39 protein-coding genes, 4 tRNA genes and 2 rRNA genes (1 of these 45 cut by a window edge) are annotated in these 45,811 nt (G+C 54.5%); 23 read left to right on the plus strand and 22 right to left on the minus strand.

The genetic code is table 11. The features are described from left to right. A protein-coding gene (gene nnr / locus QSK07_RS09540; RefSeq protein WP_285721458.1) for a bifunctional ADP-dependent NAD(P)H-hydrate dehydratase/NAD(P)H-hydrate epimerase crosses the window boundary here: on the minus strand, positions 1-1,318 show its 5' portion. It extends 203 nt beyond the left edge of the window; only the first 1,318 of its 1,521 coding nucleotides appear in the window; it begins with the start codon at positions 1,316-1,318; its stop codon lies off the left edge, out of view. Between nnr and queG the strand changes: the two genes are divergently transcribed. Continuing rightward, positions 1,317-2,456 (plus strand): tRNA epoxyqueuosine(34) reductase QueG, encoded by a 1,140-nt coding sequence (gene queG / locus QSK07_RS09545; protein WP_275221610.1) that lies wholly within the window; start codon positions 1,317-1,319, stop codon positions 2,454-2,456. The two genes, nnr and queG, sit on opposite strands and share 2 nt — an antisense overlap. Positions 2,457-2,808: 352 nt before the next feature. Here queG and QSK07_RS09550 read toward each other — a convergent pair. The 4 genes from QSK07_RS09550 to orn form a co-directional block, all read right to left on the minus strand. Further along, positions 2,809-2,884 (minus strand) — tRNA-Gly (locus tag QSK07_RS09550). A gap of 25 nt (positions 2,885-2,909) precedes the next feature. Further along, positions 2,910-2,985, minus strand: a tRNA-Gly gene (locus QSK07_RS09555). A gap of 27 nt (positions 2,986-3,012) precedes the next feature. Next, positions 3,013-3,088, minus strand: a tRNA-Gly gene (locus QSK07_RS09560). Between the two features lie 154 nt (positions 3,089-3,242). Continuing rightward, a complete protein-coding gene (orn, locus tag QSK07_RS09565; protein ID WP_010256094.1) occupies positions 3,243-3,791 on the minus strand; it encodes an oligoribonuclease in 549 nt (182 codons plus the stop codon). A gap of 101 nt (positions 3,792-3,892) precedes the next feature. Between orn and rsgA the strand changes: the two genes are divergently transcribed. From rsgA to mscM, 3 genes are all read left to right on the plus strand, one after another. Continuing rightward, on the plus strand, positions 3,893-4,942 hold the full coding sequence (gene rsgA / locus QSK07_RS09570; protein ID WP_098052268.1) for a small ribosomal subunit biogenesis GTPase RsgA: 1,050 nt from the start codon (positions 3,893-3,895) through the stop codon (positions 4,940-4,942). A 169-nt stretch (positions 4,943-5,111) separates the two neighbouring features. Next, entirely contained in the window at positions 5,112-6,011 is a 900-nt protein-coding gene (gene asd / locus QSK07_RS09575) for an archaetidylserine decarboxylase (protein WP_285721459.1), read from the plus strand. Positions 6,012-6,025: 14 nt separating this feature from the next. Next, positions 6,026-9,355 carry a miniconductance mechanosensitive channel MscM gene (gene mscM / locus QSK07_RS09580; protein ID WP_285721460.1) on the plus strand — a complete coding sequence of 1,110 codons (3,330 nt, stop codon included), beginning with the start codon at positions 6,026-6,028 and terminating at the stop codon, positions 9,353-9,355. 49 nt (positions 9,356-9,404) lie between these two features. Here mscM and mdh read toward each other — a convergent pair whose 3' ends face one another. Beyond that, positions 9,405-10,343 carry a malate dehydrogenase gene (mdh, locus tag QSK07_RS09585; RefSeq protein WP_098052265.1) on the minus strand — a complete coding sequence of 313 codons (939 nt, stop codon included), beginning with the start codon at positions 10,341-10,343 and terminating at the stop codon, positions 9,405-9,407. Positions 10,344-10,783: 440 nt separating this feature from the next. Here mdh and argR point away from each other — a divergent pair, with 440 nt between their 5' ends. The 4 genes from argR (at position 10,784) to yhcN (QSK07_RS09605) (ending at position 12,698) form a co-directional block, all read left to right on the plus strand. Further along, positions 10,784-11,254 carry a transcriptional regulator ArgR gene (argR, locus tag QSK07_RS09590; protein WP_013359192.1) on the plus strand — a complete coding sequence of 157 codons (471 nt, stop codon included), beginning with the start codon at positions 10,784-10,786 and terminating at the stop codon, positions 11,252-11,254. Positions 11,255-11,728: 474 nt separating this feature from the next. Next, positions 11,729-11,992, plus strand: coding sequence for a peroxide/acid stress response protein YhcN (gene yhcN, locus QSK07_RS09595; protein ID WP_098052264.1), 264 nt, complete (start codon positions 11,729-11,731; stop codon positions 11,990-11,992). Positions 11,993-12,074: 82 nt separating this feature from the next. Further along, positions 12,075-12,341: a YdgH/BhsA/McbA-like domain containing protein gene (locus QSK07_RS09600; protein WP_285721461.1), complete on the plus strand. Its 267-nt coding sequence runs from the start codon at positions 12,075-12,077 to the stop codon at positions 12,339-12,341. Positions 12,342-12,434: 93 nt separating this feature from the next. Next, positions 12,435-12,698, plus strand: coding sequence for a peroxide/acid stress response protein YhcN (yhcN, locus tag QSK07_RS09605; protein WP_098052263.1), 264 nt, complete (start codon positions 12,435-12,437; stop codon positions 12,696-12,698). Between the two features lie 65 nt (positions 12,699-12,763). On the opposite strand, the gene QSK07_RS09610 is transcribed toward yhcN (QSK07_RS09605), so the two are convergent. From QSK07_RS09610 to aaeX, 5 genes are all read right to left on the minus strand, one after another. Then, complete coding sequence (locus QSK07_RS09610) at positions 12,764-13,033, minus strand: barstar family protein (RefSeq protein WP_098053126.1); 270 nt, start codon at positions 13,031-13,033, stop codon at positions 12,764-12,766. 55 nt (positions 13,034-13,088) lie between these two features. Continuing rightward, positions 13,089-14,540, minus strand: coding sequence for an NAD-dependent succinate-semialdehyde dehydrogenase (locus tag QSK07_RS09615; RefSeq protein WP_285721462.1), 1,452 nt, complete (start codon positions 14,538-14,540; stop codon positions 13,089-13,091). A gap of 113 nt (positions 14,541-14,653) precedes the next feature. Further along, entirely contained in the window at positions 14,654-16,606 is a 1,953-nt protein-coding gene (gene aaeB, locus QSK07_RS09620) for a p-hydroxybenzoic acid efflux pump subunit AaeB (RefSeq protein ID WP_285721463.1), read from the minus strand. A 9-nt stretch (positions 16,607-16,615) separates the two neighbouring features. Further along, the gene (gene aaeA / locus QSK07_RS09625) at positions 16,616-17,548 is read right to left on the minus strand and encodes a p-hydroxybenzoic acid efflux pump subunit AaeA (protein ID WP_098052260.1); all 933 of its coding nucleotides are present in this window, start codon (positions 17,546-17,548) and stop codon (positions 16,616-16,618) included. 7 nt (positions 17,549-17,555) lie between these two features. Continuing rightward, on the minus strand, positions 17,556-17,759 hold the full coding sequence (gene aaeX / locus QSK07_RS09630) for a p-hydroxybenzoic acid efflux pump operon protein AaeX (RefSeq protein ID WP_285721464.1): 204 nt from the start codon (positions 17,757-17,759) through the stop codon (positions 17,556-17,558). A 232-nt stretch (positions 17,760-17,991) separates the two neighbouring features. Between aaeX and aaeR the strand changes: the two genes are divergently transcribed. Then, complete coding sequence (aaeR, locus tag QSK07_RS09635; RefSeq protein ID WP_098052259.1) at positions 17,992-18,909, plus strand: HTH-type transcriptional activator AaeR; 918 nt, start codon at positions 17,992-17,994, stop codon at positions 18,907-18,909. Between the two features lie 408 nt (positions 18,910-19,317). On the opposite strand, the gene tldD is transcribed toward aaeR, so the two are convergent. The 8 genes from tldD to csrD form a co-directional block, all read right to left on the minus strand. Beyond that, positions 19,318-20,763 (minus strand): metalloprotease TldD, encoded by a 1,446-nt coding sequence (tldD, locus tag QSK07_RS09640; RefSeq protein WP_285721465.1) that lies wholly within the window; start codon positions 20,761-20,763, stop codon positions 19,318-19,320. Positions 20,764-20,827: 64 nt separating this feature from the next. Then, positions 20,828-24,658 (minus strand): AsmA2 domain-containing protein YhdP, encoded by a 3,831-nt coding sequence (gene yhdP, locus QSK07_RS09645; RefSeq protein ID WP_285721466.1) that lies wholly within the window; start codon positions 24,656-24,658, stop codon positions 20,828-20,830. Positions 24,659-24,790: 132 nt separating this feature from the next. Then, positions 24,791-26,260 carry a ribonuclease G gene (gene rng, locus QSK07_RS09650; protein ID WP_098052256.1) on the minus strand — a complete coding sequence of 490 codons (1,470 nt, stop codon included), beginning with the start codon at positions 26,258-26,260 and terminating at the stop codon, positions 24,791-24,793. Continuing rightward, positions 26,250-26,843, minus strand: coding sequence for a Maf family protein (locus QSK07_RS09655; protein WP_098052255.1), 594 nt, complete (start codon positions 26,841-26,843; stop codon positions 26,250-26,252). The genes rng and QSK07_RS09655 overlap by 11 nt, the downstream gene beginning before the upstream one ends. An 8-nt stretch (positions 26,844-26,851) precedes the next feature. Further along, complete coding sequence (gene mreD / locus QSK07_RS09660) at positions 26,852-27,340, minus strand: rod shape-determining protein MreD (RefSeq protein ID WP_013359205.1); 489 nt, start codon at positions 27,338-27,340, stop codon at positions 26,852-26,854. After that, positions 27,337-28,365, minus strand: coding sequence for a rod shape-determining protein MreC (mreC, locus tag QSK07_RS09665; protein WP_098052254.1), 1,029 nt, complete (start codon positions 28,363-28,365; stop codon positions 27,337-27,339). Before mreC ends, mreD begins: the two co-directional genes overlap by 4 nt. Before the next feature lie 148 nt (positions 28,366-28,513). Further along, complete coding sequence (gene mreB, locus QSK07_RS09670; protein ID WP_003855260.1) at positions 28,514-29,557, minus strand: rod shape-determining protein MreB; 1,044 nt, start codon at positions 29,555-29,557, stop codon at positions 28,514-28,516. Between the two features lie 310 nt (positions 29,558-29,867). Then, positions 29,868-31,817 carry an RNase E specificity factor CsrD gene (gene csrD, locus QSK07_RS09675; RefSeq protein ID WP_098052253.1) on the minus strand — a complete coding sequence of 650 codons (1,950 nt, stop codon included), beginning with the start codon at positions 31,815-31,817 and terminating at the stop codon, positions 29,868-29,870. A gap of 284 nt (positions 31,818-32,101) precedes the next feature. Between csrD and msrP the strand changes: the two genes are divergently transcribed. From msrP to QSK07_RS09745, 14 genes are all read left to right on the plus strand, one after another. After that, a complete protein-coding gene (gene msrP / locus QSK07_RS09680; protein WP_285721467.1) occupies positions 32,102-33,106 on the plus strand; it encodes a protein-methionine-sulfoxide reductase catalytic subunit MsrP in 1,005 nt (334 codons plus the stop codon). Then, complete coding sequence (gene msrQ / locus QSK07_RS09685) at positions 33,107-33,712, plus strand: protein-methionine-sulfoxide reductase heme-binding subunit MsrQ (protein ID WP_098052251.1); 606 nt, start codon at positions 33,107-33,109, stop codon at positions 33,710-33,712. Positions 33,713-33,944: 232 nt separating this feature from the next. Continuing rightward, entirely contained in the window at positions 33,945-34,397 is a 453-nt protein-coding gene (gene aroQ, locus QSK07_RS09690) for a type II 3-dehydroquinate dehydratase (protein WP_098053125.1), read from the plus strand. A 25-nt stretch (positions 34,398-34,422) separates the two neighbouring features. Then, on the plus strand, positions 34,423-34,884 hold the full coding sequence (accB, locus tag QSK07_RS09695; protein WP_013359212.1) for an acetyl-CoA carboxylase biotin carboxyl carrier protein: 462 nt from the start codon (positions 34,423-34,425) through the stop codon (positions 34,882-34,884). Positions 34,885-34,895: 11 nt separating this feature from the next. After that, positions 34,896-36,245: an acetyl-CoA carboxylase biotin carboxylase subunit gene (gene accC / locus QSK07_RS09700; RefSeq protein ID WP_033734071.1), complete on the plus strand. Its 1,350-nt coding sequence runs from the start codon at positions 34,896-34,898 to the stop codon at positions 36,243-36,245. A 72-nt stretch (positions 36,246-36,317) separates the two neighbouring features. Next, entirely contained in the window at positions 36,318-36,560 is a 243-nt protein-coding gene (locus tag QSK07_RS09705; RefSeq protein WP_098052250.1) for a YhdT family protein, read from the plus strand. Continuing rightward, positions 36,550-37,995 (plus strand): sodium/pantothenate symporter, encoded by a 1,446-nt coding sequence (panF, locus tag QSK07_RS09710; protein WP_285721468.1) that lies wholly within the window; start codon positions 36,550-36,552, stop codon positions 37,993-37,995. The genes QSK07_RS09705 and panF overlap by 11 nt, the downstream gene beginning before the upstream one ends. A 16-nt stretch (positions 37,996-38,011) precedes the next feature. After that, entirely contained in the window at positions 38,012-38,893 is an 882-nt protein-coding gene (prmA, locus tag QSK07_RS09715) for a 50S ribosomal protein L11 methyltransferase (protein WP_275221629.1), read from the plus strand. 367 nt (positions 38,894-39,260) lie between these two features. After that, complete coding sequence (gene dusB, locus QSK07_RS09720; RefSeq protein WP_098053124.1) at positions 39,261-40,226, plus strand: tRNA dihydrouridine synthase DusB; 966 nt, start codon at positions 39,261-39,263, stop codon at positions 40,224-40,226. 23 nt (positions 40,227-40,249) lie between these two features. Continuing rightward, on the plus strand, positions 40,250-40,546 hold the full coding sequence (gene fis / locus QSK07_RS09725) for a DNA-binding transcriptional regulator Fis (protein ID WP_003855228.1): 297 nt from the start codon (positions 40,250-40,252) through the stop codon (positions 40,544-40,546). 544 nt (positions 40,547-41,090) lie between these two features. Continuing rightward, positions 41,091-42,116, plus strand: a complete 1,026-nt coding sequence (locus QSK07_RS09730) for an amino acid ABC transporter substrate-binding protein (RefSeq protein ID WP_013359218.1) — start codon at positions 41,091-41,093, stop codon at positions 42,114-42,116. A 68-nt stretch (positions 42,117-42,184) separates the two neighbouring features. Then, entirely contained in the window at positions 42,185-43,363 is a 1,179-nt protein-coding gene (locus QSK07_RS09735) for an amino acid ABC transporter permease (RefSeq protein ID WP_098052247.1), read from the plus strand. 15 nt (positions 43,364-43,378) lie between these two features. Beyond that, entirely contained in the window at positions 43,379-44,479 is a 1,101-nt protein-coding gene (locus tag QSK07_RS09740) for an amino acid ABC transporter permease (protein ID WP_013359220.1), read from the plus strand. An 8-nt stretch (positions 44,480-44,487) separates the two neighbouring features. Then, positions 44,488-45,249 carry an amino acid ABC transporter ATP-binding protein gene (locus QSK07_RS09745; protein ID WP_010699823.1) on the plus strand — a complete coding sequence of 254 codons (762 nt, stop codon included), beginning with the start codon at positions 44,488-44,490 and terminating at the stop codon, positions 45,247-45,249. Positions 45,250-45,451: 202 nt separating this feature from the next. Here the strand turns inward: QSK07_RS09745 and rrf (QSK07_RS09750) are convergent. The 3 genes from rrf (QSK07_RS09750) to rrf (QSK07_RS09760) all read right to left on the minus strand — a co-directional run bounded on the left by rrf (QSK07_RS09750) (position 45,452) and on the right by rrf (QSK07_RS09760) (position 45,807). Further along, positions 45,452-45,567: ribosomal RNA gene (gene rrf / locus QSK07_RS09750) — 5S ribosomal RNA — on the minus strand. Between the two features lie 34 nt (positions 45,568-45,601). Beyond that, positions 45,602-45,677, minus strand: a tRNA-Thr gene (locus tag QSK07_RS09755). A 14-nt stretch (positions 45,678-45,691) separates the two neighbouring features. Beyond that, positions 45,692-45,807 (minus strand): 5S ribosomal RNA (rrf, locus tag QSK07_RS09760). Positions 45,808-45,811 lie beyond the last annotated feature (4 nt).

The raw sequence follows: 45,811 nt of genomic DNA on the forward strand, positions 1-45,811 counted from the left end.
TCCCGCCGGAGGCCATACCGGCATTGCCCACATCCGCAAAGGCCATTTCGCCCTGCTCGCTGGCAATCAGCGTGCCGGCACCTTTCAGTACCACTACGCCACCATAACGTTGCGCCAATGTCTGCGCTGCATGTAAGCGGTCACTCTCAATTTCACTGGTCTCGATATTCAGCAAACGCGCCGCTTCGCCAGGATGCGGCGTAATAATGCGATTCTGACGTTTCTGAGCACTGATTGCCAGCAGGTTAAGTGCATCCGCGTCCCAAAGCATCGGCTTTTCACTGCCTGCTACCCGCTTCAGTGCCTGCTTTCCCCATTCTCGCTGACCCAGACCGGGTCCAATCGCGATGACATCAGCCCACTCCAGCGCCTCCGTCAGGCGTTCATCCGTCAGTTCATCGACCATAATTTCAGGCCGTGCGGTCAGGATCGGAATAATATTATCTTTGTGAGTAAGTACTCGCACCAAACCACTGCCGCTGCGTAATGCGGCCTCTGCCGTCATGCGTACTGCGCCAGCGGTACCTGCATCGCCTCCCACGACCAGCAGCCGGCCATGACTGCCCTTGTGCGAGGTCGGTCTGCGTGGCTTAAGCCAGCGGGTTAATGCGCTGGCATCATAACGGGCGATAGGTGCCTCTTCTCCGGCCAGAAAAGCAGCCAGACCAAGATCGGCATACCAGAGCTTTCCGATGTAGTCTCGCGCCTTGCCGGTGATCTGGCCCGGTTTCAGTGCGACCATACTCAGCGTGTGACTGGCATGAATCACCTCGCCGGGCGTGGTGCCGTTGCGCGCGCATAAACCAGAAGGCATATCAATAGCGACTGTCGGTGCTGCATGGGCGTTTGCCCGCTGAATCAGGGTTGCATAGGGTTCTTCGGGCGCGCGATGGCTGCCGGTTCCCAGCAGGGCATCGACAATCACATCAATCTGCTCTGGCCAGGCCGCATCGGCCGCATGGATTTCGCCGCCCGCGTCCAGCCATGCGTCCCGCGCGCGCTGCGCCTCTTCCGGCAACGATTTTTCGCTTTCGCATGCCAGCACTGTAATGGTTTTTCCCGCCGCCTGGCCCAGTCGCGCCAGCACATAGCCATCACCGCCGTTATTGCCGTGACCGCACAGGATTAGCCAGTGGCTGGCTTCGGGCCAGTGGGCTGTCAGATGCTCGTAAGCAGCCTGCCCGGCACGCTGCATCAGCTCATACAGCGTAATCCCGAGCACATCGGCGCCCTGTTGCTCAAGCTGCGCCACAGCCTGCGCAGGCCAGACAGAATATGGTAAACTGCGGCTGTTTTTCTTCGAATCCTGGTCACTCATGTCATACCCTCTCGATCTTCATGAACTCGCACAACAAATTAAACAGTGGGGATTGGATCTCGGCTTTCAGCAGGTCGGCATCACCGATACCGATCTCAGTGCAGAAGAGCCGCGCCTGCAGGAATGGCTGGATAAGCAGTATCATGGTGAGATGGCATGGATGGCGCGACACGGCATGATGCGGGCGCGTCCTCATGAGTTGCTTCCCGGCACGCTACGCGTCATCAGCGTTCGTATGAACTACCTTCCGGCCAAAGCTGCCTTTGCCAGCACGCTGAAAAATCCCCGACTGGGCTATGTCAGCCGTTATGCACTCGGTCGTGATTACCACAAAGTATTGCGCAATCGACTGAAAAAGCTCGGAGAAATGATCCAGCAGCGCTGTGGCGAGCTGAATTTCCGGCCGTTTGTGGATTCGGCACCGCTGCTTGAACGCCCGCTGGCGGCTAAAGCCGGACTCGGCTGGACCGGCAAACATTCGCTGATACTGAATCGGGAAGCAGGCTCGTGGTTTTTCCTCGGCGAGCTGCTGATCGACATTCCGCTGCCGGTCGACACCCCGCAGCAGGAGCAGTGTGGCCGCTGCGTTGCCTGCATGACCATCTGCCCCACCAGCGCTATCGTTGAGCCTTACGTCGTGGATGCCCGGCGCTGTATCTCCTATCTCACCATTGAGCTGGAAGGACCTATCCCGGAACAATTTCGTCCGCTGATGGGCAACCGGATTTATGGCTGCGATGACTGCCAGCTGATCTGTCCGTGGAATCGCTATGGACAACTCAGTGACGAAAGCGACTTTTCACCGCGCGCGGCGTTACATGCACCGGAACTGCTCGATCTGTTTCAATGGGATGAAGCGAAATTTTTACGCATCACGGAAGGCTCAGCGATTCGCCGTATTGGCCATTTACGCTGGCTGCGCAATATTGCCGTGGCGCTGGGTAATGCACCCTGGTCGCCCCACATTGTTCAGGTGCTGGGACAACGACTCGGTGAGAGTGAACTGCTGGATGAACATATTCAGTGGGCAGTGATGCAACAGCAGCAGAAACGCGAGCAGCTGGTCGTTGAAGTGCAGCCTGCCCAGCAGAAACGGCTGGTTCGTGCAGTTGAGAAGGGGTTACCGCGTGATGCCTGATTGAACAGCGAGCCGCTGGATATCGTTTTCCACATGCTGTGAATAAAAATAAAAAGCTGTTGTCATTCAACTGCAACAACGCTGATTTCACTGTGAAATAACAAATTGAAATATTTTCATAAACATAAATATCAATGACTTATGAAAAACTTGTGTTTATTTAATAATGAGACTACCGCTGCGGTTAAATCACAAAGCTGTGGATAACTCTGTTCAGAACACATTTACAGATCGCCCTGACAGGCACGAAAGATAGGAGGTAGTGCTGTGGATAACCTTCAGAAGACAACTAAAATCACGCGACCAAAAGCAGTCGTATAACGAACTGAAACAGGGGGTGTGATGTAAAAGCTGGAGCGGGAAACGAGACTCGAACTCGCGACCCCGACCTTGGCAAGGTCGTGCTCTACCAACTGAGCTATTCCCGCATAGAAGGGTACTGCTTTATAAAACTGGAGCGGGAAACGAGACTCGAACTCGCGACCCCGACCTTGGCAAGGTCGTGCTCTACCAACTGAGCTATTCCCGCAAAGAGGTTACTGCTTACATTTAAATCTGGAGCGGGAAACGAGACTCGAACTCGCGACCCCGACCTTGGCAAGGTCGTGCTCTACCAACTGAGCTATTCCCGCGCCTTGTACCGATACTAAATTCTTCACCGGTACGGGGTGCGCATTATACGAGAAATCGTTGCTGCTGCAAGCGTCTGAAAGCAAAATTTTTCGCTTTCCGCGCGTTTGTTGATTAAATCAGCAACCTGGTGGTTTCATGCGCACCCGTCGTCGATTAAAGCTGCAAAAAGTGTTCGCGGTAGTAAGCCAGCTCCGCCACCGACTCACGAATATCATCCAGCGCCTGGTGTGTGCCGCCTTTTTTGAAGCCAGGCAGGATATCCGGTTTCCAGCGACGAGCCAGCTCTTTCAGGGTACTGACATCCAGATAGCGATAGTGGAAGTACGCTTCCAGCTCAGGCATGTACTTAAACAGGAAACGGCGATCCTGCCCGATACTGTTGCCACAGATTGGCGACGTGTTAGCCGGAACCCACTGCTTCAGGAATTCAATAGTCGCCAGTTCGGCTGCGCGATCGTCAATCTGGCTTTCCTTCACCCGCGCAACCAGACCGCTGTTGGTGTGGGTGCGGACATTCCACTCGTCCATCAGCGCCAGTTGCGCATCGGACTGATGGACGGCCATGACCGGCCCTTCCGCCAGAATGTTCAGGTTGGCGTCAGTCACCAGGGTTGCAATCTCGATAATACGATCGTGCGTCGGATCAAGTCCGGTCATCTCAAGATCAATCCAGATCAGATTCTGTTCATTTCCAGTAGCCATGCTGTTTCCTGCGGTTGCTGTAGTCGTCATTCACGATGAATAAGGTGTATCATAGACGTTTTGCCCAGCCGGGCGAAATCTGGCTAACGCTGTGAGGGTGAGTGAGTAAAAATAAACTGTCAAAGGGCCAACAACGTCGCGTAAGCGCTAACCACGATCGCCGTCTCAACCAGCGCAGAGAGCGTCCGGAAGCGGATGACAACCTGTTTGGTGAAGCTGCAGATGGGGTCGTTGTGAGTCGTTTTGGCATGCATGCTGATGTTGAGGATAGCGCAGGCGTCGCCCACCGCTGCAATATCCGCCGTACTATCCGTTCGCTGGTTACTGGCGACCGTGTGCTGTGGCGTCCGGCCACCAGCGGCGGCAAAGGCATTGTTGAAGCGGTGCATGAACGCACCAGCGTATTAACCCGCCCTGATTTTTACGACGGCGTAAAGCCGATGGCGGCGAATATCGATCAGATCATCATCGTCTCTGCGATCCTGCCGGAACTGTCGCTGAACATCATTGATCGCTATCTGGTTGCCAGCGAAACGCTGGACATCGAACCGTTACTGGTCCTGAACAAAACCGATCTGCTGGATGACGAGGCGCGCGCCTTTGTTGATCAGCAGATGCATATCTATCGCGATATTGGTTATCGTGTGGTGATGGTTTCCAGCCGGGCGAAAAACGGCCTTGACGATCTGGAAGCGGCCTTAACCGACCGCGTGAGTATCTTTGCCGGTCAGTCTGGTGTCGGTAAATCAAGCCTGCTGAATGCCCTGCTCGGTTTCGACAAAGATGAGCAGGTCGCGATTCTGACCAACGAAGTATCAGATGGATCAGGCCTGGGCCAGCACACCACTACCGCATCACGCCTGTATCACTTCCCGCATGGCGGCGATGTGATCGATTCTCCCGGCGTGCGTGAGTTTGGTTTGTGGCATCTGGAGCCGGAACAGGTAACGCGTGGCTTTGTCGAATTCCGCCCCTACCTGGGCTATTGCAAATTCCGTGACTGCACACATGGCAGCGATCCCGGCTGTGCGATTCGTGAAGCGGTCGAACAGGGAAAAATCCACGCTTCCCGTTTCGATAACTACCACCGTATCCTGGAGAGCATGGCGCAGGTAAAAACGCGTAAAAATTTCCCTGATGGTGAAAGTTAATCGGTATAACCGCGTCTGAGCGGATAAGCCGCTGCATTTTGCGAGGTGGATTCCGATCAGGCGTCCGGACCGTGCAGCGTGCCGGAAATCAGGTATAGTCGCCATCTGAACGGGGCACTGCTACAATCCGCCCCTTTTTACCATGTCCTGAAATAGCCAGGAGGCTAAGGTGTTTGATCGTTTAAAACTCGGCTTGAATCATATTCTCCCGAAGAAATGGCTGACTGAACTTGCCGGTTGGGGCGCCAGTCGCCGCGGTGGTTGGTTGACTAAACTGGTCATTGACATCTTTGTCTGGTTTTACAAAGTCGATATGGCGGAGGCACGCAAGTCCGATACCGCCAGCTATCGCACGTTTAATGACTTTTTCGTTCGTCCGCTGAAAGACGATGCGCGTCCGGTGGATGCAGACGCCAGCCTGATCGCCCTGCCCGCAGATGGTGCTATCAGCCAGCTCGGCCATATTCATGGCGATCAGATTTTCCAGGCTAAAGGTCATCACTACACCATCGATGCTCTGCTGGCGGGTGATGAGCGTATGGCAGCTCAATTTGTGGATGGTGAGTTCGTCACCACCTATCTGGCTCCGCGCGATTATCACCGCGTCCACATGCCATGTAACGGTATCCTGCGTGAGATGATTTATGTGCCAGGCGATCTCTATTCAGTCAACCCGCTGACCGCGCGTAATATTCCCAACCTGTTTGCCCGTAACGAGCGCGTTATCTGCTATTTCGAAACGGATATCGGACCGATGGTGCAGATTCTGGTAGGTGCAACGATTGTCGGCAGCATTGAAACCGTCTGGGCGGGCACCATCACCCCACCGCGTGAAGGTGTGATCAAACGCTGGCACTATCCGGCAGCGGATGATGAAGGTGCCGTGGTGCTGCTTAAAGGTCAGGAAATGGGCCGCTTTAAACTCGGCTCGACTGTCATCAACCTGTTCGCACCTGGCCGCGTCAAACTGGCTGAAAGTCTGGAAGCAGAAAGCAAAACCCGTCTGGGCCAACCGCTGGCGATCGCGCTGCCGGTGGCGACAGACATTTCCGACGTCATCGTCGGCTAAATTGAGTGTCCTCTGTGCGTTCGATTCTCCTCCTGCTGCTGAGCCTGTGGCTCAGCAGCCCGGCCTTCGCGGCCAGCCTTCCTGACGCCAGCCAGCTCAAACAGCAGCTGGAAGAGATAAAATCTGCCAAAAGTTCTCCATCCCAGGCGGAACAGATCCAGACGATTGAAGCTGCCCTGAACTTCCTCTCTGAACGCGATGACTCGCTGGAGCGCGCGGCGCAATATCAGCAGGTGATTGATGACTTTCCGCGTCTGGCGCGCGAACTGCGTCAGCAGATCGCCGCGCTGAGCGACAGCGGGAAAACCGTACGCAGCAACATGAGCAGCGCCGAGCTGGATCAGGAGATTGTGCAGGTCAGCAGCCAGTTGCTGGAAGAGGGTCGTCAGGCACGCCAGGAGCAGGATCGGGCGCGGGAAATCAGCGATTCGTTGTCGCAACTGCCGCAGCAGCAGACCGAAGCACGCCGGGCGATGACGGAGAGTGAACGCCGACTGCAGGGCGTCAGTACCAGTTCACCGCAGGGCCAGCTGCAACTGGCGGCTCGTCAGGCGGAAAGCGCCGCTAATAAAGCGCTCGTTGATGAACTTGAGCTGGCCCAGCTCTCCGCCAATAACCGTCAGGAACTGGCGAGGATGCGGGCTGAAGTTCACCAGCGTAAAGCGACACAGCTCGACAACTACCTGCAGGCACTGCGCAACCAGCTCAATGATCAGCGGCAACGTGAAGCGGAAGTCGCTCTTGCCCGCACCGAGCAACTGGCGGAAAACAGCGGCGATCTGCCGCCGGCGATCAGCGATCAGTTTCGGGTTAACCGCGAACTCTCGGTTGCGCTGAATCAGCAGGCGCAGCGTATGGATCTGGTGGCGTCACAGCAGCGGCTGGCCACCAACCAGATTATTCAGGTCCGTCAGGCGCTCTCTACTCTGCGAGAACAGTCGCAGTGGCTGGGCGTCTCTAATCTGCTGGGCGAAGCGCTTCGGGCGCAGGTCGCACGTCTGCCAGAGATGCCTAAGTCTCAGCAGATTGATAATGAGATGGCACAGCTTCGCGTACAGCGTCTCTACTATGAAGATCTGCTGGAGCGTCAGGAAACGCTGCGCAAAGGACGGCAGGCCGATGGTCAGCCCTTCACCGCAGAACAGAAGCGTATTCTTGATGCGCAGCTACGCACCCAGCGTGAACTGCTCAACTCCCTGATCTCCGGCTGTGACACCCTGATTCTGGAGATCACAAAACTCAAGGTCGGAAACACTCAGCTGCAGGATGCGCTGACGGAGGTCAAAGACGCGACGCACCGCTATCTGTTCTGGACCGCTGACGTCAGTCCGATCGGTCTGAGTTATCCGCTGGATCTGGCTAAAGACCTTTCCCGACTGCTGTCGCTGGATACGCTGGGTCAGCTTGGCAAAGCGATGGCGATGATGTTTACCAGCCGTAATTCAGTGCTGCCGATTATTGGCGCCCTGCTGCTGGTCGGTTTTAGCATCAGCTCGCGCCGCCACTTCAATGCATTTCTTGAACGTTCTGCCAGCAAAGTCGGCAAGGTCACCCAGGATCGTTTCCGTCTGACCATCCGTACCGTGTTCTGGTCGATTCTGGTGGCGCTGCCGCTGCCCGTACTGTGGGGTGCACTGGGTTATGGCCTGCAGAACGCCTGGCCCTATCCTATCGCTGTGGCGATTGGTGATGGCATTACCGCCACGCTGCCGCTGCTGTGGGCATTTATGATCAGCGCCGCCTTTGCCCGTCCGAATGGCCTGTTCATTGTGCATTTCCGCTGGCCGCAGAACCGGGTAGCGCGCGCCATGCGCTACTACTCGCTGAGCATCGGCCTGATTGTGCCGCTGATTATGCTGCTGATAGCCTTTGGCAATCTGGAAGATCGTCAGTTCTCCTCGTCGCTGGGTCGCCTCTGTTTCATCCTGATCTGCGGAGCAATCAGCATTGTTACCGTCAGCCTGAAACGATCCGGTATTCCGCTCTATCTCGATAAAGAGGGGAATGGCGAGAATATGGTGAACCGGATGCTGTGGAACCTGATGATCGCCATGCCGCTGATGGCTGCCCTCGCCTCCGCCGTGGGATACCTGGCGACCGCGCAGGCGCTGCTGGCGCGACTGGAAACCTCAGTCGCCATCTGGTTCCTGCTACTGGTTATCTACCACATTATCCGGCGCTGGATGCTGATTCAGCGTCGCCGTCTTGGTTTTGACCGCGCCCGTCAGCGCCGTGCCGATATGCTGGCTAACCGGGCGCGCAGTGAAGAAGAGAAAGAGCAAAGCGCATTGATGACTGATTCGATTGAAATTGAAGAACCTGTTATCGATCTTGACGCTATCAGCACCCAGTCGCTGCGGCTCGTGCGCTCGATTCTGACATTAATTGCGTTGGTTTCGGTCATTGTGCTCTGGTCTGAAATTCACTCCGCCTTTGGCTTTCTGGAGAATATTCAGCTGTGGGATGTCAGCACCTCTATTCAGGGAGTCGAGTCGATCGAGCCGATTACCCTGGGTGCAGTGCTGATCGCCATTCTGGTATTTATTATTACCACTCAGCTGGTGCGCAATATGCCTGCACTGCTCGAGCTGGCACTGTTGCAGCATCTTAATCTGACGCCGGGTACCGGTTACGCCATTACTACACTGACCAAATATCTGCTGCTGCTGATTGGCGGGCTGATTGGTTTCTCGATGATTGGGATTGAATGGTCGAAACTGCAGTGGCTGGTTGCCGCACTGGGTCTGGGACTGGGTTTCGGTATGCAGGAGATTTTTGCCAACTTTATCTCTGGCCTGATTATCCTGTTCGAAAAGCCGATTCGTATCGGCGACACCGTGACAATCCGCGAGCTTACTGGCAGCATTACCCGCATCAATACACGTGCAACCACGATCACCGACTGGGACCGAAAGGAAATTATCGTTCCCAATAAGACCTTTATCACTGAGCAGTTTATTAACTGGTCGCTGTCTGATTCCGTAACGCGTGTGGTGCTCACCATCCCGGCTCCGGCCAAAATCAGCAGTGAGCAGGTAACCACCATTCTGGTGCAGGCGGCCGAACGCTGCAGTTATGTGCTTGATACGCCACCGCCGGAAGCGTTCCTCGTCGATCTGCAGCAGGGGATTCAGTTGTTTGAGATCAGGGTACATGCTGCAGAGATGGGGCACCGTATGCCGCTGCGTCATGAGCTGCACCAGCTGATTCTGCTCGGGTTTGAGCAACACGGTATTGAGATGCCGTTCCCACCGTTCCAGATGCGCATGGAAACCCTGGGCAAGAAGCTGCCTGCCAGCAACGGTGCGCCCGCAGCCCGCGCCTATAAATCTGGCGGCCTGTAATGCTAAACGCCCGGCTGAGCCGGGCGTTATTTCAGGTCTGAGCCGTCAGTTACTGTTTAACGAACTCTTCACCCTGCGCGATATCTTTCTTCAGTGTATCCAGCATGCCTGACAGCGCCTGCTGTTCGTAAGCGCTGAGTGTGCCAATTGGCCTGCGTTCAGCAATGCCATTTTTACCGAGCAGCAGCGGCTGAGAGAAGAAGCGGGCATGTTCGCCCTCGCCTTCCACGTAAGCACACTCTACAACATTCGCCTCACCCTTCAGTGCGCGTACCAGCGATAAACCGAAACGCGCGGCCGCCTGGCCCATCGACAACGTAGCCGATCCGCCACCCGCTTTAGCTTCCACCACTTCTGTGCCAGCGTTCTGAATACGTTTGGTTAAATCAGCCACTTCCTGATCGCTGAAGCTGACGCCTTTGACCTGTGACAGCAGCGGCAGAATGGTTACGCCAGAGTGGCCGCCAATCACCGGGACTTCCACCTGATCCGGCTGCTTCCCTTTCAGTGTGGCCACAAAAGTGTTAGCACGAATAATGTCCAGCGTGGTCACGCCAAACAGACGATTTTTGTCGTAGACGCCGTGCTTTTTCAGCACTTCTGCCGCGATGGCAACAGTGGTATTGACCGGATTGGTAATAACACCAATCAACGCTTTAGGGGCCGTTGTGGCAACCTGTTCAATCAGGTTACGAACAATGCCTGCGTTCACATTGAACAGGTCAGCGCGATCCATACCGGGTTTACGTGCGACGCCAGCAGAAATCAGTACCACATCGGCACCCTGTAAGGCAGGCGTGGCGTCTTCTCCACTAAAACCTTCAATGGCGACAGCAGTAGGAATATGGCTGAGATCAACGGCAACGCCAGGCGTAACCGGCGCAATGTCATACAGTGAGAGTTCTGAACCCGCGGGAAGCTGGGTTTTGAGCAGAAGTGCGAGCGCCTGGCCTATGCCGCCAGCGGCACCGAGAACGGCAACTTTCATTCTTAACTCCTTATTAAGGTGGGGCAGAGATGGGCCGAAATTCTATCTGTGTCAGACCTTAATCAACTGCTCAGGCGACGATAAATATCCGCTGTTAATTCTACGTGTTTTCACACTTGCTCGCCGGATTCAAAAGTTACTTATCATTGCGCCTGAATGACCGACAACTTTGCCGTCGTCAGACAGAGAACGGCTATGTGCGTTTTCTGTTCCTGCTTCTGATACTACACCACCAATCATATAACAACTTTGCAACCTTCGCCTTTCGGGGCTGTGACGGGGGTTTTGGTCTGAGCGGATTTATTTGCTATTATCGCCGCCCGCTAGCAGCCCGAACTCTGCTCATCAATCGACCGATTGCATAAAAATGCATTTAAATGCATAATCACCACTCTGCCGCGGGCGGATGCGCGGTTATTCTCTCTATTTATTGGTAACCTATGCGAAACCCATCAAAACAAGACGATCTGATCAAGGCTTTCAAGGCCTTATTAAAAGAAGAAAAATTCAGTTCCCAGGGCGAAATTGTTCAGGCGCTTCAGGATGAGGGCTTTGAAAATATCAACCAGTCCAAAGTCTCGCGGATGCTGACCAAGTTTGGCGCAGTGCGCACCCGTAATGCCAGGATGGAAATGGTCTATTGCCTGCCCGCTGAACTGGGCGTGCCGACCACCACCAGCCCGTTAAAAAACCTGGTACTGGATATCGACTACAACGATGCGCTGGTGGTGATTCATACCAGTCCAGGCGCAGCACAGCTGATTGCACGTATGCTGGATTCGCTGGGCAAAGCGCATGGGATCCTTGGCACGATCGCTGGCGATGACACAATCTTTATTACCCGTGCACGCGACTTTACGGTTAAGCAGCTGCACAGCGCGATCCTCAACCTGTTTGAACAGGAGCTCTGATCGCTGACTGACGGCCAGCTATCCCGCCCCAGGTCGTCAGTTCGTTCTCTCTGCCCATCTTTTTGCGTCACACTGCCCCGCTGTTTAAGACTAATAAGCCAGCGTTAATACATCTGTATCCTGGTCAGATCGCTTACTCTGCTTTACGTTGTGCGCTATTTTACACTGCTTTACATCACTGAACCGGCACCATTGCCCGGATCCAGATCAAACTCCAGTCCAATACGCCTCATAGTTTCGCACTAAACGTTAAAGTGATCTATCTCACTGTTTTTGTGACTGAAATCACCGAAAAGGATATTTTTTATGCTGTTTTTATAACGTTAAGTTATTAAAAGTAGGTATAAGGATAAAGAATCACAAAAAAACATTATTAGCCGGATATTAATTTCTCTCGTTATTAGTTCTATACTTCTTTTCGTGATGCAAATCACACTAACCAGAAAGATAAAAATAGACGACGAGGAAATATCTATGAACGTAAAAACTACCATCGCTACCCTGAGCATTCTCTCTGCACTCTCATTTGGTGCAGTAGCAGCAGAATCTATCGATGCCGCGCAGGCACAGGATCTGCAGGCTGTCGGCACCATCAGTGTCAGCGGCGTCGCGGGTTCACCAATGGATATCAAACAGAAGCTTAGTGACAAAGCGGATCAGCAGGGTGCAAAAGCCTATCGCGTGATCGAGGCTTACAACAATGGCAATTATCACGCTACCGCCGCGCTGTATAACTAAACCCATAATGCCAGCGGCTCTCTTTCTGACACGCCTTTTTGCGCTCCGGAGAGCTGAAGCAAAATCTTCAGGAGAGTTGACCATGAAAATGAAATTAGCAATTGCTGCTCTTAGTCTGGCGTCCCTGTTTTCAGTGGGTGCCAGCGCCGCCAGCCTGGTATCGAATGAACAGGCGCAGGGTCTGCAGCCCATGAATCAGACCATCAGTATTGGCGGACGTAACGGCGACCAGACGCATATCCGTCAGGTGCTGTCAGATAAAGCGGATGCACAGGGCGCAAGCCATTATCGCATCATCGAAAACAACCAGGACAACACCTGGCATGTCACCGCTGAGCTTTATAAATAATTAACCGTGATGACGCCTGAAGGCGCATGACAAATATCGACGACCGGCCCTTACGAGTAACCGCAGGTTGTTGAATATATTGATGAAATAATCATGAATATCAAAACAACCATCGCTACAGTCAGTCTGCTTTCTGTTATGGCGTTCGGCGCTTCTGCCGCACAGCTGGTAACCGGTGACCAGACGCAGAATCTGCAGCCTGCGGGTACCGTGACCATCAGTGGAACCGCGGGATCGCCTATGGATTACCGCGCAGAGCTTTCCCAGAAAGCAGATGAGCAGGGTGCCAGCGCCTACAAAGTGATCGAGGCGCGTACCGGTGATAACTATCACATCACCGCACAGCTTTATAGGTAATTCCTCGTCAGATTAATGACGAACCCTTTGGCCCCGCTCGCCGGGGCCTTTTTTCATCTGATATATTATCTGACATTAAAGTGCAGCCGGCCTTCCAGCTCCTCTTCCGCTTCATCAAATAACAGAATCAGCGCGCCATAGCGCCGTCGCTGCCCCCTGCCCAGATTGACAAACTCAATCTCCAGCGGCATCGGTAACAGATCGCCCGTCACCACATCCCATAATCCATCCAGATCGCAGATGCGGCGCTCCTCCAGTGCAAATCGCTCGCTGAACTGGCGGAAGAAATGGAACTGGTCGACAATTTCATTAAAATCAAAACGCTCGATTTTCATGCTGACGGCTCCCATGCTCCGTCTGCGGGCGACCTCTGCCGCCCGTTCATGACCGTTAGCTCAAACCGCCCAGGTGCAGCGCTTTGACCTCCAGATATTCTTCCATACCGAGTACCGAACCTTCGCGGCCCAGACCCGACTCTTTCACACCACCAAACGGCGCCAGCTCGGTGGAAACGGCACACTCGTTGATGCCGATCATCCCGCTTTCCAGCGACGCTGAGACGCGGAACACCCGTTGCAGATTCTGGGTATAAAAGTAAGCGGCAAGGCCGAATGGCGTATCATTGGCGCGGCGGATGACGTCATCTTCATCATCAAAGCGGAAACAGGCAGCCACCGGGCCAAAGGTCTCTTCCTGCGCAAGCTGCATGCCTTCATGCGCCTCGGTAATGACCGTAGGCTGCCAGAAGTTGCCACCCAGCGCATGGCGCTCACCACCCGCCAGTAATTTGCCGCCTTTGGCTACCGCGTCTTTCACGTGCTGCTCAACTTTTTCCACCGCCGACGCTTCAATCAATGGTCCGACAATCACGCCTTCATCCATACCGTTGCCAACCTTCAGCTTGTTCACTTCGGCAGCCAGTTGCTGAGTAAAACGGTCATAGATGGCATTGTGGATATAAAAGCGGTTTACGCTGACGCACACCTGGCCTGCATTACGGAATTTGTTGGCAATCGCACCCTGTACAGCGGCATCAATGTCGGCATCGTCGAACACGATGTATGGGGCATTCCCCCCTAATTCCATCGACACTTTCTTCATGGTTTCGGCGGCATTGCGCATCAGCAGCTTGCCCACCTGGGTGGAGCCGGTGAACGAGATTTTACGTACCGCTTTGCTGGCCATGATCGCATCGCTGATGGCATGGGTATCACCCGCCACCGCGTTCAGCACGCCATCCGGCACGCCCGCCTGTTTTGCCAGTGCCAGCAGGGCAAAGGCGGAGAGTGGCGTATTATTAGCAGGTTTGATAATGCCGGTGCAGCCTGCCGCCAGAGCCGGACCCAGTTTGCGGGTCAGCATCGCCATCGGGAAATTCCACGGCGTAATGGCAGCCACTACGCCAATCGGTTCGCGGGTCGCCAGAATGCGGGAGCCGGGTTTTGCCGGCGGAATGATCTCGCCGTTCGCCCGTTTAGCCTGCTCGGCGAACCACTGAATAAAGCTGGCGGCGTATTCAACCTCTCCCTCCGCTTCCTTCAGGGGTTTGCCCTGTTCAGTGGTCATCAGCTGTCCCAGCCAGCGCTTGTTCTCAATCATTAGCTGGTACCAGCGAGTGAGAATTTCAGCACGCGCTTTGGCGGTCTGCGCCCGCCAGGCGGGAAAGGCGCGTTCCGCTGCGGCGATAGCCTGCTCCGTTTCCGCCTTACCGGCTTTTGCCACCTGCGCAATCACCTCGCCGGTTGCCGGATTGGTCACATCAAACGTGGACGCCGCCTGATGCCACTGACCGTCCGCTAAATAGCCGGTGCGGAACAGTTCGCTCTCTTGCAATGATTTCATTGATTCGCTCCTGTCAGTTTTGCTCTTCCGTCTGGAGAGTATAGTTGGCAAAAGCGACAGATTTTGTGATGGGTGGGGATTGCACAGGCCGCTGCAGGTCGCAGCGGCCAGATTCAGATTTGGATGAGCGTGTTCTGGTACTTATCCAGCATCGTCGCCAGTCGTTTGACCGGTTCCGTTACGCTGACGGGTGCCTCGTAGTGGACCAGTTTTTCCTGATAGACATCCAGCTCTTTGAGCAGACGTTCAAAGTAGTAACGGCGCTTGTCGTCGCTGCTGGCGGAGATCACCCGGTCGGCGGTGTAACGCAGCTGTCGGTGATACGCGGAGAGATCGGCGTTAACCGGCACTTCCGCGTCACGTAACCGCTGATGACCGATGATCAGCGTCAGGGCGATGCGATATTTATTGATGTCGCCCGGAAACAGGTTCAGCAGCAGAAACAGTTGCTGATAGAGCGCCGGCAGATGATTTTCGCGCCGACGCGCCTGATTGGTGGTCATGGCCGAAACAGCTGCATACATAAAGCGGTTCAGCAGTTTGCGGCCGGTGCGCGCCTTCGATTTATCCCGAATCAGCAGAATGACCATCATCGCGACAAAGCAGCCGATAACCTGACCGAGCACATTATCGAGGAAGACGTTAATGTGAAATTCCATCGGATTATCGAGAACCAGCACGTTGAGCGTACCAATCAACGCACCCAGCGTGCCGAGCTGACGCCGCTGAATGAAGATGCCGCCGATAAATCCCAGAATGCCGATGGCGATGCAGAGCAGTAATGCGCTCTGCTGCGTCGCGGGCAGAACATACATAAAATAGAGCGCCCCGAGTGGAACCGCGACCGTCATGCCGTAGAGAAAATCCTTGGCCATCATCAGCGGATTAGGCATACGCATCGCCAGCGCGGTAATAACGGCGAGCATGACCATACAGCCACTGCCAGACGTCCAGCCCGTATAGAGCCAGAACAGCGAACCCAGCGCGGTTGCAACGAAGGTACGGATGCCGTTAATCATCGCATGATGTGTTTCAGCCGAACGCGCCTGAATCACCACTTCGCGCTGCAGAATCTCCTCTTCCAGCGAGGTTATCCGGCTGTTGCTTCTGATGCCTTTAAGCAGCAGCAGATATTCGGTGGCGCTGCCTACCCAACTGGCCAGCGTGACCGGCGTTGATTTGCCGCTCACACCAATCACCCGCCGCATAACTTTCATCCGCTTATGCACCTCTTCAACCGTCGGGGCCGGTTTTTCAACCATCAACGGATACTGGGGCGGAATGTAGTCCGGACGGGAATTCTGAATGAGGAAGGTTTCGGCAGCCTGCGTTATCAGCGTCAGTGACAGGGTATTAAGCATCTGCAAACGGCGGTTGCTGTTCTTCCAGCGTGACGACTCCATCATCAGCTGGCTGCGCATGCTGTTCAGCGCCGTGGTGCGCCGCACCAGCGCGCTCCAGGCTTTATCGACCTCTTCCTTATCACCATGGGCGACGCAGAGTTGCAGCAGCTGATAGTGGGCCACCAGCAGCGAATCAACTTCCGCGTCGATCACTTTTTTAATCGAACGTGGCGAGAAGATCATGTCGGCCAGAATGGCGCACAGAATACCGAGTAAGATTTCACTGCAGCGCTCAACCGCATATTGCGGCACCAGCGTCAGACCGCCGCTGGCGTTAGCCGTCACCACAATAATCAGCGCGGTGTAGCCCGCCAGTCCCAGCGCATAGGAGTTTTCTACCTTAATCAGCGAAGAGAGCCAGACGCAAAGCCCTGCCCAGATGCAGCATAGCAGCAGCATCACAACCGGCGCACGCACGGTGGCGATCATGATGGTGAGTGCAGCGATACAGCCGATGAATGTCCCGATAATACGTAAAACGCCGCGATAGCGCAGTGCGCCGGAATAGGGATCGCCACCCGCTGCAAATGCGGTGCCGCCCGCCACGATCCCGGCGGTCATGACTGCCCAGCGTGGTGTTTCAAGGTTAAAGTGAAACCCTACCATCAGCGCTAACACCAGCGCGAAGGTCAGCTTTACCGGGAAACGCAGGAACTCAATCATATCGCCCTCTTAACCAAACTCACGCAGGCGATTGAGTAGTCGGATCATGGGTGAAACCTGTTCAGGCTGACGATCGGCCTGACCGGTAATCACCACGGTCGCGGTGGTTCCCGCCGGGAAGCGATTGCCGGGCTGCTGATCAAGCCGGATGCGCACCGGCACACGCTGTGCCAGACGGACCCACTCCAGATTGGAGTCTACTGTTGCCATGCCTTTACTGTCGACCGAGCTGCTGCTGTTGGTGACGCCCGCCGCAACGCTATCGACGGTACCACGCAGCACAATGTTGCTGCCAAGTGGAGTCACTTCCGCGCGGAAGCCCTGCTCAACGCCGTGCAGTTTGGTCTCTTCAAGGTAAGCCAGCACATAGAAAGAGTGCTGCTGAACCAGCGCCACCGCCACAGAACCCCGGGTAATAAATTCGCCCTGATAGACGTTGAGGTTGGTGACCCAGCCATCGGATGGTGCTTTCACGGTGGTGCGCTCAAGATCAATCTTCGCCAGATCGCGCGTCGCCACCGATTTTGCCAGCTGATGCTCACTGGTTTGCAGATCGTTGTTAGATTGCTCGATCGCCTCGCGCGACATCGCAGAGGTGCCAAGCTGATTACGGCGTCCGGCTTCGCGACGTTTCTCACTCACCAGGGCCTGGTAATATTCAACATCCGCCTGTGCCTGATCGAGCGCTTTCTGATAGCGAGGGCGGTCAACCACAAACAGCGTATCGCCCTTCTTCACCAGCTGGTTGTCGTGTACCGGAACCTCAGTAATCAGGCCAGTGACGTCAGGCGAGATCGCCACCACGTCAGCGGCAAAACGTGCATCACGCGTCCAGGGCGATTCGGTATAGAACACCCAGGCGCGGAAGATGATAACCACTGCGATGATGACCAGCAGAATAGTGATCGCGTAACGCGCGATTTTTCTTATGAGTGCTTTCACTTCAACCTCAGACTAATAAACGGGAGACAAGGTAAAACACACAGCAATAAAGCGCTGTATTAAAAAGTGCCGGATGCCAGACAAGATCGTAGATACCGCTCGGCGTCAGCACGCGTTTCACTAACCAGAACAGCATCAGTGAAATAACCAATTCGATGAAAACGGGCGGAAAAGAGAGCCCAAACATGACAAATACCGGAAGCACACTCATCAAAAATCCTTAGTTCGACCTTGCCGGGATACGTCGTTGCCTTTTCAGATGTCGCAGGAAAACCCGAAGGCAACGCTATCCGAACCGCAGCTGGCTTAATAATAGCGTATCATCGAAGGGTATCAGGCAATGAAGAATCACCGGGAAATACCCCGGCGCGCTTATAATAACGCGCCTGACTATACGTTTTCTACAGAATGTGATCTAAATCACTTTTAAGCCAGAGTAAATAATGGAACGACTGAAAGGCATGTCTGTCTTCGCCAGAGTGGTCGAACTCGGTTCGTTTACCGCGGCGGCGCGTCAGCTTCATCTGAGCGTCTCATCCATCAGCCAGATCGTCGCGAAACTGGAGGATGCATTGCAGGTTAAGCTGCTGAATCGTAGTACCCGCAGTATCGGGCTGACCGAAGCGGGTAAAATCTATTATCAGGGCTGCCGACGTATGCTGGCGGAAGCGACGCAGGTGCATGAACAGCTCTACGCGTTTAACAATACGCCGATTGGCGTGTTGCGGATTGGCAGCTCCTCGACCATGGCGCAGAATGTATTAGCCGGTATGACCAGCGATATGCTGCGGGAGTATCCGGGGTTGAGTGTGAATCTGGTTACTGGCGTTCCGGCCCCGGATTTGATTGCGGATGGTCTGGATCTGGTGATTCGGGTGGGCACATTAAAAGATTCCAGCCTCTTTTCGCGTCGTCTTGGCGCGATGCCGATGGTGGTGTGCGCCGCAAAAAGCTATCTGGCCCAGCATGGCACGCCGGAGAAGCCGGGCGATATCGATAATTTTTCCTGGCTGGAATATAGCGTACGGCCCGACAACAATTTTGAGCTGATTGCCCCAGAAGGCTTAGTGACCCGCCTCGCGCCACAGGGGCGTTTCGTGACCAACGATTCGCTGACGCTGATTCGCTGGCTGAAGTCAGGCAATGGCATCGCTTATGTGCCGATGATGTGGGTGATTGATGAGATCACCGCAGGCGAGATCGATATTCTGTTTCCGCATTATCAGTCCGATCCGCGTCCGGTGTACGCGCTCTATACCGAAAAGGATAAACTGCCGCTGAAGGTACAGGTCTGCATCGATTATCTGACCGACTATTTTGAACAGGTGGCTGAACAGTATCAGCAGCACCGTAAAAGCTGACAGGGAATTGTTGACAACATCTACCCCAGCAAGCTTTAAGATCCAGCCAGCGAAGGGAGCACGGACAGATCGGAAAGAAGCAAAAGATGTCATCCCTGACACGCCCGGTCTGCGTGATTACGCACCTCATCCCTGAGGTGCGCCCGTAAACGGGCCAACGCGTTGCGTTGTTCAAAAACGCTCCCAGCGTTTTTAGTACGCACCTCATCCCTGAGGTGCGCCCGTAAACGGGCCAACGCGTTGCGTTGTTCAAAAACGCTCCCAGCGTTTTTGTCCATGCCGCGGGACGCTTTCCTCTTCTGTCCGCATTCCCTTCGCTTTCAGCTATTGCATTACTGCCAGGTTCATCCGGCTTTGGATTTGTCTGTATTCTGACAACCCGCCGGGCGGCGGGTTGTTGAGGTCACATCAGGCGGTGCCGCCGATGGTCAGTTTATCCAGCTTCAGGGTAGGCTGACCGACACCGACCGGCAGGCTCTGGCCTTCTTTACCGCAGACGCCGACACCTTTGTCCAGCGCAAGGTCATTACCCACCATTGAGATCTGCTGCATCGCTTCAATGCCGGAGCCAATCAGCGTCGCGCCTTTAACCGGTTTAGTGATTTTGCCCTTCTCAATCAGATAAGCCTCTGAGGTGGAGAAGACAAATTTGCCGGAGGTGATATCCACCTGACCGCCACCAAAGTTCGGCGCATAGATGCCGTACTCAACGCTCTCAATAATATCCTGTGGCGATGACTTGCCTGCCAGCATATAGGTGTTAGTCATGCGCGGCATCGGCAGGTGCGCGTAGGATTCACGGCGTCCGTTACCGGTCGGGCTGACACCCATCAGTCGCGCATTCAGCTTGTCCTGCATATAGCCTTTCAGCACGCCGTTCTCAATCAGCATATTGTACTGACCGGGAACGCCTTCATCATCGACCGCCAGTGAGCCGCGCAAACCTTCGAGGGTGCCGTCATCCACCACGGTACAGAGTTCAGAGGCAACCTGCTGACCGATTTTACCGCTGAACACAGACGTGCCACGACGGTTGAAGTCGCCTTCCAGACCATGACCGACTGCCTCATGCAGCAGCACACCCGGCCAGCCTGCACCCAGCACCACCGGCAATGCGCCAGCAGGTGCCGCCACGGCGGAGAGATTAACCAGTGCCATGCGCACCGCTTCACGCGCCCATACATCAGCACGCACGTCGCCATTTTCATCTTCAAGAAAGAACGCATAGCCGGTACGTGCACCGCCGCCGCTTGCGCCGCGCTCACGCTTGCCCTGATCTTCAACCTGGACGCTGATAGAGAGGCGAACCAGCGGACGAACGTCTGCCGCCAGCGTGCCATCAGTCGCCGCTACCAGCACCTGCTCGTAAACACCGGTCAGGCTGGCATTGACTTCCTGCACGCGCGGATCAGCCGCACGGGCGACCTTATCGACACGATGCAGCAGGGCTATTTTGTCTTCACGCGTCAGGCTGCTCAGCGGATCGACCGTCGAATAGAGCGGACGGTTCATCACGGCAGAAAGCGTATGGGCCTTGCCGTTTCCCTGTTCGCGTACAATGCTGCGAGCCGCTTCAGAAGAGAGACGCAGCGCATTCAGCGTAATCTGGTCGGCATAGGCGAAGCCGGTTTTCTCACCGCTGACCGCGCGTACGCCGACGCCCTGATCGATATGGTATGAGCCATCTTTAATGATTTTGTCTTCCAGCACCCAGGATTCGTGAAAGCTGGACTGAAAATAGAGATCGGCATAATCCAGACGACGTTCTGAAAGCTGCCCTAACAGGGAAAATAGGTCCTGCTGATTAATGCCGTTAGCAGTCAGTAACTGCTCACTTACCAGGTTCAGAGTCATCGTTTCTCACTCATTATGTGCTCAGATAATCATAGCCTGCGGTAATTCCGGTACGGCGTCAAATTCACTTGTTATCTGTTTCACGCGGTTTACGCAGCACTTCATCAATTTCCGGTTTATCCAGCGGGCCACTGATGTGATAACGCAGCAGCGATATCTTGTTCCACAGGGGTCCCAGAACTTTACTGGCGGCAAATACCGCCGCGCCAACCACCGGATTAATCGCAAAGGCGGTCGCTACCCCAACAGAGGCAGAGATCTCAGGCGCAACCACCGCTTCCATATCGATCTGACGTTTCACCAGGTCGAGATTGCCCTGCATGGCGATGTCTGCTTCCAGTCCATCCACCAGCAGGTTATCGGTGCGCATGACGCCGTTTTCGATCCAGGCCGTGCCGTTAATCGAATCGAAATAGAACGCGTTGGTGAAGGTGTCGCTGAAGTCGAAACGCAGCTTGCGCAGCAGCGCATCGAAGCTCACCAGCCGCAGAATTTTCCCCGCCGTGCCGGTGTTCACATCCGCGATCTGGCCTTTGCCAAAGTGGGTCTTAAGGGTGCCGCTAAGCGTCTCTGCCGAGGGCTGCCAGGGTGCAGAGCGCCAGTGCAGGTCGTAAGCAATATCAAAAGGCGCATCGCGCAACGGGGTATTCACGCCAAACCAGTTGGTCGCATTATTAATATTCGGTCCCTTTAGCGTCCCCTTCAGCGAGGTGCGCTGGTCATCCGGGCGATTCACCCACTCACCGTTAATTTTAAGCTGCGAGCTGCCGGTATCCACTTTTCCGTTAGTAAGCGCTAACGTATCTCCTTTAGGCTGCAGCATCGCGGAGACCTGGCCATATTTCTGGCCCAGTACCCAGCATTCTTTGCAGCGCAGCTGTAAGGCGGGCCACTGGCTGAAGTTAATGTTTTTGGTTTGCTGAGAAGGCGCTTTGCCGCCCTTGCCTGCCTCGTTTTCCCATTGCGGATTGTAGTAGAGGTAATCCAGGTTCACCTGCCATGGCGCTTTTTGGGGCATCGCCAGTTCACCGCGCAGCTCTTTCGCATTGACGATGACCTGACCCCGGCCACCTGAACTTTGCGCCAGCGTCGCTTCAACCGCATGCCATTGCTGTCCGGCCAGCGTAACCGCAGGACTGCGCAGCGTGATGTTACCCGGCAGTGTGACACCACCGGTCTGGAAGTCGCTCCCGCCGCCTGACACACCCGCTCCCGCAGAGCCGCCTGCTGCCATCATCGCTACCCAGGCCTCACCATCCAGCGCGGGCAGATTCAGTACCATGCCCGCATGGTCGGGTAGCGCAGGCGTTTTCTGTGCATCATTCAGCCAGATGCCACGATCTACGCGCAGCGTCGGCTCCAGCAACCAGCGGCTGTTAAAATGGTGGTTTGCATTGACGCTGCCGCTGAGATCGAAATGATTCAGGTTACCGCTGGCCTGAATGGCAACTGGCATCGCCTCGCCGGCTTTCTTATCGAGTGGTGCAGGTAAGTGACTACTTACTTCTTTGGCATTACCGTTCAGCGTCACGTCATAACGTGCCCCGCCATGATGCGGCAGCGTAATATTGACGTCGCCCTGCCACGGCAGGTGCCCGCCGAGCTGCTTGCTGACGGCTGCCGGAAGCTGGCTGATTTTCGCGGGTTGCCAGTCGCCCTGAAGTTTGACGTTAACGCCAAAGTCATCCGGGTTCTCCCGGGTGCTGAAACGGACGCTCATCGGCTGCCCAAACCAGTTCGCCCGCAGGTCCTCACTGGCCAGATTGCCGTTGTCATAACGGAAGCGGCCAGAAAGATTGTTGATGGTAGTTTTTAACGGTTTGATAAACAGCGCGTTGTTGTTCAGATCGACGTTACCGCGGGCGTGGACCTGCTCTCCATCCAGTGGAATGTCCAGATTCAGATGGCCACCGACACGGCCTTTAATCTCCAGCTGTTCCAGCGCGGCACCCAGTGACGGCTTAAGCGGCGTCTGATCGAAATAGTCAGCAATCTGCTGGCCTTCACCACTGATATCCCCGTCGATGATCAGTTTTTCTTTCAGGTAGTCAGGGATCACCGCCGTGACGTTGCGAGCGTTTACTTCGCCCAGCCGGGCCACTGGCGCTTTCATCCATAGACCGTCGTTCAGGAAATTGAGGTCGACATCGAGACTGCTCAGCGCCGGCCATTTGGGCTGAAACGCATAAGTCGCCTGGCGAAGCGGCACCCAGACCTGGAACATGCCATCATTGTGCTTGAACGGGAACAGCGCCGGGTTACCGGCAAACAGCAGCGTGGCGTTGTCCACCCTGCCACCCTTCACCGCCCCACTCAGATAGTGCGTCAGGCTTTTACCCATCAGCGGCACCGGGAAGTAGCGCCAGGCATCGCCCGCATCGGTAAGCCGGATACCCGCCAGAATATCCAGACGGGGCTCGCCGCCGCTATTCTGCTGGTAGCTGAAGTCGCCGCGCGCCCGGAGCGAGCGCGCTTCGAGGTCAAGGTTTTCACCCGCCAGCGTCAGGCCATGTTCATCTTTAAGCCAGCGCAGCGCACCGGTCACACGCTTAATCTCTAACGGAGCCTGGAACATATCGCCATAGGGAACGGTTGCCGCGCCCATATCCACACTGACCTGACCATGGCTCAGGCTGCCGCGTGCTTCTCCGCTCAGGTGACTGATGCCCGGCAACAGTTTCCAGTGCTGCCAGCTGAAATCACGCCACTTAACCTGTAAGCGGGTTTTTTCAGGCTGCTGTAATGGAATATCCAGCGCCAGGCCATCGATGGTGCCCTGTGGCTGCAGCGTCTGCCAGTTTTCAAACAGCGTCGGAGAGAGCGGCGCAAATAACGGAACGATCGGCGCAATATGACTCAGCACCAGCTGTGTGGCGCGGACCCGCACCTCCTGCTGACCATCCGGCCCCAGCAACTGCTTATCTTCAGGACGCCATAACAGCGAGAAGTGACCGGCGGGCCAGGCCTGACCGTCAGTACTGAGCCGCGTCTGCGGCACATTGACCACCCAGCCATTCTGGAAGCGTGACAGATGCGCGGTCAGCCCATCGACTTCTATGCGGTGTCGTCCGGTTTCGCCCTGCCAGCTGGCCCCGCCCTTGCGCAGCAGCAGATCGCCAGCATAGATGTCGCCATCGCGCAGGTTAACCCATGCCGCCAGGCTAAAGCGGGCGCTGTCCAGCCGGGTATTGTCGCGCACCCAGCGGCCCAGCCATGGACGCATGTCGACGTCATCAGCCTGCATCCAGATGCGGCCATCATTAAGTAAACCTTTGCTGTCGTTAAGATCGAGCCGCACCTGAACCACGCCGTGCTGACCGGTAAAGCTCGACAGACTGACTTCGCCTTCGGCGCGATGGCGATTATTTTGATTGACCCAGGTGAGTCGGGGGATCGCCAGCTCAGCATGCTGGCCGGAAGGCGTAAGGAAACGAATGGTGCTGTCGCGCAGATCAAAGTGGTCAAACTGACGCAGGAAGAGCTCGTTAATCTGCGCCGGACGAAAGCTGTTTTTATCTTTGTCGTTGTTGAGTAAGGGGCGATTCGTATCGAGGTGCAGCTGCCAGAAGGTCAGATCGCGGAACTGCCAGCGCCAGTGCAGCAGAGACTGCCAGACGTCGAGCGCCAGATTGATACGTTTAATCGTGAGTTTGCCGTTTTCATGCAGATCGACGCTGAGGTCACGAACCTGAAGGGTTGGGCCGAAATTCTCCCATTTACCCTGTAACTGGCTGGCGTTGACCGGCACATCCGTTTTGTCGGAGATGAATTGCAGAAGGTTGTTGCGATAGCTGTCGAGATGCGGCATCACCAGACGCAATCCGCTGACCAGCAGCGCGACAATCACGATGATTGCCGCGACCAGCAGTAACAAAATCCTCGGCAACTGCCTCACTCACGCCTCTCCTTGTGTTCCGTAAACGACGGATAATTGGTTCTCATACCCGACCGTCTTCGGATAAAAGCGTTGAAGATGCGCATTTTATCCCAAACAAGGGCGTTTATTCAGCCCGATTACGGGCTGACGTTACATCATTACCACGTCGAACTGCTCCTGAGTGTAGAGTGCTTCAACATGAACTTTCACCTGCTTACCAACAAAGATTTCAACTTCAGCCAGCGCATGAGACTCGTCGGTTTTTAGCGCCTCACCAACCGTTGGTGAAACATAGACCAGGAAACGGTCAGAATCATAAGCGTGATGAACCCGCACAATCTCACGCATGATTTCATAACAGACCGTTTCAACCGTTTTAAGCGTGCCGCGCCCTTTGCAAACCGGGCAATCCTGGCACAGGACATGCTCAATGCTTTCACGGGTACGCTTACGCGTCATTTCCACCAGACCCAGCGCCGAGAAACCATTAATCCCGGTTTTGACCCGATCTTTACTGAGCGCGCTTTCCAGTGAATGCAGTACACGGCGTCGATGGTCTTCATTGCTCATGTCGATGAAGTCGATAATGATGATACCGCCCAGATTACGCAGTCGCAGCTGACGCGCAATCGCCTGAGTGGCTTCAACATTGGTGTTAAATATCGTCTCATCGAGATTGCGATGGCCAACAAAGGCTCCGGTATTAATATCGATGGTCGTCATCGCTTCGGTCTGATCGATGATCAGATATCCGCCTGACTTTAGTTCAACTTTGCGATCCAGCGAGCGCTGAATCTCATTTTCAACGTCAAACAGGTCAAAAATAGGCTGTTTACCGTTGTAGAGCTCGAGTTTATCGGCCATCTCCGGGATATATTCGCCGGTAAATTCCACCAGCATGTCGCAGGTCAGACGCGAGTCGACCCGAATGCGATCCAGCGCTGCGCCCGCAAAATCACGCAGGATGCGCTGCGCCAGGGCCAGCTCGCCATAGAGCAGACAGCGGGTCTGGTTGCGTTTTTTACGCTCGCTGACTTTGGTCCAGAGACGTTTGAGAAAAGCCGCGTCCTGCGCCAGCTCCTCTTCGCCGATCCCTTCTGCGGCGGTGCGGATGATAAAGCCACCGAGGTCATCGCAGTAATCAGCCACCACCGCTTTAAGCCGATCGCGCTCTTTCTCACTCTCGATGCGCTGAGAGACACCGACATGCGATGCACCAGGCATAAAGACCAGGTAACGCGAAGGCAGGGTAATGTCGGTGGTCAGCCGGGCGCCTTTGGTGCCAAGCGGATCTTTAACTACCTGAACCACCAGATCCTGTCCCTGACGCACCAGCTCGGCGATATCGCGCACGATGAAATTTTTCTTTTCGTCGCCCGCGACACATTCCGTATGCGGCATGATGTCAGAAGCGTGCAGAAAGGCGGCTTTTTCCAGGCCAATATCGACAAAGGCGGCCTGCATGCCGGGCAGAACACGGCTTACCCGTCCTTTGTAAATATTGCCAACAATGCCGCGCCGCGCTTCGCGCTCAATATGGATTTCCTGAAGGATGCCGCCATCAATGTAGGCAACGCGTGTTTCAGAAGGCGTGACGTTAACCAGTAATTCAGCCGTCATGTTGACCCCTTACGGCACGCAGTGACTGGAAATGGCTGAGCAGTTCCGCTGTCTCAACCAACGGTAATCCGACCACTGCATGGTAACTTCCATTAATTTTGCGGACAAAATTTCCTCCCCTGCCCTGAATGCCGTATGCGCCCGCTTTATCCATTGGCTCACCGGTAGCAATATAGTCGTCGATGTCGCTCTCAGTTAAGGTGCGGAATGTCACATCAGTCGTCACGATGCAATCCAGCACCTGCTGGCTGTCGGCCAGCGCCACTGCCGTCATAACCTGATGCGTTTGACCGGAGAGTTTACGCAGCATCGCGTGGGCATCGGCGGCATCGCGCGGTTTTTCCAGCACGTCACCATTCAGCACGACTATCGTATCTGCGCCCAGTACCGGCAGGTCCTGCGCGGCCAGTTCTACGCCCGCCTGCGCTTTGTCATTAGCCAGACGGCGGACATAGCTCTCAGCCGCTTCATTCGGCTGACGCTGTTCTTCAACGTCTGTCACGATGCGCTCAAATGTCAGGCCAAGTTGAGTTAACAGCTCACGACGACGCGGTGAACCGGAAGCAAGATAGAGGATTACCATAAATTTCCTTATTGAACAGCGAACTGACGACGAATTTTTCTCATAAGTAAGAATAGCCAGGGCCAGAGAATACCGTCGACGACACTGCTCCAGAAAATTTCAGGTCGGAATGAAACATTGATTACCAGGAATTCTGCCCAGAAGACAATCACATCCATCGCCAGTGACAGCACCATAACCATTAACGCTTGCTGCCACAACGCTAAGTTGCGGAATAACTGGAACTTAAAGGCTATCAGGTAGGCGATGATACTGAGCGCCAGCGCACGTACGCCCAGCGTGGATCCGGCAATCAGATCCATGATGGCACCCAGCATAAATCCGCTGCCGACGTTAACCCGATGCGGCAGTGCAAGAACCCAGTAAATGAGGATGAGCAGCAGCCATGAAGGCCGGAACATATAAATTTCATCCGGCCATGGCATGATCTGCAGGACTAACGCGACCAGGAAAGAGAGCCAGATAACCCAACGTCCCTGGCTGCGATATCGACTCAAGGCTGCCCCCCGCGTGAACGCGAGGAGTTGCTCTGTCCGCTACTGCCACTGCTGCCTGTTGATGGAGCAGGCGGCCCCATCTGTGCGGCAGGCGCAGGCGGGCCCATTTCACCCGCAGGCGGTAAGACCTGCGGCATCATCTGCATCAGACGCTCATTCGCAACGCGATGAACCTCATCCTGCGGCAGCGGCATATCGCCATTGCGATCCGCCCCCCACAGCAGCAGCAGATAACGCAGACGCTGCAGACCCGCGGTCGGATGCGCCTGAATCACCGTGTAAGCGCGTTGAGTATCCACTTTGACTGAGGAGACCACACCCACCGGATAACCCTCAGGGAAACGACCACCGATACCTGACGTCACCAGCACATCCCCGACCCGAATGTCCGTATTACCCGGCAGATGCTCAAGCTGGAGATCTTCAGTACAGCCGTTACCCGCGGCAATAACACGAATGTCATTACGCAGCACCTGAATAGGCAGCGCATGTGACGCATCGCAGATCAGCAGAACACGGCTGGTGAGTTGTCCGACGGCGATAACCTGACCGACTACGCCTTTATCACTGATGACCGGCTGACCTTCATAGACACCGTTAACACTGCCTTTGTCGATCACTACCTGGTCGGTGTAAGGATCGGTGCCAGTGGAGATCACCTGCGTTACCATCTTTTGCTCATCCTGACGCAGCGGTGAACCCAGCAGTTCACGCAGGCGTGCGTTTTCCTGCTTATATTGCCCCAGCATTAGCAGGTTACTGTTTTTCAGGAAGAGCTCACGACGTAACGCTTTGTTTTCCTGCTCCAGCTGCTGACGCGACGCCAGCGACTCCGACACGCCATCCAGCAGCTGACGTGGCCCATTAGCCAGGAAGTAAAACGGACTGACCGACGTATCCAGATAGTTGCGTATTTGGGTGAAAGAGCTCACACGGCTGTCGGCAATGATAATGGCAATTGCCACAATGACCGCCAGGAAAAGACGCAACTGCAGGGAAGGTCCCCTGCTAAAAATCGGCTTCATATAATCTGCGTGATCCTCGACAACAGGAGAGGAAGCGACGGCCAAACACCGTGCTTCCCTGGGCTGAACGCACTGTACCGGCACAGATTTCGCCGGTTCACATGCCACTCCCTTGCATGATCGTTGCGTTCTCAGCCGGTTGAGGCAATTATTCTTCGCTGAACAAATCGCCGCCATGCATGTCGATCATTTCCAGCGCCTTGCCGCCACCGCGCGCCACACAGGTCAGCGGATCTTCAGCAACAACAACCGGAATACCCGTCTCTTCCATCAGCAGGCGATCCAGGTTGCGCAGTAATGCACCACCACCGGTCAGCACCATACCGCGCTCTGAGATATCGGAGGCCAGCTCAGGCGGACACTGCTCAAGAGCAACCATCACCGCGCTGACGATGCCGGTTAATGGCTCCTGCAGCGCTTCCAGAATTTCGTTGGAGTTCAGCGTGAAGCCGCGCGGTACACCTTCTGCCAGGTTACGGCCACGCACTTCAATTTCACGGACTTCATCACCCGGATAGGCTGAACCGATCTCATGCTTAATACGTTCTGCGGTCGCTTCACCGATCAGTGAACCGTAGTTACGACGCACATAATTAATAATAGCTTCATCGAAACGATCGCCACCAATACGTACGGATGAGGAGTAGACCACACCGTTCAGGGAGATCACCGCCACTTCGGTCGTACCACCACCGATATCAACGACCATTGAACCGGTCGCTTCAGAAACGGGCAGACCTGCACCAATTGCTGCAGCCATCGGCTCTTCAATCAGAAAGACTTCACGCGCGCCAGCGCCCTGAGCGGATTCACGAATCGCACGACGTTCTACCTGCGTAGCCCCGACGGGTACGCAGACCAGCACACGTGGGCTGGGACGCATAAAGCTGTTGCTGTGAACCTGCTTGATGAAGTGCTGCAGCATCTTTTCGGTCACGAAAAAGTCAGCGATAACGCCATCTTTCATCGGACGGATAGCGGCAATATTACCTGGCGTACGGCCGAGCATCTGTTTGGCGTCATGACCCACGGCCGCGACGCTTTTTGGTGAACCGGCACGGTCCTGACGAATAGCAACCACGGAAGGCTCGTTCAGCACGATGCCCTGTCCTTTTACGTAAATCAGGGTATTCGCGGTACCCAGGTCAATGGACAAGTCGTTGGAAAACATGCCACGAAATTTTTTAAACATACTAAGGGATAATCCTGCAAGCTGGGGGCGGAAAATAAAATCCGCTTACTTTACCAACCACACGAAGCTGCCACAAGGCGCAAAAACGTTCTGCTTCGGTGAAAAAATACGCCTGATTGCGTTTAAGTCATCTGAACCCGTGATCCGTAGCAGCAGAATGGCGAACAGACGCCATCAGTGCTGCATTTCCCATGATTTCCGCTTGCTATGCCCGACATAAAATTTAACATTTCCGGCACGGTGGTTATGGGTTCAGATGCGGCTTAACATTAAAAAAACCGTCAATTTCTGTCATTACGACAGCAAATCATTAAATACGATAACGCTGGGAATACTTCTTCACGTTACTGTTAACCGGAAGCGAAGGGGCAAAAAAGTCGCCCTGCCCGCCTGCCACACCCAGCGCCACTAATGTCTGCCACTCCGCTTTGGTGCGAACACCGGTGGCAAACACCTGTATACCCGTGGACTTACAGACCTCCAGCAGACTCTGTACAAACAACTGATTGGCGGTCCGCCGTTCAATGTTGCGCACCAGACCCGCATCAAGCTTGATCAGTTCCAGCGGCAGCTGTCGTATATAGGCGCTGCTGACGACGGTTAAACCCGCCTGATTTACCGCTACCCGACAGCCAAAAGCCTTAAGTGCACGGAATACTGGCGTTAAATGGTTGATGTGTTGACAGACATCTGCCTCGGCAAGTTCAAATAAAAATCGTTTTCTTTGTGATTTGGGGCACTGCAGCAGCATATTCTGCAGCCAGAGGACAAATGAACGTTGCAGTAGCGAGGCTATCGTCACCGGCATCACCAGCGTCTCTTCCGGCCAGAGTTCAGAGAGTGCCGCGATGCGCGTGACCAGCTGACGATCCCAGCCATCAGCCATACCGAGCTGCTGCACCAGCGGCATATATTCTGCGGCCAGCACCTCTTTATCGCCGTCGAAGATACGGGTAAGCATGACCCGATGCTGTACCTTGCCTTCGGTATTCACGGTGGGTTTATGGTACAGCCGCGGACCGCCGCGGCTTAACGTGTTCTCCAGCAGGGTTCGCCAGCGCACGCTACCCCGCCCGGCGTCCTGAGGATTTCCTTCGCCATTAGTCCAGTTATTACCCCCCAGCAGTGCCGCACGTCGCGTGGCCATTTCAGCATTTTCTATCACCTGCAGGACGGTCTGCCCGCTGTGCCAGCCGGTGATACCGATGTGGATCAGATCATCGCGATTGACCAGGCGCATCGGCGGGAGAGAATCAACAGCATTGACCAGCTGATCGGCAATACTGTTTGCCTCTTTGAGACTGCGATGCGGCAGTAATACAGCAAAATCACTGCGAAAATAGCGTGCCAGCAAGGCGCCGGGATAGCGCAGCACAAAGGTAGAGAGCATGTTGACGAAATTGAACAGGTACTCCTCAACTAACGCTGGCTCCAGTAAATCTTTCAGCGCGTCAAGATCGGGCAGGCGCACCATCATCACCACACCGTGGGTGCCGACAGCTTCCTGATCTTCCAGCAGGGTCGCGAGCTGATTATCAAAGAACAGCCGGTTGTTAAGGCCAGTGCGTCCATCCTGCGCGGCAAAGGTGCGAATCAGCGTGTCGATACGCAGACGCTGTTCGCCCGCTTCCTGCAGATCCGCCAGCAGTACATCCATCGCGCGACTCGCTCTGGGTGGCCACTCATACACACCCCGTTTCGGCAAGCCCCCGCGTTCGCCGTTGATAATCGCCTCTGCCCGTACTTCAAGATGCTCCATGCCACGCCACTGACGACTAAGCCAGCGATGCATCATCAGCAACATCAGACTCATCACCAGCATAATCGTAAACAGAATGCCCAGCGTAGAGGTGCCGGTGATGGAGCGCAGCCAGGTTTTGGCAGGATCGAGGGTCACAACCCGCAGCTGTAAGCCGGTGTGGTGCATCAAAGGCACATTGATCTGGATAAAACGATTGGGTTCGTCTTCCAGCATCTGGTTTTCGTGTCGGGAGAGGGTGAGGAAAGTCTGCCTGCCGTTATGAAGGGAAATCTGCTCGGCATTCATTATGGGCATCATGCGCGTAAGCCAGTTATGAAGCTGTTCTGGCGTTTCGGAGAACATCGCCTGATCGACCTCGGTCGCCAGCACCTGTGCCCGATGTTCAACCCGCTGATGACTGAACCAGAAAACACTGAATGCGCAGCCTGCCAGCATTAATGACATTGCCAGCAGGCTTAGAAAGGTAATAAACGCAGATAATTTTGTGGTTAATCGCATCCCTGTGCCTGTATTGCTGCGGTGATAACCGGATCACCCCACCTTGTACCGTCAGCCTGACGAAAACGCGAGCAAAATAGCATAATTTGCCGCTGTCGACAGCGCCGAGTCGCATGAAGCCGAAGTATATCGTTGGGATAGGATTGCTGATGTTGATCCCGACACTTTTCAGCGCATTCTCATCGCGCAGGCCAGCCAGGAAATTTCACATTTTCAGGGCGAAACTGGCTGATATCAGCGATAGTCATCATGCTGGTTGATGACATCCTGTCTGGAGAAGCCCCATGAAACGCATACCCTGTCTTACCGAAGCCGACGTAACGCCGGAAAGCATATTTAATATGAAGCGCCGCCAGGTGCTGAAAACGCTGGGACTGAGCGCTGCGGCGATGGGGATGCCGGGCGTGGCAAATGCCGATATCCTCAGCTGGTTCAACGGCAACGATCGCCCACCTGCCCCAGCAGGCCGGCCACTCGACTTCACCAAACCGGCGCAATATCAGGCCGATCTGACGCTGACGCCTGCGGATAAAGTTTCTGGCTACAACAATTTCTACGAGTTCGGGCTGGATAAGGCCGATCCGGCTGCCAATGCGGGTACGCTGAAAACAGAGCCCTGGAAACTGACCATTGATGGCGAAGTGGCGAAGCCCGTAACCCTGGATATGGATGACATCTTCAAACGCTTTGCTATGGAGCAGCGAATCTATCGCATGCGCTGCGTGGAGGCCTGGTCGATAGTGGTGCCCTGGGTAGGCTTTGAGCTGAATAAACTTCTCTCGCTGGCGGAACCCACCAGCAAAGCGCGCTTTGTTGCCTTTCAGACGCTATACGACCCTGAGCAGATGCCGGGCCAGAAAGATCGCTTTATTGGCGGTGGCCTCAATTATCCCTATGTCGAAGGTTTACGTCTGGATGAAGCAATGCATCCGCTGACGATACTGACCACCGGTGTCTATGGCAAAGCGCTGCCGCCGCAGAATGGCGCGCCGATTCGTCTGACGGTACCGTGGAAATATGGCTTTAAAGGCATTAAGTCGATCGTCAAAATTACGCTGACCGACAAACAGCCGCCGACCACATGGAACCAGATTGCCGCCGACGAGTATGGTTTTTATGCCAATGTGAATCCCCACGTTAATCATCCACGCTGGTCACAGGCGACAGAGCGGTTTATTGGCCCAGGCGGCAGTCTGAAGGTCGAACGTCAGCCAACGCTACTGTTTAACGGCTATGCCGAAGAGGTGGCGTCGCTCTACCGCGGCATGGATTTACGGGAGAATTACTAAGTGGTCCGCCTGTCGATAAAACAGATCATGTGGCTCAAGGTGATCCTGCACCTGGCAGCCCTGTTGCCGCTGGTCTATCTGGTGCTTGCCGCGATGCAGGGTGGTCTGAGTGCGGACCCGGCAAAAGATATTCAGCATTTTACCGGTCGCATGGCGCTGAAGCTGCTGCTGGGTACGCTGCTGGTTTCACCACTGGCACGCTATGGCAGGCAGCCGCTGTTAATCCGTACCCGGCGCCTGCTCGGCGTCTGGACGTTTGTCTGGGCCTCTCTCCACCTGCTGAGCTACTACCTGCTGGAATTGGGCGTGGATAATCTGCGTCTGCTGGGCAGCGAACTCATCTCCCGGCCCTATCTGACACTGGGCATTATCAGCTGGCTGATATTACTGGCCCTGGCGGTAACGTCGTTTCAGCGCGCTCAGCGCAGGCTCGGTAAACGCTGGCAAACCCTGCACAACGCGGTCTATCTTGTGGCGATTCTGGTGCCGACTCACTATATCTGGTCGGTAAAAACCGTGTCCCCGCAGCCACTTATCTATGCCCTCCTTGCTGCATTGCTGTTAGCCTGGCGTTACAAAAAATTTCTCAAATGGTGGCCCCGCTAGCACTTCCCCCGTTGTTTTCCTCTGCTGTTTTCTGATAAAAGATGTGGCCCGCAGGCCGCATCCGATCATCTTCGCAGATAAGACCAGTATTTTGCTGCGAAATGACACGAAACGGATATAATGCCCGGCTTTATTGCTCGTCGGGTCTTCTTTTTTAGCCTGAAAGGTGACAAATGAAGATTCGCAAGGTATTTTACGCGATGCCTCAATGATTGCGGGAGATGGCAGCACGATGGCGCATAAATTACATATTCTGCTTTTAAACGGGCCCAACCTGAATCTGTTGGGAACACGTGAACCTGAGAAGTATGGTCATACTACGCTAAGTCAAATCGTTGACGATTTGACGCGTCAGGCAGGCCAGTTGAATGTGGAGTTGAGCCACCTGCAAACCAATGCTGAATTTCAGCTGATTGATCGCATTCATGAGGCCAAAGGCAATGTGGATTACATTATCATTAATCCTGCCGCGTTTACCCATACCAGTGTCGCACTGCGTGATGCCCTGCTGGCGGTAGAAATACCGTTTATCGAGGTTCATCTCTCCAATGTGCATGCCCGCGAGCCCTTCCGTCATCACTCCTATCTTTCTGATGTTTCTGCTGGCGTGATCTGTGGGCTTGGCGCTGACGGCTACACATGGGCTTTACAAACGGCAGTAAAACGCCTGTCTCAAACTAATTAATCAAACTGAGTACGGAACCCCACTCATGGATATTCGTAAAATTAAAAAACTGATCGAACTGGTTGAAGAGTCTGGCATTTCTGAGCTGGAAATCTCTGAAGGTGAAGAGTCCGTTCGCATCAGTCGTGCACCTGCAAACGTGGGTTACCCGATGATGCAGCAGGCTTACGCTGCGCCGGTTCAACAGCCTGCTCTGGCGACAGCCGTTGCCCCTGTTGCAGCCGTTGCCGAAGCGGCACCAGCTGAAATCAGCGGTCACATCGTGCGTTCACCAATGGTAGGTACTTTCTACCGTACGCCGAGCCCGGATGCGAAAGCCTTTGTGGAAGTTGGCCAGAAAGTGAATGCTGGCGATACCCTGTGCATCGTCGAAGCTATGAAAATGATGAACCAGATCGAAGCTGACAAATCAGGCGTGGTGAAAGCTATCCTGGTTGAAAGCGGTCAGCCGGTCGAATTTGACGAGCCACTGGTTATCATCGAGTAACGGGGCAGATCATGCTGGATAAAATTGTTATTGCTAACCGTGGTGAGATCGCGCTGCGCATTCTGCGTGCCTGTAAAGAACTGGGCATTAAGACTGTTGCGGTACACTCAAGTGCGGATCGTGACCTGAAGCACGTGCTGCTGGCAGACGAAACCGTCTGCATCGGCCCGGCGCAGTCAGTCAAAAGTTACCTCAACATCCCGGCGCTGATCTCTGCAGCAGAGATCACCGGCGCGGTGGCGATTCACCCTGGCTACGGCTTCCTCTCTGAGAATGCCGATTTTGCTGAGCAGGTTGAGCGCTCCGGCTTTATCTTTATCGGCCCGAAAGCAGACACCATTCGCCTGATGGGTGACAAAGTTTCTGCGATCAATGCGATGAAGAAAGCAGGCGTCCCGACCGTACCCGGTTCTGACGGTTCGCTGACGGATGATATGGAAAAAAACCGTGCCTTTGCCAGGCGCATCGGTTATCCGGTCATCATCAAAGCGTCTGGCGGCGGCGGCGGTCGCGGTATGCGCGTAGTGCGCGGCGACAAAGATCTGGAAGAATCCATCAACATGACGAAAGCGGAAGCCAAAGCGGCTTTCAACAACGACATGGTTTACATGGAGAAGTATCTGGAGAATCCGCGCCATATCGAGATTCAGGTACTGGCTGACGGTCAGGGCAACGCGATCTATCTGGGCGAACGTGACTGCTCCATGCAGCGTCGTCACCAGAAAGTTGTCGAAGAAGCGCCAGGCCCAGGCATCACAGAAGAACAGCGTCGCTTTATCGGCAACCGCTGTTCCCAGGCCTGTATTGAGATTGGCTATCGCGGCGCAGGTACCTTTGAATTTCTGTACGAAAACGGCGAGTTCTACTTCATTGAGATGAACACCCGTATTCAGGTAGAACATCCGGTAACCGAGATGATCACCGGTGTGGACCTGATCAAAGAGCAGCTGCGTATTGCTGCCGGTCAGCCACTGTCAATTAAACAGGAAGATGTGATCATTCGGGGACATGCGGTCGAGTGCCGTATCAACGCCGAAGATCCGGTGACCTTCCTGCCAAGCCCGGGTAAAATCACCCGCTTCCACGCGCCAGGCGGTTTTGGCGTGCGTTGGGAGTCGCATATTTACTCAGGCTACACCGTACCGCCTTATTATGACTCCATGATCGGCAAGCTGATCACCTATGGCGAAACGCGTGACGTGGCTATCGCTCGCATGAAAAATGCGCTGGCGGAACTGATCATCGACGGTATCAAAACCAACGTTGAACTGCAGATGAAAATCATGTCCGACGAAAACTTCCAGCACGGTGGAACCAATATCCACTATCTGGAGAAAAAACTCGGCTTGCACGAGAAATAATCGCAACGCTGAGTCAGTCTGAGGCCGGTTAATCCGGCCTTTTTCTTTTGCCGCTGGCGTTAAGGTTGAATCATGGATGCTCGTTTTATACAGGCACATAAAGAGGCGCGCTGGTCGCTTTACCTCACCCTGCTCTGGCTCGCTGCCTGGGGATTATCTGCCTGGCTGGGTGGCAGTGAAATCGGTGTTACCGGCCTGCCGCGCTGGTTTGAACTCTCCTGCCTGTTTGCTCCCCTGTTGTTCATTTTTCTGTGCTGGATGATGGTGCAGGTGATTTTCCGCGACATGCCGCTGGAGGATCAAAGTGAACAGTGAAATTATCCTGCCGTTACTGATTTATCTGGTACTGATTGCCGCGCTGTCGGTATTTGCCGTCCGTAAAAAGCGTGAAGGCAGCTTCCTGACTGAATATTTCCTTGGCAGCCGCTCCATGGGCGGATTCGTACTGGCGATGACGCTCACTACCACCTATATCAGCGCCAGCTCATTTATTGGGGGTCCCGGTGCTGCCTACAAATATGGGCTTGGCTGGGTATTGCTGGCGATGGTGCAGGTGCCCGCCGTCTGGCTGTCGCTGGGCGTGCTGGGAAAAAAGTTTGCCATTCTGGCACGCAAGCATAATGCGGTGACGCTGAATGATATGCTCTATGCCCGCTATCAGAGCCCGCTGCTGATCTGGCTGGCGAGTCTGAGTCTGCTGATTGCCTTTATCGGTGCGATGACGGTGCAGTTTATCGGTGGTGCACGGCTGCTCGAAACCGCCGCTGGCATCCCGTATGACACCGGCCTGCTGATTTTTGGTGGCACCATCGCGCTCTATACAGCATTCGGTGGATTCCGTGCCAGCGTGCTCAATGACGCCATGCAGGGCATTGTGATGCTGATTGGCACTTTTCTGCTGCTGTTCGCAGTGATTCATCAGGCAGGTGGCCTGAGCACGGCGGTGCAGAAACTGCATGACATCGATCCGGCTCTGCTGTCGCCACAGGGGCCGGGCGAGATTATTACGCCAACCTTCCTCAGTTCGTTCGTTGTGCTGGTCTGCTTTGGGGTGATTGGCCTGCCGCATACGGCAGTGCGCTGTATCTCTTATAAAGACAGTAAGGCCGTCCATCGGGCCATTATTCTGGGCACTATTGTCGTGGTGGTGTTGATGCTGGGCATGCATCTGGCCGGTGCGCTGGGCCGTGCGGTACTGCCGAATCTGACCGTGCCGGATAGCGTCATTCCGACCCTGATGATCACTGTTCTGCCACCGTTAGCGGCCGGACTGTTTCTCGCAGCCCCAATGGCCGCAATTATGTCGACCATTAATGCCCAGCTGTTACAGGCTTCAGCCACGCTGATTAAAGATCTCTACCTGCGTGTCGCCCCGCAACAGCTGGAAAATGAGACGCGACTGCGGCTGTTATCTGGCACCATTACCTTCGCACTGGGTATCCTGCTGCTGATTGCTGCATGGAATCCGCCCGATATGATTATCTGGCTCAACCTGCTGGCATTTGGCGGTCTGGAGGCTGTTTTCCTCTGGCCGCTGGTTCTGGGCCTCTACTGGGAACGTGCCAATGCCGCAGGCGCCATAACCGGCATGGTAGCAGGTGGAGGCTGCTACGCTTTTATGGCGAGCCTTAACCTGCAGATTCTGGGTTTTCACCCTATCGTACCCTCCCTGCTTTTAAGCCTGCTGGCATTTCTGGTGGGCAACCTGTTTGGACGCGCGCCGCACGTGGCCGACGCGCCGCAACATTGATGGAAAGAGAGACGTTATGCCGTGGATTCAAATCAAAATTAACAGCTCAGGTGAACATGCGGAAACGCTGAGCGATGCGCTGATGGAGATCGGTGCGGTTTCAGTCACCTTTCAGGACACCCACGACACGCCGGTGTATGAGCCGCTGCCAGGCGAAACGCGCCTGTGGGGCGACACCGACGTTATCGGCCTGTTCGATGCAGAAACAGATATGGCCCTGATTACTGCCGAACTGGCGCAGCATCCGCTGCTGGGTGACGGTTTTCGTCACCGGATCGAACAGATCGAAGATAAAGACTGGGAGCGCGAATGGATGGAAAACTTCCACCCGATGCGCTTCGGCGAGCGTCTCTGGATCTGTCCGAGCTGGCGTGATGTGCCGGATCCTGATGCCGTCAACGTCATGCTCGATCCCGGTCTGGCATTTGGCACCGGTACGCATCCCACCACCTCGCTCTGCCTGACGTGGCTTGATGGGCTGGATCTGGAAGGCAAAACGGTGATCGATTTCGGCTGTGGATCCGGGATCCTGGCGATCGCTGCGCTGAAGCTGGGCGCGGCTCAGGCGATCGGCATTGATATTGATCCGCAGGCTATTCAGGCCAGCCGGGATAATGCTGAGCGCAACGGTGTCTCCGATCGCCTGTCGCTCTATCTGCCCCACCAGCAACCTGACAATCTGCAGGCTGATGTGGTGGTGGCCAACATACTGGCCGGCCCGCTGCGTGAGCTGGCACCGCTGATCGGTGTACTGCCGAAGTCTGGTGGTCACCTGGGTCTTTCGGGCGTATTAGAGAGCCAGGCGGAGAGTGTCTGTGAGGCCTATGCCAGCGAGTTCACACTCGACCCGGTTGCGGTTAAAGAGGAGTGGTGCCGGATTACCGGGATTAAATCCTGATTTTAGCGTTAGTCCGTTTGCGCTGATATCTCCGTCGTCGTAACAAAGCGGCTTAACAGAATATTCAGCCAGCCCGTAGCGTAAGTTGCGGGCTTTCCCGATTTTAAATGGATGCTTGTATCGTTAATCACGGCATGTGACGTTTTTTATCTGGCGAATTGACGTACTTTTCTGGAAAAATTTTTGCTCACAATTTCAGCACAAATATCTAACTCATTGTTATTTAATGTCATTAATGAATAACGCCGATCATCATCCGGATTTCATTGATTTTTCTTGCTGATTGTTCAAAGTTTGGCCTTTCATCTTCCTGCAAAAATGCGTAATATACGCCGCCTTGCAGACACAGTATGGCCATTCTGACTTCATGCGTATTGGAAACCTCCAGCTGAGAAATCGACTGATTGCAGCACCGATGGCCGGTATTACTGACAGGCCGTTCAGGACGCTGTGTCACGAAATGGGTGCAGGCATGGCAGTTTCTGAGATGCTGTCTTCTAACCCGGGAGTCTGGGCTAGCGACAAATCTCGATTACGTATGGTTCACAGTGATGAGCCAGGCATTCGCGCCGTGCAAATTGCCGGTTGCGATCCCAGTGAAATGGCGCAAGCTGCACGCATTAATGTTGAGGCTGGTGCACAGGTCATCGACATTAATATGGGATGCCCTGCCAAGAAGGTTAACCGCAAAATGGCGGGTTCAGCCTTGCTGCAATATCCCGCAGTGGTGGAGTCTATTCTCTCCGCAGTGGTGAATGCAGTGAATGTGCCGGTTACGCTGAAAATTCGTACTGGCTGGGATCCTGAAAACAGGAACTGTGTCGCGATTGCCCAATTGGCTGAACGCTGCGGTATACAGGCTCTGACGATACATGGTCGCACTCGTGCCTGCCTGTTCAACGGAGAAGCTGAATATGACAGCATTCGGACAGTTAAGCAGAGTGTCTCCATTCCGATTATCGCGAATGGAGACATAACTGACCCGCATAAAGCCAGAGCGGTGCTCGACTATACAGGGGCCGATGCTCTGATGATAGGACGCGCTGCTCAGGGAAGACCGTGGATCTTCCGGGAAATCCAGCATTATCTGGACACTGGGGAGTTGCTTGCCCCCCTGCCGATGGCAGAGGTCAAGCGCTTGCTTGTTTCGCATATACGTGAGCTGCACGACTTTTACGGTTCAGGCAAGGGATACCGTATAGCGCGAAAGCACGTCTCCTGGTACCTGCAGGAGCACGCCCCGAATGACCAGTTTCGGCGCACATTCAACGCCATAGAGGATGCCAGCGAACAGCTGGAGGCGTTGGAGGCATACTTCGAAAATCTTGCGTAACGAAATAAAGAGCTGAAAGAACTATGTTCGAACAACGCGTAAATTCTGACGTACTGACCGTTTCTACCGTTAACTCACAGGATCAGGTAACTCAAAAACCTTTGCGTGATTCGGTAAAACAGGCACTGAAGAACTATTTTGCTCAACTGAATGGTCAGGATGTGAGCGACCTGTATGAGCTGGTTTTGGCTGAAGTCGAGCAGCCTCTGTTGGACATGGTGATGCAGTATACCCGTGGCAACCAGACCCGTGCTGCCCTGATGATGGGTATCAACCGCGGTACGCTGCGTAAGAAATTGAAAAAATACGGCATGAACTGATTTTTAGTTCTGTCTGTTAATTACGCCAGCCTTCGGGCTGGCGTTTTTATTTGTGCGTTATCGCACAAAGCGGCGGCAGGGAGAGTGAAACAGTTGCCTGTCATATGGTAACTATAGTTGCAATCGCCGGCGTGATATTTCACCCCCTCGCCTTTGTCCGTCTGGATTTGATTTAAGTAATGTTCTGTTTCCGGCCTTGTTGCCTATGCCCGTCATTGCTGGGTATGTGACTTCCTGCGCATAAAAAAGCAACGTCTTCCCTTCATACATTTCTGCCTGAGCGAGCGCTCACACTGCTCTCATATAGTGAAACTATTTGCACTAAATGTGATCGGATCGACTCGCATTGCTTCCTTTTGGTGCGCCATATTAGCGAAACTTTCCAGGTGCTTCCGATTATTAACCGTTCTTTCATACGAATTCAGGATCCTGCAAACCTGGCATCAGCTTTGCAGAGTCGTGAATGGCTGACCGCCACAGACAGGAAAAACGCACACCAAAGTGCGCAAACATAACAACATGATCCCGCCACACAGGATGCTTTATGAAAAAGATGATGCTCTCTACGCTGATCGCTGCCGCCTCGCTGGTTGCCATTGCTCAGCAGGCTCACGCAGGCACCACACTGGATGCGATAAAGAAAAAAGGTTTTGTTCAATGTGGAATCAGTGACGGCCTGCCGGGCTTCTCCTATGCAGATGCTGGCGGCAAGTTTACCGGTATCGATGTGGATGTGTGTCGTGCTGCGGCGGCCGCGGTATTCGGCGATGCGACCAAGGTAAAATATACGCCGCTGACCGCGAAAGAGCGTTTTACCGCGCTGCAGTCAGGCGAAGTGGATGTACTTTCACGTAACACCACCTGGACCTCATCGCGTGATGGCGGTATGGGCTTCCTGTTTGCAGGCGTGAACTATTACGACGGCATTGGCTTCCTGACTCACCAGAAAGCCGGTCTGAAAAGTGCGAAAGAGCTGGATGGTGCCACCGTCTGTATCCAGGCGGGAACAGACACCGAGCTGAACGTGGCAGACTTCTTCAAAGCCAACAAAATGCAATATACGCCGGTGACTTTCGACCGCTCTGACGAGTCAGCTAAGGCGCTGGACAGTGGTCGCTGCGATACGCTGGCGTCTGATCAGTCTCAACTTTATGCTCTGCGCATCAAGCTCGGCAAACCCGACGAATTTATCGTCCTGCCAGAAGTGATCTCCAAAGAGCCGCTGGGACCATTGGTGCGTCGTGGTGATGATGACTGGTTCACCATCGTCAAATGGTCACTCTACGCCATGCTGAATGCCGAAGAGATGGGCATTAATTCGAAGAACGTTGATCAGATGACAGCTAAGCCGACCACACCAGATATGGCGCATCTGCTGGGCGCTGAGGGTGACTTTGGTAAAGATCTGAAGCTGGATAACAAGTGGGCCTACAACATCATCAAACAGGTCGGCAACTATCAGGAAAGCTTTGACCGTAACGTCGGTAAAGACAGCGCACTGAAGATCGCGCGCGGTCAGAATGCGTTGTGGAACCAGGGCGGGATTCAGTACGCACCACCGGTACGTTAACAGACCTCACCAATCGGGCACCGTATTCTGCGGTGCCCTACCCCAGCTTTCGTTACTGAGGTTTCAACATGTCACAACGCCCAACCGTGAAAAGGGATTTTTCATTTGGTAATCCCACGGTTCGCGCCTGGATTTATCAGTTCATCGCCGTCGTCGCGGTGCTTGGTGTGGTGGGTTATCTGGTGCATAACACCATTATCAACCTTGCCAATCGCGGCATTACATCAGGATTTGGATTTCTTGAGCGCACTGCCGGTTTCGGCATCGTTCAGCATCTGATTGAGTACACGGAGGGAGATACCTACGCGCGCGTGTTTCTGGTCGGATTGACCAACACGCTGCTGGTCTCTGCACTCTGTATTGTTTTCGCGTCGATTCTCGGATTCGTGGTCGGTCTTGCCCGCCTTTCTGATAACTGGCTGCTGCGGAAGCTCTCGAATATCTATATCGAAACCTTCCGTAATATCCCGCCTCTGCTGCAAATCTTCTTCTGGTACTTCGCGGTATTACGTAATCTGCCAGGCCCTCGTCAGGCGCTGAATGCGTTTGATCTGGCCTATGTCAGTAATCGCGGGCTCTACGTCCCATGGCCGACCTATGCACCAGGCAGCTGGCCGTTTGTTATCGCACTGCTGCTGGCCGTGGCTGTCAGCTATGGCCTGTACCGTTTTAACCGTCAGCATCAGCTGAAAACCGGTGAGTTACGTCGTACATGGCCCGCCGCCGTTGCAATGCTGATCCTCTTTCCTTTGCTTGCGCACCTTGGGTTTGGTGCAGCGACGCACTGGGATGTGCCGCAACTGCGTGGGTTCAATTTCCGTGGCGGCTCGGTGATGATTCCGGAACTGGCAGCACTGACGCTGGCATTGTCGATCTATACCTCGTCGTTTATCGCTGAAGTGATCCGCTCCGGAATTCAGTCGGTGCCGCATGGTCAGCACGAAGCTGCACGCTCGCTGGGTCTGCCGAATCCGGTAACGCTGCGTCAGGTGATTATTCCGCAGGCCATGCGCGTCATTATTCCGCCGCTGACCAGCCAGTATCTGAACATCGTGAAAAATTCCTCATTGGCCGCTGCTATCGGTTATCCCGATATGGTGTCGCTGTTCGCGGGATCGGTGCTGAATCAGACCGGTCAGGCCATCGAGACGATTGCTATCACAATGGGCGTTTATCTGATTATCAGTCTGCTGATATCGCTACTTATGAACTTCTACAACCGCAAAATTGCGCTGGTTGAGCGTTAAGAGAACGGGATAACTATGTCTGTCACTACGCATGAAACGCCCCCCGTCCCGACGACGCCTGTGAGTCGCGCCTGGCTTTGGGCTCGTAAAAATCTGTTTTCCAGCTGGTTTAACACGTTACTGACGCTGTTTTGCATCTGGGTCATCTGGCACGTCATTCCACCCGCGCTGAACTGGCTGGTCTTTCAGGCAAACTGGATTGGCACCACGCGCGCCGATTGCACAAAAGAGGGCGCCTGTTGGGTCTTTATCCATGCTCGTTTCGGTCAGTTCATGTATGGGCTTTATCCACATGAGCTGCGCTGGCGTATTAACCTGGCGCTGGTGATTGGTCTGCTGTCGATTGTGCCGATGTTTCTCAAAAGCCTGCCCTATCGTGGACGCTACATTGCGGCCTGGGCCGTCATCTATCCGGTGATTGTCTGGTTCCTGCTGTATGGCGGCTATCTGGGACTGGAACGTGTGGAAACACGTCAGTGGGGCGGGTTAACGCTGACGCTGATTATCGCGTCGGTAGGGATTGCCGGTGCGCTGCCGTTGGGCATCCTGCTGGCGCTTGGCCGTCGCTCACGAATGCCGGTTGTGCGTACGCTGTCGATTATCTTTATTGAATTCTGGCGTGGCGTGCCCCTGATTACCGTACTGTTTATGTCATCGGTGATGCTGCCGCTGTTTATGTCTGAAGGCACCACCATTGATAAGCTGGTGCGTGCCCTGGTCGGCGTAATCCTGTTTCAGTCCGCCTATGTGGCGGAGGTGGTGCGCGGTGGCCTGCAGGCATTGCCGAAAGGTCAGTATGAGGCTGCAGAATCGCTGGCGCTGGGCTACTGGAAAACGCAGATGCTGGTCATTCTTCCCCAGGCACTGAAGCTCACCATCCCTGGCCTGGTTAACACCATCATTGCGCTGTTTAAAGATACCAGCCTGGTCATCATCATTGGTCTTTTCGATCTGTTCAGCAGCGTCCAGCAGGCAACGGTCGATCCGACCTGGCTAGGCATGTCGACTGAAGGTTATGTCTTTGCTGCACTGGTCTATTGGATTTTCTGTTTTAGCATGTCGCGCTACAGCCAGTATCTGGAAAAGCGCTTTCACACCGGGCGTACATCGCACTGAGGTTTTACATGACTGACTCTATGACACACTCTTCCGACGCGTTGATGATTTCGCTTGAGAACGTGAATAAATGGTACGGGCAGTTTCACGTACTGAAAGACATCAACCTGCAGGTTAAACCCCGTGAACGCATCGTGCTGTGCGGCCCTTCCGGCTCTGGTAAATCAACCACGATCCGTTGCATCAACCATCTGGAAGAGCATCAGCAGGGGCGTATTGTTGTTGACGGTATTCACCTTAATGACGACGTGCGTAATATCGAGCGCGTACGTACAGAAGTGGGGATGGTATTCCAGCACTTCAATCTCTTCCCGCATCTGACTGTTTTGCAAAACTGCACACTGGCACCTTCCTGGGTGAGAAAGATTCCAAAGAAGGAAGCGGATGAACTGGCTATGCACTATCTGCAACGCGTGCGTATTGCTGAGCATGCGCATAAGTTTCCGGGTCAGCTTTCCGGCGGACAGCAGCAACGCGTCGCCATCGCTCGATCACTCTGTATGAAACCCAAAATTATGCTGTTTGATGAGCCAACCTCAGCGCTGGATCCGGAGATGGTTAAAGAGGTGCTGGATACAATGATTGGTCTGGCTGAGGATGGGATGACCATGCTGTGCGTCACCCATGAAATGGGCTTTGCCCGAACGGTGGCTGACCGGGTGATCTTTATGGATCGGGGTGAGATCGTCGAAGTTGCGCCACCGCAGGAGTTCTTTGCGAATCCTAAATCGGAGCGTACCCGGGCATTTTTATCGCAGGTTATTCACTGATTACTGACCCAGTTCATCTTACTACCCGGCCTGGTGCCGGGTTTTTTATGGCCTGACCAGCAGGTGCATTGAGCTGACTAACTGGATGCGATGATAAAGCTAAGGGAAAGCGGGCTGATAAGAGGAGGTTTTATTGCAGATTATCGGTTTGCCACAACGAAAAAAGCCCTTCGCATACGCGAAGGGCTCTCTCTTATTTGATGCCTGGCAGTTCCCTACTCTCGCATGGGGAGACCCCACACTACCATCGGCGCTACGGCGTTTCACTTCTGAGTTCGGCATGGGGTCAGGTGGGACCACCGCGCTACAGCCGCCAGGCAAATTCTTTTATTTACCGAACTCGTGTCTTAAATGGTGCTGATACCCAGAGTCGAACTGGGGACCTCACCCTTACCAAGGGTGCGCTCTACCAACTGAGCCATATCAGCACACTAAATTTGATGCCTGGCAGTTCCCTACTCTCGCATGGGGAGGCCCCACACTACCATCGGCGCTACGGCGTTTCACTTCTGAGTTCGGCATGGGGTCAGGTGGGACCACCGCGCTAAAGCCGCCAGGCAAA

The organism is Pantoea sp. QMID4 (assembly GCF_030270445.1).
Classification (GTDB): Bacteria; Pseudomonadota; Gammaproteobacteria; order Enterobacterales; family Enterobacteriaceae; genus Pantoea; species Pantoea vagans.

Excerpts from the sequence above, each read along its gene's own strand:
- queG (WP_275221610.1), top strand. The coding sequence starts at position 1,317 with ATGTCATACCCTCTCGATCTTCATGAACTCGCACAACAAATTAAACAG.
- orn (WP_010256094.1), bottom strand. The coding sequence starts at position 3,791 with ATGGCTACTGGAAATGAACAGAATCTGATCTGGATTGATCTTGAGATG.
- mdh (WP_098052265.1), bottom strand. The coding sequence starts at position 10,343 with ATGAAAGTTGCCGTTCTCGGTGCCGCTGGCGGCATAGGCCAGGCGCTC.
- argR (WP_013359192.1), top strand. The coding sequence starts at position 10,784 with ATGCGAAACCCATCAAAACAAGACGATCTGATCAAGGCTTTCAAGGCC.
- yhcN (WP_098052264.1), top strand. The coding sequence starts at position 11,729 with ATGAACGTAAAAACTACCATCGCTACCCTGAGCATTCTCTCTGCACTC.
- QSK07_RS09600 (WP_285721461.1), top strand. The coding sequence starts at position 12,075 with ATGAAAATGAAATTAGCAATTGCTGCTCTTAGTCTGGCGTCCCTGTTT.
- yhcN (WP_098052263.1), top strand. The coding sequence starts at position 12,435 with ATGAATATCAAAACAACCATCGCTACAGTCAGTCTGCTTTCTGTTATG.
- QSK07_RS09610 (WP_098053126.1), bottom strand. The coding sequence starts at position 13,033 with ATGAAAATCGAGCGTTTTGATTTTAATGAAATTGTCGACCAGTTCCAT.
- QSK07_RS09615 (WP_285721462.1), bottom strand. The coding sequence starts at position 14,540 with ATGAAATCATTGCAAGAGAGCGAACTGTTCCGCACCGGCTATTTAGCG.
- aaeB (WP_285721463.1), bottom strand. The coding sequence starts at position 16,606 with ATGATTGAGTTCCTGCGTTTCCCGGTAAAGCTGACCTTCGCGCTGGTG.
- aaeX (WP_285721464.1), bottom strand. The coding sequence starts at position 17,759 with ATGAGTGTGCTTCCGGTATTTGTCATGTTTGGGCTCTCTTTTCCGCCC.
- aaeR (WP_098052259.1), top strand. The coding sequence starts at position 17,992 with ATGGAACGACTGAAAGGCATGTCTGTCTTCGCCAGAGTGGTCGAACTC.
- tldD (WP_285721465.1), bottom strand. The coding sequence starts at position 20,763 with ATGACTCTGAACCTGGTAAGTGAGCAGTTACTGACTGCTAACGGCATT.
- rng (WP_098052256.1), bottom strand. The coding sequence starts at position 26,260 with ATGACGGCTGAATTACTGGTTAACGTCACGCCTTCTGAAACACGCGTT.
- QSK07_RS09655 (WP_098052255.1), bottom strand. The coding sequence starts at position 26,843 with ATGGTAATCCTCTATCTTGCTTCCGGTTCACCGCGTCGTCGTGAGCTG.
- mreC (WP_098052254.1), bottom strand. The coding sequence starts at position 28,365 with ATGAAGCCGATTTTTAGCAGGGGACCTTCCCTGCAGTTGCGTCTTTTC.
- mreB (WP_003855260.1), bottom strand. The coding sequence starts at position 29,557 with ATGTTTAAAAAATTTCGTGGCATGTTTTCCAACGACTTGTCCATTGAC.
- csrD (WP_098052253.1), bottom strand. The coding sequence starts at position 31,817 with ATGCGATTAACCACAAAATTATCTGCGTTTATTACCTTTCTAAGCCTG.
- msrP (WP_285721467.1), top strand. The coding sequence starts at position 32,102 with ATGAAACGCATACCCTGTCTTACCGAAGCCGACGTAACGCCGGAAAGC.
- aroQ (WP_098053125.1), top strand. The coding sequence starts at position 33,945 with ATGGCGCATAAATTACATATTCTGCTTTTAAACGGGCCCAACCTGAAT.
- accB (WP_013359212.1), top strand. The coding sequence starts at position 34,423 with ATGGATATTCGTAAAATTAAAAAACTGATCGAACTGGTTGAAGAGTCT.
- accC (WP_033734071.1), top strand. The coding sequence starts at position 34,896 with ATGCTGGATAAAATTGTTATTGCTAACCGTGGTGAGATCGCGCTGCGC.
- QSK07_RS09705 (WP_098052250.1), top strand. The coding sequence starts at position 36,318 with ATGGATGCTCGTTTTATACAGGCACATAAAGAGGCGCGCTGGTCGCTT.
- prmA (WP_275221629.1), top strand. The coding sequence starts at position 38,012 with ATGCCGTGGATTCAAATCAAAATTAACAGCTCAGGTGAACATGCGGAA.
- dusB (WP_098053124.1), top strand. The coding sequence starts at position 39,261 with ATGCGTATTGGAAACCTCCAGCTGAGAAATCGACTGATTGCAGCACCG.
- fis (WP_003855228.1), top strand. The coding sequence starts at position 40,250 with ATGTTCGAACAACGCGTAAATTCTGACGTACTGACCGTTTCTACCGTT.
- QSK07_RS09730 (WP_013359218.1), top strand. The coding sequence starts at position 41,091 with ATGAAAAAGATGATGCTCTCTACGCTGATCGCTGCCGCCTCGCTGGTT.
- QSK07_RS09735 (WP_098052247.1), top strand. The coding sequence starts at position 42,185 with ATGTCACAACGCCCAACCGTGAAAAGGGATTTTTCATTTGGTAATCCC.
- QSK07_RS09740 (WP_013359220.1), top strand. The coding sequence starts at position 43,379 with ATGTCTGTCACTACGCATGAAACGCCCCCCGTCCCGACGACGCCTGTG.
- QSK07_RS09745 (WP_010699823.1), top strand. The coding sequence starts at position 44,488 with ATGACTGACTCTATGACACACTCTTCCGACGCGTTGATGATTTCGCTT.